Below are 57,671 nucleotides of genomic sequence, written 5' to 3' on the forward strand. Positions count from 1 at the left end.
CGGCGGCCCCGCGGTCTACCACCACACCACCGGCGAGCCGGTCCGCTATCTGACGGTCGCCAACGACCGCAGCGGCGTGATCGGTTACCTCTGGGCCAACGACGAGGACGGCGCCGCCGGCTGGGAACCCCGCCCCGCCGCGGGCGGTGACGCCTTCAACGGCGCCCGGCCGTGGCTGGCGAGACTCCGGGACGCCAGGTCCCGCGAACTGCCGCCCACCGCGGCCCTGCGCGAGATCGCCGGGGAGCCCCCCGCCGAGGACGCGCCCAGCGCCGTCGTCCCCGGGCCGCTCGGCGAGGCGCCGAGCCCGGCCGCCCTGCGCGACCTCGCCGCGAGCGGCTGAGGGCGCGGCGGTCATGGCCACCAAGGACTACGACAGCCAGCTCCTGGAGTCCGTCTCCGTACGCCGCCGCCGGATGCGGGACGCCCTTCTCTACGGCCCGCAGCGCGCGCGGCGCACGGCCGACGAACGGCTCGGCAAGCTCTTCGCCGGCATCGCCATCGCGGCGGTCATGTGCGCGGGCTGCGTCGGCTGGTCGTTCATCCAGGACAAGCTGGCGGAGCAGAAGGCCGACAAGCCCGGGCAGACCTCCTCGCCCGCGGTCGTCAGCCCGGAACCGAAGCGGTGAACCGGTGATATCCCGATGGTAGGTTCGATCAAGTGGTGAGCATGGGGGCGCGGAGCACGGAACTCAGCAGGGTCACCCTGGTCGGTGAGCGGAGGCGGGTCGACCTCCTCCTGCCGTCCGACGAGCCGGTCGGCCGGCTGCTGCCGGACGTGATCCAGCTGCTGGACGACCGGGTGGCCGCCCGGCCCGAACTGCGCCGGCTGGTCACGGCCTCCGGCGCCGTACTGCCGCTGGATTCCACCCTCGCGTCCTCCGAGGTGCGCGACGGAGCCGTCCTCCGGCTGGTCCGCGCGCAGGACGCGCCGGCCGCGCCCGTGGTGCACGACGTCACCGACGAGGTCGCCGAGGACCTGGATCTGCGTGCCTGGCGCTGGCGGCCCGTGGCCCGCCGCGCCACCGCGGGCACGGCGACCGTCGGCTTCGCCGTCACCGCGGCGCTGCTCGCCCGGGACGCCTTCGACAAGTCCGCCGTCGCCGGGGCGCTGTTCGCGCTGACGGTGCTGCTCGCGGCCGCCGGGGCGCTCGCCGCCCGGCTCGGCGGCGGCAACCGCGGACTGGCCACCACGCTCCATCTCGCCGCCGGCGCGCTCGGCCTGCTGGCCGCCTGGACGGCCGCCGACGCGCAGTCCTGGACGGCGGAGGCGCGACTCGCCGGCGTCACCGCGGCGGTCGTCCTCACTCTGCTGCTGCTCGGGCTGTTCACCCCGGTCGGACGGGGCGGACTCATCGGCGCGGCCGCCGCGTTCGCCACCACCGGCATCTGGCTGCTGACCGGCGCCCTGCAGGACGAGCCGGCCCGGGTCGGCGCCGTGCTGGGCGTGGTCTCCGTCGTCGTCCTCGGCCTGCTGCCGCGGCTCGCGCTGATGGCCGCCGGGCTCACCGCGCTGGACGACCGCCGCTCCGCGGGGGCCTCCGTCAGCCGTCACCAGGTCGACACCGCGCTGGCCGCCGCGCACCGCGGGCTGGCGCTGGCGACGATCGTCACCGCCGTGTCCGTCACCGCCGCCGGGCTGCTCGCCTCCACCGTGTCGAACCCGTGGGCGATCTCGCTGACCGCGGTGCTCGCGCTCGTGCTGGCCTCGCGCTCGCGGGCCTTCCCGCTCGTGGCCGAGGTCGTGGTGCTGCTGGGCGCCGCCTCCGTGCTGCTGGTGCGGCTGGTGACGCTGTGGACCGACTCGCTGGACGGCGCTCCGGCCGGGCCGCTGGGCCTGCTGGCGCTGGCCGCGCTGGTGCCGGTGGGCGTGCTCGCCGTCCAGCCGCCGGAACACGTACGGGTGCGGCTGCGGCGCTTCGTCGACTTCATCGAGTCGGTCGGTGTCATCGCGCTCTTCCCGCTCGCCGTCGGTGTGTTCGGGGTGTACGGACGACTGCTCAACGCGTTCTGAGCCACGGGACGCGGGACAACGCCTCTGAGGGGGGATACGGATGGCCGGGAACGATTGGCAGGGGGACGTCCTCCACCAGCTCAGCGGCGCCGGCGCCGGGCAGGCGCAGCCCGCGGCCGCCGCCGCGGCACCGCCGCAGCAGGGGCCGCAGGCCGGGCCGCCGGAGACCGCCGGACCCGGCGAGCAGCTGCAACCGCGGCCGGAAATGAGCCAGTTCGCGCAGCCCGGCACCGCTCGGGAGCAGACGGCCGCGCCCCGGCCCGCGCCCGTCTCCGTCCCCGTGCTCAACCCCGATCTCGCCCGCGCGCAGGGCAAGCCGCGCCACGGCGAACCGGCCGCTGCCCGGGCCGGCCGCGGCCTGCGCAAGCTCGCCGGCTCCTCGGCCGCCGCCGAGGTGGCGGCCGTGACCCGCGTCGCCCAGGACCTCCAGCAGCCGATCACCACCGGCCGGCAGATCGTCGTCACCAGCATCCGCGGCGGCGCCGGCAAGACCACCGTGGCCGCCCTCCTCGGCCGGACGTTCGAGCACTACCGGCACGACCCGGTGCTGCTGGTCGAGGCCGACCCCTCCCTCGGCACCCTGCCGATCCGGACCGGCGCCGAGACCGTCCGCTGGACCTGTGGCGATCTCGCACAGATCATCGACCCGTCCATGCAGCTGACCGACATCACCGGCTATCTGGTGCAGCTCCCCGAGGGCGGCTGGCTGCTTCCCGGCAGCCAGGGCACCGTCGGTGCCCGCCTCGAACTCGCCCAGTACCGCGAGGTGATGGTGGCGCTCCGCCGCTACTTCGGCATCACCGTCGTCGACTGCGAGACCCTGCCCAGCGAGCTGTCCCGCACCGCGCTGGTCGCCGCGCAGGCCCGCGTGCTCGTCGCCCCCGCCACCCTGGAGGGTGTCACGAGCACCCGTGCGATCCTCGACTGGATGGCGGGCGTCCCGAGGCCCAAGCTGCTGCCCGGCACGGTCGTCGTCCTCACCTCCTCCGCCCCGCACATGACGATGGACGAGGAGGCCGCCGCCGCCCATCTGCGGCTGGACGGCGTCGAGGTGGTGCACCTGCCGTACGACCGGCATCTCGCGGCCGGCGGCGTCATCCGCACCGGGATGCTCGGTGAGAAGACCCGCGCCGCCGCCACCCGGCTCGCCGCCGAACTGCTCAACCGCGCCGTGGGCGGCCGCCGATGACGACCCGGCTGATCCACCGCCCCGCCCGCACCGAACGGCCCGCCGCCGCGCCCCCCGCCCGCACCATCGAGGCACCGCCCAACCTGCCCGAGGGCAAGACCGGCAGCGGCGCGATGGCGCTGCTGCCGATGGCCGGCGTGATGAGCTCCGTCGTGATGATGACGGTCGTACGGAACAGCCAGTTCGCCGCCATCGGCGCCGTCGTCCTGGTCGTCGCCGTCATCGGCGGTGTCGGCATGCTGCTGTCGCAGCGCGGCAAGGCCCAGCGCACCCGCCGCCAGCAGCGCGAGCGCTATCTGGAGTACCTGGAGGAGTTGCGCGAGGAACTGGCCGCCGAGGAACGCGAACTGCGCGAGACGGCCCGGGTCCTGAACCCGCCGCCCGCCGCGCTCTACGACATCGTGCGCGACCCGTCCCGGCTGTGGGAGCGGCGGCGGCTCGACGCCGACTTCCTCAAGGTGCGCGTCGGCAGCGGCGAGATGCCGCTGCGCCCGCTGACCGTCGGGCAGCAGAGCGGCAGCGTGCTCACCCCGCCCGACCGGTTCATGCTCAACGAGGCCGGGGCGCTCATCAGCCGCTTCGGCACCACCGGCGATCTGCCGCTGACCGTGCCGCTCGACCGCGCGGGCAACGCCAGCGTCATCGGCGACCGCGAGGGCGTGCTGCGGGTCGCCCGCGCGCTGCTCGTGCAGACCGCCGCCACCCACGCCCCCGACGACGTGCACATCGCCCTCGGCTGCCCCGGGGACCGGATGGCCGACTGGGAATGGCTCAAGTGGCTCCCGCACCTGCTCGACGGCGACGAGCGCGACGGCCCGGTCAGCGCCCGCCGTATCGCCCCGGACGTCCACCAGCTCGCCCGGCTCCTCGGCCGGGACCTGCGGCAGCGCGCCAGCTACGCCGCCGAGCTGCGGCGCGGTCTGTCCAACCGGGAAGCCCTCGCCATGGCCGGCCGGCTGCTGGTCGTCAGCGACGAGTACGGCGACACCGCGCAGGACCTGCCGCGGCCCGACGAGGCCGTCTCGCTGCGCGACATGGGCGTCACGGTGCTCCATCTGCTCTCCGAGCGGGTGCGGGAGCCCGGACAGGTGTCCCTGCGCATCACCGTCGACGGCGACCGGGTCACCGTCGAGGACCTGCGCGGCGAGCAGCCGCTGGTGGCGCACGGCACCGTCGACGACGTCACCACCGCCGGCGCCGAGGGCCTCGCCCGGATGCTGGCCCCGCTGCGCCTGTCGGCCGAATCGCTGGTCGACGCGCCGCTGTCCGGGCCGGTCGACTTCGCCGACATGCTCGGCATGGACGACCCGGCCGCCGTCGACATCGGCGCCCTGTGGGCGCCCCGCGGCGAACGCGCGTTCCTGCGCGTGCCGATCGGCATCAACGACTCCCGCGAACCGGTCCTGCTCGACCTCAAGGAATCCGCGGAACTCGGCATGGGCCCGCACGGCCTGTGCGTCGGCGCCACCGGCTCCGGCAAGAGCGAACTGCTGCGCACCCTCGTCCTCGCCCTCGTCGCCACCCACCCGCCGGAGGACCTGGCGATGGTGCTCGTCGACTACAAGGGCGGCGCCACCTTCGCGCCCTTCGCGGACCTGCCGCACGTCGCCGGTGTCATCACCAACCTGGAGAACCAGGCCGGCCTGGTCGAACGCGTGCACGCCAGCCTCGCCGGCGAGGTGCAGCGCCGCCAGCGGGTCCTCAAGGACGCCGGGAACGTCGCCGACATCGCGCACTACGCCGCCCTCCGCGAGACCCGGCCCGACCTCGACCCGCTGCCGCACCTGTTCGTCGTCATCGACGAGTTCGGCGAACTCCTGACCGCCAAGCCCGACTTCATCGACCTCTTCCTCTCCATCGGCCGCATCGGCCGCTCCATCGGCGTGCATCTGCTGCTCTCCAGCCAGCGCATCGAGGGCGGCAAGCTCAAGGGCCTGGACACCTACCTCTCCTACCGCCTCGGCCTGCGCACCTTCTCCGCCGACGAGAGCCGCACCGTCCTCGACACCACCGACGCCTTCCACCTCCCGCCGCTTCCCGGCTTCGGCTACCTCAAGGTGGACACCTCGGCGTACGAGCGGTTCAAGGCCAGCTACGTCTCCGGCCCCTACACCGGACCGGTGCGCCGGGAGAGCGAGGAGGACACCGGCCCTGCCGTACTGCCCTACCCCGCCTACAACACCCTCGACCAGCAGCGGCCGAAGGAGAGCGGCTCCGCCTCCGAGCCGTACTCCCGGCACCGCAACCCCGGCCCGACCGTCATGTCCGTCATCGTCGACCAGTTCACGGCGGCCGCCGCCCCCGTGCGCCGGATCTGGCTGCCGCCGCTGCCCGCCGCGCTGCCGCTCGACGCCGCGGCCGGACCCGTCGAGGCCGGCGGGCAGGGCATGCGGCTCGCGGTGCGGCCAGGGCCGATGAAGGTGCCGCTGGGGCTGCTGGACGACCCGGCCAAGCAGTGGCAGGGCCAGTGGGTGCTCGATCTGACCCTGGCCGGCGGCCATGTGGCCGTCATCGGCGGCCCGCAGTCCGGCAAGACCACCCTGCTGCGCACCCTCGCCCTCTCGCTGGCCATGACCCACACCCCGAAGGACGTGGGCATCTATGGGCTCGACCTGGTCGGCGGCGGCCTCCAGGCGCTCGCCGGGCTGCCGCACGTCGGCGGCATAGCGGGCCGCGCGGACCGCGAGCGCGCCATGCGCACCGTCGAAGAGGTACGCGGCATGCTCGCCCTGCGCGAAGACCTGTTCCGCGAACAGAACATCGACTCCGTCGACCGGCTGCGCGAACTGCGCGCCGAGGGCAGGCTGCCGCAACTCCCCTCCACCGACGTCGTCCTGCTCGTCGACGGCTTCGGCGCCCTCCGCGACGACTTCGAGGAACTGGACGACGCCGTGGTCGACCTCCTCAAGCGGGGCGGCGGCTACGGCATCCACGTGGTGGCGGGCATGCTCCGCTGGAACGACGTCCGTATCGCCACCCAGTCCACCTTCGGCACCCGCGTGGAGCTGCGGCTCAACGACCCCAGCGACAGCAGCATCGACCGCAAGCTCGCCGAGACCCTGGCACCGGACGAGCCCGGCCGCGTCCTCACCGACGGCAAGCTCTTCGCCCAGGTGGCGCTGCCCCGGATCGACTCGCTCTCCTCCACCACCGAACTCGGCCCGGCGGTGGAGCAGGCGGCCCGGTCCGTCCGTGCCGCCTGGCCCGGCGACCTGGCCCAGCAGGTGCGGGTGCTGCCGCCGCGCGTCCAGCTCTCCTCGCTGCCGTCGGTCACCGCGCAGCCGCAGCGGGTCCCGATCGGCCTCGACCAGACCGCGCTGGCACCCGTCCTGCTCGACCTCTTCGAACGCGACCAGCATCTGCTGGTACTCGGCGACAGCGAGTGCGGCAAGAGCAATCTGCTGCGGCTCGTGGCGGACGGGCTCATGGCGCGTCACGGCGAGGACGACCTCGTCTTCGCCGTCATGGACCCGCGGCGCGGCCTGCGCACCCTCGTGCCCGAGGAGTACCGGGGCGGCTACGCCCACAACTCCAAGATCTGCGGGGCGCTCTCGGCGGGCATCGCCAAGGAGCTGGAGAAGCGGATGCCGGACGACCTCGCGGACCAGGACGCGCTGGCCGACGGCGCCTGGTACACCGGCCCGCGGATCGTGATCCTCGTGGACGACTACGACATCCTGACCACCGCCGGCCAGCAGCCGCTCCAGCCGTTCCTGCCGTTCATCCCGTCATCGGCGGACATCGGGCTGCACTTCGTCGTCACCCGCCGCGTCGCCGGCGCCTCCCGCGCCATGTACGACCCGTTCCTCACCACCCTCCGCGAGAGCGGCACCTCGGCCCTCGTCATGGCCGGCGACCGCTCCGAGGGGCAGCTCTTCCCGGGCGTCTACGCGGGCGCCCAGCCGCCCGGCCGCGGTCTGCTCGTCCGCCGGGGCGAGCCGAACCGGCTGATCCAGACCGCGCTCGCGGACGGCACCGCGGCATGACCGCGCCCGCCCCGCCCCCGCCGCCCGGCCGGGGGCCCCTCCGCAGACCCGAGGATCCCGTATGACGAAGGACATCATCGCGCTCACCGGGAAGATGCCCGACGCCTGGAGCGTCGTCGCCGGACTGCTCGCGGGCGGGCCCGAGTTGCGGCTCCGCACGGCCGGCGAGGGGGCGGTGCTCCAGCTCTGCGACGAGGGCGGCCGCCCGCTGGTGTCGGTCGAGTCGCCCGTGCTGGTGCAGGTGCCGGGCGAGACGGTTCGGCTCCTGGGCCCGGAGGCCGTGACGGACGGGGACGGTCCCGTCTGGTGGGTCGAGGCCCGGGCCTCCACGGCCGTGCCCGAGGCGGAGCGCCTGGCGGGCGCCTTCGCCGGACGGCTCGCCGGGATGCTCGGCGGCACGGTTTGGCCGCCGGGCGCGGGCGAGGCGGCGGGCGACGGCGAACCGGTGCCCCCGGGCATCACCGCCGCCCCCGCGCCGGTGGCCGCGCAGCCGGCCGTCGACGTCCTGACCGACAAGGCCGCCGTCGTCCTCCAGGACCGGCCCGTGATCGCCATGACCGCATGGCTGTCCGACGCCCGCCGCGCCACGGTCGCCTCCGACCGCGGACTGCAGATCGTCACCCCGCACACCAGCCGGCTGTCGTTCGCGACGCGCTCCGTGCTGTTCGGCCCGCCGTCGCGCTGGGTTGTCCAGGACGGTGAGGGCGGCTACTACGACGGGCTCTCCGGAGCGGTGCTCCGCTGGCGGGACGGCGCCTTCGGCCCGGCGCCGGGCGAGTCCGGCGAGACTCCGGTCGCCGAGATCTTCAAGGACACCGCGCCCACCCGGGAGCGCCAGCTCGCCGTCTCCGTGCGCACGGCACACCCGGCCGACGACCACCTGGTGCTCGGGGGCGCGCTGGAGGCCGTCTGGCGGACGGCCACGGGCGGCCCGCCGGCCGGCTGGGGCACCGCGGAGCCGGTGAACCTGCCGTGGTCGCGGCAGCGCCTCACCGAACTCGCGTACGAGCGGGCCCCCGAGTCCACCTGGACGGTCGCCGTCGGCACCCCGGAGCGCCCGGCCGTGGCGACGCTGCGCGTCATCCGGACCAAGGAGGGCGTCGAGGAGGACATCACGTTCACCGCCGGCTACGGCGAGGACGAGCAGCCGCCGCTCGACGCCCTCGCGGAGCTCGCGGGCGAACTGGTGTCCCGGCACAACCTGGTCAGCATGCTCGTCCAGCTGCGCGCCGCCGGCCGGGACCTGAGCGTGCCCGCCCGGCTCCAGGCGCCGCCCGTCCCGGTGGGCTTCGCCCTCGGTGCGGAGGAGATCCGGGAGATCGGTGCGGACCACGCGGGCCGGCCGCCGCTGACCGTGCGCCCGGAGCGGCTCGGAGCCGCCGCCCGGCCGGGGTTCTACTACCCGCTCGGGGACGGCTCCTCGGCGGACGGCTGGACGCATCTGGACATCCTGATGCGGCACCTGCGGCGCACAGCGGCTCCCGCCGCGGAGGGGCCCGGGGCATAGCGGGACGGCACGGGACAGCGCCGCGGCCCCGGGCGGTGAACCCGGGGCCGCGGCGCTGTTCCGTGCGGGCCGTCCGTACGGACGGGGAAGCGGTGGGAGGCGGTGGGGCGCCTCAGCCGCGGGCGGCGGTCCCGCCGTCCCCGGCGGTCGGCGCGGGCGCCTTCTTCTCCGCCCGGCCGCGGGCCAGTTCGGCCGCGTCCCGCCGGAACGCCCACTCCATCTTGGGCTCCATGACGAAACGGAACACCCGCTGCACCGGCGTGGTGCACAGCACGGTCACCACCGCCGCGGCGAGGACGGTCAGCACGGCGGCACCCCAGGCGGTGTTCACCCAGGCCGCGTCGTACCAGTCCCAGAAGCGCGAGCCCTTGGCCAGGAAGCCGTGCAGCAGATAGCCGTAGAGCGTGCCGGCGCCGAGAGCGGTGAACCACATCTCGCGCCGCGGCACCCAGGCGTAGAAGCAGGCGACCAGCACCATGGAGCAGCCGAAGAGCGCGGGCGTCATCACCGGGCCGGTCCACCAGGGAGCGGTGAGCTCCTGCACGCTGTCGCGGTGGTAGAACCAGCTCGACGCCATCCGGGGCGCCGCCCAGTAGGCGAAGAGCAGCGCGGCGGCGAACACGGGTACGGAGAGGATCCGCACCTCGCGGCGGCGCACCAGCTGGAAGTGCTCCGGCTTGAGCACCAGGCCGACCACGAAGAACGGCAGGAACTGCAGAACCCGCTGGAGGTCCAGGTCGTCGCCGATGTCGGGGGAGACCGAGGCCAGGACGGCGACGGCGAGCGCGAGCGGCACGGGCCAGCGCACGACCTTCCAGAGCGGGGTCGTCAGCCGCCAGACGAAGAGCGCGATCAGGAACCAGGTGAGGTACCAGGGGTCGAGCAGACTGATCGGATAACCCGGATCGTCGTTCGCGTAGCGCTTGAAGTAGCTGTAGGCCGTCTCGAAGACGATGTACGGCACGGCCACGCCGGTGACGAGCCGCTGCAGCCGGTCGGTCCGCATGTCGAAACTGCGGGAGAAGTAGCCGGAGATGACGATGAAGGCCGGCATGTGGAAGGCGTACACGAACATGTACAGCGCTTCGGCGACGCGGCTGTGGGCCGTCAGCGGCTGCCAGGCGTGGCCGATGGCCACGAGGACGATCGCCAGGTACTTGGCGTTGTCGAAGAACGGATCGCGCTTCTTGACGGCGCCGTTTCCGCCCGGGGGAGTGGGGGAACCCCCGGGATGCGGCGTCGTGGAGTCGTGGGACGGGGCGAGAGGGGACGCACGGGTCTCCGGGGGGAGCGGCGTCCGCTGGTGGCCGTGGGGGCGCAGCACGTTCGTCACTGGCCCTCCCGCAGAGCCTGGGGGAGGGCGGACCGGGACGTCACCGCGCACGAGGGGGACGGGGCAGCGTGCAACATCTGAGGCACCATAGCGTCGGGGGGCGTTGTCCGTAAAACCTTCCCCCTGCTCTCCTTCGTTGTCGGCTGCTACCCCGTCCGGCGCAGCTCAAGGGGGCTGATCCGCCCGTTTGATGGGCATCGGTCCTATCCGTGAACATGACATGGATCACGGGCCGGGGCCGCCGCGGACCCGCTCGTTTGCCCGAGGGGGAGTCGCGGGCATAGGGCTGGCGTGAACAGATGACCGACGAAATGCCAACAGAGGACAACCCCGTCCCGCGTTGGTGGCACGATGGTCCCGGCGTGGGGTGCGGGGCCGCACTTCCGGGGCCGGTGACGTCGTTCCGACCAAGGGTGGGATCAGTTGTGGTCATTTCGCTGTCTGCTGTTGTCGTCCTGCTGATCATCATGATCGTGCTGATGAAGTCCGGGTCGCTCAAGGCCGGACCGGCCCTGGTGGCCGTGCTGTTCGGCTTCTTCCTGGCCTCGTCGGGCATGGCCCCGACCATCCAGAGACTGCTGGACTCGCTGGCGGACACGCTCAACCAGCTCAGCTTCTGACCGGCGCACCGCAGCGGGGGGATCGCGGGCCGCCCGCACGGGGCGCCCCGCGGCGCGTACCGGCCCCCGCCCGCTTCCCGCCCCCGCCCGCTTCGGCGCCCGCGCGTCCTCAGTGCCCGCGCGTGATGGTGTCCCGGACGGTGGCCTCGTCACGGGCGACCGCGGCGCTGCCGTCGTCGGCGGTGATGATCGGGCGCTGGATCAGCCGCGGATGCGCGGCCAGGGCCCCGATCCAGCGCTCCCGCTCGGCCGGTTCCTTCGGCCAGGCGCCGATCCCCAGCTCCTCGGCCTGCGGCTCCTGGGTGCGGGTGATGTCCCAGGGCTCCAGGCCGAGCCGGTCCAGTACGGCACGCAGCTCGTCGGTGTCCGGCGGGTCCTCCAGATAGCGGCGGACCGTGTAATCGGCGCCCGCCTCGTCGAGAAGCCGTACGGCGGAGCGGCACTTGGAGCACGCGGGGTTGACCCAGATTTCCATGCCGCCACCCTAAAACGGGCGCCGGCACCCCGATAACGCCACCGGGGCCGGGCCGGAGGAAGATCCTCCGGCCCGGCCCCGGTGTCCGTGAGCGGGCGACGGGAATCGAACCCGCGTAGCCAGTTTGGAAGACTGGGGCTCTACCATTGAGCTACGCCCGCGTGCGCCGCGGAAGCGAGGCCGCCGCGGCACGATGTGCATCGTAGCGGGTCCCGGCGGCCGCTCGCACACCCGTAACCGGCCGCCCCGTTACGCGCCCCCGCCGCAGCTGCGGGCATGTACCCTACGTCTCGCACCAGCGGGGTGTGGCGCAGCTTGGTAGCGCGTCCGCTTTGGGAGCGGAAGGCCGTCGGTTCGAATCCGGCCACCCCGACCATCACCACCGCCGTCCCCCGCCCGGGTGCGAGGCCCGCGGCTCCGGCACGGCCGCCTCACCCGGAGCCGCCGTCAACGTGGGCGGCCGGGGGAGGTCCGCTCCCGTTAGGGGCCGGATACCGCTTGCGGTTACTATGCAAGCTGCGTGCCCGTGTCCGTCTGTGTCGATCATCCGACGTCGATCCACCCAGTCGATCCACCGCATGGGGCGCCATCGGCAGAGAGCCGAGATCCCTCTGCAGAATCCCAGAAGTCAGCCCCAAGGAGACCGAACCGTGAAGAGCGCCGTGGAGACCCTGAACCCGACCCGGGTTCGGCTCACTGTCGAGGTGCCCTTCGAGGAGCTCAAGCCCAGCCTCGACGCGGCGTACAAGAAGATCAACCAGCAGGTCACGGTGCCGGGCTTCCGCAAGGGGAAGATCCCCGCCCGGGTGATCGACCAGCGGTTCGGCCGCGGCGCGGTGCTGGAGGAAGCCGTCAACGACGCGCTGCCGAAGTTCTACACCGACGCGGTGAACGAGGGCGACCTCAACCCGCTCGGCCAGCCCGAGGTCGACATCACCGAGCTCAAGGACGGCGAGGTCCTGGCCTTCACCGCCGAGGTGGACATCCGCCCGGCGCTGGAGATCCCGGACTACTCCGGTATCGAGGTCACCGTCGACGCCGTCGAGGTCACCGACGAGGAGGTGGACAAGGCGGTCGAGCAGCTCCGTGACCGCTTCGCCTCCACCACCCCGGTCGAGCGCGCCGCCGCCGAGGGCGATGTCGTGACGATCGACCTGGAGGCCAAGGTCGGCGGCGAGATCCTGGAGGACGGCGTCGCCCAGGGCGTCAGCTACACCATCGGGTCCGGCGAGCTGCTCGACGGCATCGACGAGGCCGTCACCGGCCTGGAGGCCGGCTCCAGCGCCACTTTCACCTCCGAGCTCAAGGGCGGCTCCGCCCAGGGCAAGGAGGCCGAGGTCAAGGTCGACGTCACCGCCGTCGCCGCCCGCGAACTGCCCGAGCTGGACGACGACTTCGCCCAGCTGGCCAGTGAGTTCGACACCCTTGAGGAGCTGCGCGCGGACAGCCGCAAGCGTCTGGAGCAGTCGAAGGTGTACGAGCAGGCCACCCAGGCGCAGGAGAAGGTGCTCGACGCCCTCCTGGAGCTGGTCGAGGTCCCGATCCCCGAGAAGCTCCTCGAGGACGAGGTCAACACCCGCAAGCACAACCTGGAGCACCACCAGCTCGGCCAGATGGGCATGGACCTGGACGGCTACCTCAAGGTCCAGGGCAAGACCGCCGAGGAGTTCGACGCCGAGCTGCGCGAGCAGGCGGAGAAGGGCATCCGCACCCAGTTCGTCCTCGACGAGCTGGTCAACAAGGAGAAGCTCTCCGTCGGCCAGGAGGAGCTCACCGAGCACCTCATGCGCCGTGCCCAGTCCTCCGGCATGAGCCCCGACCAGTTCGCCCAGGCCGTCGTCGAGGGAGGCCAGGTGCCGATGCTCGTCGGCGAGGTGGCCCGCGGCAAGGCGCTCGCCGTGGTCGTCGAGGCCGCCACGGTCAAGGACACCAACGGCGAGGTCGTCGACCTGGAGGACGAGGAGGAGGACGGCACCGCCGAGACGGTCGGGGCAGCCTCCGAGGAGCCGGCCACCGAGTCCGGTGACACCGCCGCCGAGGGCCAGGAAGCGGCCGAGAAGGCCGCGAAGACCGGCGAGACCGGCGCCTGAGCCTCTCCGCGCCCCGGCGCGGAACCAGCGGGACCGCTTGCGGCAGGCCCGGACGCGCACCGCGTCCGGGCCTGCCGCGTCCCGCCGTGCCCCGTCCGGCCGCCCCGCGCCGCCGGGCCTGCGCTCACAGCGAACAGTTGACAATGCGGGATGGCGCCCGCCGACCAGCGCGTTAGGGTCCGTAGATACGGGGGCAGGGGAGTCTCCGGAAGGCGCCGGGAGCGCCCCGGCCACCACCCGGATCCCCGGCCCGAATGACACGCTGAGACGGCCCGTCGCCGTCCGACTAGAGCAGGTGGACACGTGACGATCCCGATGCCCTCCGCCGCCGCTGAGCCCAATTTCGGCGGTCTCGGCGACCAGGTCTACAACCGGCTGCTCAATGAGCGGATCATCTTCCTCGGCCAGCCCGTGGACGATGACATCGCCAACAAGATCACGGCGCAGCTGCTGCTCCTGGCCGCCGACCCGGACAAGGACATCTACCTCTACATCAACAGTCCCGGCGGCTCGGTGACGGCCGGCATGGCGATCTACGACACCATGCAGTACATCAAGAACGACATCGTGACCATCGGCATGGGCCTGGCCGCCTCCATGGGCCAGTTCCTGCTGAGCGCGGGGACCCGCGGCAAGCGCTTCGCGCTGCCGAACTGCGAGATCCTGATCCACCAGCCGTCCGCGGGCCTGGGTGGCTCCGCCTCGGACATCAAGATCCACGCGGAGCGGCTGCTGCGCAACAAGCGCACGCTGGCGGAGCTCACGGCCTTCCACACCGGCCAGACCGTCGAGCAGATCACCCACGACTCCGACCGCGACCGCTGGTTCACGGCCCATGAGGCCAAGGACTACGGCCTGATCGATGACGTCATGCCCTCCGCCACCGGCGTTCCGGGCGGGGGCGGCACCGGGGCCTGAGCCCTGTCGGCGGCCCCGAGTCCAGACCCCTCAGCCCACAGATCGCCACCAGGACGGTGAACAGTCATATGAACAATCTCTCCGGCAGCGGCCTCCCCGAGGGTCTGCGCGCTCAGTACACCGGCTCCCAGCCCGAGTCCCGTTACATCGTGCCGCGCTTCGTCGAGCGCACCTCCCAGGGCGTGCGCGAGTACGACCCCTACGCGAAGCTCTTCGAGGAGCGCGTGATCTTCCTTGGGGTGCAGATCGACGACGCCTCGGCGAACGACGTCATGGCTCAGCTGCTCTGCCTGGAGTCCATGGACCCGGACCGGGACATCTCGATCTACATCAACAGCCCCGGTGGCTCGTTCACCGCGCTGACCGCGATCTACGACACGATGCAGTTCGTGAAGCCGGACATCCAGACGGTGTGCATGGGCCAGGCGGCCTCCGCCGCGGCCGTGCTGCTCGCCGCCGGCACCCCGGGCAAGCGCATGGCCCTCCCCAACGCCCGGGTCCTCATCCACCAGCCGTACAGTGAGATCGGGCGCGGTCAGGTCTCCGACCTGGAGATCGCGGCGAACGAGGTCATCCGGACCCGCTCGATGCTGGAGGAGCTGCTCGCCAAGCACTCCACCACGCCGATCGAGCAGATCAAGGACGACATCGAGCGCGACAAGATCCTCAACGCGGACGAGTCGCTGGCGTACGGTCTGATCGACCAGATCGTTTCGACCCGGAAGAGTTCCGTTTCCGCGTAAGTGCGGTATCCCCCTTGGGCCGAGTCGGTCCAAGGGGGGCCCGGACCGGGGGCCCGGCAAGGTACCGTCGGGAGGGGGCGGCGGACCGTGACGACCGACCGCGTCGCGGACTCCGGACAACCCAGACAGGCACCAGGGTCCGATGATCAGGGCGGATCCCAGGCGAAGGGGAAGCACCTCGTGGCACGTATCGGTGACGGCGGCGATCTGCTCAAGTGCTCATTCTGCGGAAAGAGCCAGAAGCAGGTGAAGAAGCTCATCGCAGGCCCGGGTGTCTACATCTGCGACGAGTGCATCGACCTCTGCAACGAGATCATCGAGGAGGAACTCGCGGAGACCTCCGAGGTCCGCTGGGAGGAACTGCCCAAACCCCGCGAGATCTACGAGTTCCTGGAAGGGTACGTCGTCGGGCAGGAGGCCGCGAAGAAGGCCCTGTCCGTCGCCGTCTACAACCACTACAAGCGGGTCCAGGCCGGCGAGAACAGCAGCCGCGACAGCCGGGACGACGGTATCGAACTGGCCAAGTCCAACATCCTGTTGCTCGGCCCGACCGGTTCCGGCAAGACCCTGCTCGCGCAGACCCTGGCGCGGATGCTCAACGTCCCGTTCGCCATCGCGGACGCCACCGCGCTGACGGAGGCCGGCTATGTCGGCGAGGACGTCGAGAACATCCTGCTGAAGCTGATCCAGGCGGCCGACTACGACGTCAAGAAGGCCGAGACCGGGATCATCTACATCGACGAGATCGACAAGGTCGCGCGGAAGAGCGAGAACCCGTCGATCACCCGCGACGTCTCCGGCGAGGGCGTGCAGCAGGCCCTGCTGAAAATCCTGGAGGGCACCACCGCGTCGGTGCCGCCGCAGGGCGGACGGAAGCACCCGCACCAGGAGTTCATCCAGATCGACACCACGAACGTGCTGTTCATCGTGGGCGGCGCCTTCGCGGGTCTGGAGAAGATCATCGAGTCCCGGGCCGGCGCCAAGGGCATCGGCTTCGGCGCGACCATCCGCTCCAAGCGGGAGATCGAGGCGAGCGACCAGTTCCAGGAGGTCATGCCCGAGGACCTGGTGAAGTTCGGCATGATCCCCGAGTTCATCGGGCGGCTTCCGGTCATCACCTCCGTGCACAACCTCGACCGCGAGGCGCTGCTGCAGATCCTGGTGGAGCCGCGCAACGCACTCGTCAAGCAGTACCAGCGGCTCTTCGAACTGGACAACGTCGAGCTGGACTTCGACCGCCCGGCCCTGGAGGCCATCGCCGACCAGGCGATCCTGCGCGGCACCGGGGCCCGGGGCCTGCGCGCCATCATGGAGGAGGTGCTGATGTCGGTCATGTACGAGGTGCCGTCCCGCAAGGACGTCGCCCGCGTCGTCATCACCGCCGACGTCGTGCACTCCAATGTGAACCCGACGCTCGTGCCGCGCACCCGCGGCGGCGAGCCGGGGGAGCGGCACGAGAAGAGCGCCTGAGCACCACGGCGTCAGCACGACGGCCGGCACCAGGCCGGCACAACGCCGAAGGGGCGGACCGGAGTTCACCGGTCCGCCCCTTTGCCGTCCGCGAGCCCCGCCCGCCCCTTACTTCGGCTGGACGGTCTCCTGCTTGACCTGCCCGACCGTCTCGGAGAACTCCTTGAGGTCCACGGAGTCCTCGGAGGTGTAGTCGGCGGAGACGACGGCGACCACGGCCATGGTCGAGTTGTCCGCCCAGGCGCAGGCGGGCATATACATGTTCGCCAGGCCCTGGCCGGCCTTCACCAGCTGGCAGCTGAGGGTGTCACCGTTGATCTCGTAGTCCGTCTGCTCCTGGACGACCTGGGAGCCCGGCTGGCCCTGCACCATGCCGTCCAGCGCGTCCTTGCGCATGTCCTCCGGGTCGGAGTCGATGTCGCCCCAGGCGCCGGAGAGGATCAGCGCGCCCTTGTCGATGCTGCCGCCCTTCAGATACTGGGCGACCACCGCGGTGCCGTCGGACGGCAGTTCGTCCTGGAGGATCTTGCGCTGCTGCTCCAGCTGCGCGCTGTCCTCGGCGCGTTCATAGTCGCCGCCGAGCAGGGACTGCGGTGTGGTGAGCTTCTCGGTGCCCTCCGGACCGCCGAGGAGCGCCGCGACCCCGAGCCCCACCACGGTCAGCACCGCCAGCGAACCGGCGACGATCCCGATGACGGCGCCCTTGCCGAGCCCGCGCGACGGGGGCGGCGGCGGGGTCTGCGGCCAGGGCTGCCCCGCGGGGCCGCCCTGCGGCGGGTAGCCGTAGCCCGGCTGGCCCTGCGGCGGCACATGCGGCTGTCCCTGCGGCGGGTAGCCGTAACCCGGCTGCTGCGGGGCGCCGTACGGGTTGGGAGGCTGTCCGCCGCCGTACGGACCGGGCGACGGCGGAGGCTGGTTGTGGCTCATGAGGTCCCCCCTCGGGACGCGCTCTGCTGGTGGTTCCGGCTTCCGGCGCTCTGCTGTACCGGAAGCCGTGGGTGTTCGGGGTGTCCGTCGCGCGGTGCGCGCCGGCCGGGGCTACTTCTCGACCCGGGCTTCCTCCCGGACCGTGCTCGTCATCTCCGCGACCTCGTCGGTGGACTTGAGCTCGCTGGAGTCGTCCATCGACGTGATCTGGAACTGGACCACGCCCAGGGCGCTGGTGTCGCCCCAGGCGCAGAAGGTCGCCCCGGAGGTGACCTCGGCGGCGCCCGAACCGGCCGTCGCCTTCTGGGTCTTGCACTTCATGACGGTTCCGTCGAAGCCGTCCGGGGAGTACTCCCGGACCGGGGTGACCTCCTCGATCCGCACGGTCCGGGACACCGCCTTCTGGTTCCTCTCCATCTGTGCGAAGAGGCTGTCGACGGCCGCCCCGGGGTCGTCGATCTCGCCGTACAGGCCGGCGACGACGACGTTGTCCGAGGCGGCGTTGGCGTAACTGCCGGAGACGGAGGTGCCGTTCCTGACGCCCAGCTTCCCGGCCTCCTTCTGGCCGGCCAGCCCGCCGCCCCGGGTGTCGCTGCCCGCGGCCTTGGTGTACTCGCCGTCGATCAGCTTCTCCGGCAGCTTCAAGGTGTACGGGGCCGTGTCACCGCCGCCGTCCGGGCCGCCGCCGGTGAAGAGGACGACACCGCCGACGATCGCGGCCACCGCCACCGCCACCGCGGCGCCGATGACGAGGCCGGTCCGCTTGCCCCGTCCGCCGCCCGGCGGGGGCGGCGGCACCCGGCCATAGGGCTGCGGCTGCCCGCCGTGGGGTCCCGGCCGGCCGTGGGGCCCGGGCGCCTGCGGACCGCCCGGCTGCCCGTGGGGCCGGCCGCCGTACGGGCCGGCCTGCTGCGGCGGCACCGCGCCGGGCGGCGGGTAGCCGGGGCCCGGCTGCCCCGCGGGCGGCTGCCGCGGGTGACCGTATCCCGGTCCGCCCTGCGGTGGCTGCTGCGGCGGGCCGCCGTACGGACCCGGCTGATGGTGGCTCATGCGCGGACTGTCCTCTCCCCGGGGCGGATCACTGGTCGAGCTTGACCCGGGCGTCTGTGCGCACCTTGGCCGCGGTCTCCGCGACGGCGCCGAGATCCGCCTTGCCCGCGAGCACGGCCAGCGGATCGATGACCATGACGCCGCCGACCGTGCTGGAGTCGGCCCAGATGCACACGGGGAGCTCGGCCTCCTTCACGGGAGCGTTCGGATCGTCGTTGGTCGTCTTGAACTTCTGGCACTTCATGACGGCGCTGCCCAGGCCGTCGGGCTCGGCCTCCTCGGGGCTGCCGAGAACCTCGACGGTCCCCTCGTCCTCGGCCATCGTCCGCAGGACGGTGAACATGGCGTCGATGACCTGTTCGGGGTTGTCGATCGTGCCCCAGACACCGGTGAACAGCATCTGCTTCTTGGAGGCCGTCGTGTACTCGGCCTGGACCGGACGCGGGTCCTTGACGCCGGGAAGCTGGTCGAGCGATTTCCGGTCCTTGCCGGAGACGCCGGAGTCGTTCCTGCCCTCACCCTTGCGCTCGTACTCCCCGGCGACCGTCTGCGGGGTCGTCAGCTTGTGCGGACCGCTGTCGTCGGCACCGCCGGTGAAGAAGACGACACCGGCGACGATCGCGGCGACCGCCACCGCGGCGCCGATGACGAGGCCGGTCCGCTTGCCCCGTCCGCCGCCCGGCGGGGGCGGCGGCACCTGGCCGTACGGCTGCGGCTGTCCGTAGGGCGGCTGCGGGCCGCCGGGCTGCTGACCGTACGGGCCCGGCGCGCCGCCGTACGGGCCCGGCTGCGGCGGCTGACCGTACGGTCCGGGCTGCGGGCCGCCCTGGTGCGGATACCCGTAGCCCTGCGGGGGCACCTGGCCCGGGGCCTGCGGCGGGTGGCCGGGACCCGGGGCTCCGGCCGCACCGCCCGGGCCGTACGGGCCGGGCGTGCCGCCCCCGTACCGGCCCGGCTGCGGTGGCGGCTGGTGGTGGCTCATGGATCCCCCTCGGTGCACAGAACAGTTGGGCTCATCCTCCCCGACGACTTATGCGGGCTTTACCCCGGGGCGGCAACGGGTTCGTAACAGCACTGGCCCCGCCCTTAGACTGACGGTCGTGACCGACAACTCCCAGCGCCCCGGGACCGGGGCCCACAGCAGCGCCCCCGCCAACCTGCCGACCCAGTACGCACCGGCCGACGCGGAGGGGCCGCTCTACGAGCGCTGGGTAGAACGGGGTTACTTCGAGGCGGACGCGAAGAGCGGCAAAGAGCCCTACACCATCGTCATCCCCCCGCCCAACGTCACCGGCTCCCTCCACCTCGGCCACGCGTTCGAGCACACGCTGATCGACGCCCTCACCCGCCGCAAGCGGATGCAGGGCTACGAGACGCTGTGGCAGCCCGGCATGGACCACGCCGGCATCGCCACGCAGAACGTCGTCGAGCGCGAGCTGGCCAAGGAGGGCAAGTCCCGGCACGACCTGGGCCGCGAGGCGTTCACCGAGCGGGTCTGGAAGTGGAAGGCCGAGTCCGGCGGGCAGATCTCCGGCCAGATGAAGCGCCTGGGTGACGGCGTCGCCTGGTCCCGCGAGCGCTTCACCATGGACGAGGGCCTCTCCCGCGCCGTCCAGACCATCTTCAAGCGGCTCTACGACGACGAGCTGATCTACCGCGCCGAACGCATCATCAACTGGTGCCCGCGCTGCCTCACCGCCATCTCGGACATCGAGGTCGAATACCAGGACGACGAGGGCGAGCTGGTCTCCATCCGCTACGGCGAGGGCGAGAACTCCATCGTCGTCGCCACCACCCGCGCGGAGACGATGCTCGGCGACACCGCCGTCGCCGTCCACCCGGACGACGACCGCTACCGCCACCTCGTCGGCACCGAGATCGAACTGCCGCTCACCGGCCGCCGCATCCCGGTCGTCGCCGACGAGCACGTCGACCCGGAGTTCGGCACCGGTGCCGTCAAGGTGACGCCCGCCCACGACCCGAACGACTTCGAGATCGGCCGGCGGCACGACCTGCCCAACCTCACGGTCATGGACGAGCACGCGGTCATCACCGCGCACGGCCCGTTCCAGGGGCTGGACCGGCTGGAAGCGCGCAGCGCCATCGTCGCCGCGCTGCGCGCCGAGGGCCGGATCACCGCGGAGAAGCGCCCGTACACGCACTCCGTCGGCCACTGCTCGCGCTGCAAGACGACCATCGAGCCGCGGCTGTCGATGCAGTGGTGGGTCAGGGTCGGCCCGCTGGCGAAGGCCGCGGGCGACGCCGTCCGCGACGGCCGGGTCGCCATCCACCCCAAGGAGATGGAGTCCCGCTACTTCGGCTGGGTCGACAACCTCCACGACTGGTGCATCTCGCGGCAGCTGTGGTGGGGCCACCGCATCCCGGTCTGGTACGGCCCGAACGGCGAGACGGTCTGCGTCGGCCCGGACGAGCAGCCGCCCTCCGGCGAGGGCTGGCAGCAGGACAGCGACGTCCTGGACACCTGGTTCTCCTCCGGCCTCTGGCCGTTCTCCACCCTCGGCTGGCCCGAACGGACCGAGAGCCTCGAGAAGTTCTATCCCAACTCGGTTCTGGTCACCGGCTACGACATCCTCTTCTTCTGGGTCGCCCGGATGATGATGTTCGGCCTGTACGCGATGGACGGCACCCCGCCGTTCCACACCATCGCCCTGCACGGCATGGTGCGCGACCAGTTCGGCAAGAAGATGTCGAAGTCCTTCGGCAACGCGGTCAACCCGCTGGACTGGATGGACAAGTACGGCTCCGACGCCGTCCGCTTCACCCTGGCCCGCGGCGCCAACCCCGGGGTCGACGTCCCCATCGGCGAGGACTGGGTCCAGGCGTCCCGCAACTTCGCCAACAAGATCTGGAACGCCACCCGCTTCGCGCTGATGAACGGTGCCACGGTCGAGGGCGGACTCCCCGCGGTGGAGCGCCGGTCGGCGGCCGACCGCTGGATCCTCTCCCGGCTGAACGCGGTCGTCGCCGAGGTCGACGCCTACTACGACGACTACCAGTTCGCCAAGCTCAGCGACACCCTCTTCCACTTCGCCTGGGACGAGGTCTTCGACTGGTATGTCGAGCTGACCAAGACGGTCTTCCAGGCCGGCGGCCCCGCCGCCGAGGTCTCCCGCCGGGTCCTGGGCGAGGTCCTCGACGTCACGCTGCGTCTGCTGCACCCGGTGATCCCGTTCGTCACCGAGACGCTGTGGACCACCCTGACCGGCCGCGAGTCGGTCGTCATCGCCGAGTGGCCCACGGACAGCGGCTTCCGCGACGCCGCCGCCGAGCGGGAGATCGGGACGGTCCAGCAGGTGGTCACCGAGGTCCGCCGGTTCCGCGCCGACCAGGGGCTCCAGCCCGGCCAGAAGGTCCCCGCCCGGCTGGACCTGGCGGGCACGGACCTCGCCGGGCACGAGCCCGCCATCCGGCAGCTGCTCCGCCTCCAGCCGGAGGGGGAGGGCTTCACGTCCACCGCCACCCTGCCGGTCGCGGGCGCCACGGTCGCGCTGGACCTCTCCGGCACGATCGACGTGGCGGCCGAGCGGAAGCGGCTCACCAAGGACCTGGCCGCCGCCGAGAAGGAGAAGGCCCAGGCCACGGCGAAGCTCGGCAACGGCGCGTTCCTGGCCAACGCCCCGGACCACGTGGTGGACAAGATCCGCACCCGGCTGAGCACCGCCGAGGCGGACATCGAGCGCATCACCGCCCAGCTCGCGGGCCTTCCGCAGGGCTGACCGGCGGCCGGACCGCACCGTCCCCCGCACCCGGCCGTCCGCCGGGTGCGGGGGACGCGGCGTTCCGTACGCCCGTCCCCCGCGTCAGCTGGTGGTGGCGGGCCGCCGGGCGCGCCGCGGCGGGGGTGACCGGGAGCACTGCCCGGTCGGACCCGGGCACCTCCGCGGCTCCGTAGACTGACCCCCGTGAGTGAGCGCGCCCCGCACGGGAATCCCGAGCCCGACGAACCCGACGACCCCTTCGAGAAGATCGTCGAGGCGGAGACCGGCCGCGATCCGGACCTGGCGGTGATCGAGGCCGGGAGCCGCACCCTGCGCACCCAGGCCGGTCCGCCCGTGGCCGACGAGGCCCCCGCCCGCCCGGAGGACCCGGAGACCGACCGTCTGCTCCGCGAGGTCGAGACCGAGCTGGCGGGCCGCTGGCCGGAGACGAAGCTGGAGCCGTCCCTCACCCGCATCAGCGCACTGATGGACGTCCTCGGTGAGCCGCAGCGCTCCTATCCGTCGATCCACATCACCGGCACCAACGGCAAGACCAGCACCGCCCGCATGATCGAGGCCCTGCTGACCGCCTTCGACCTGCGCACCGGGCGCTACACCAGCCCGCACGTCCAGTCGGTGACCGAGCGCATCAGCATCGACGGCGGCCCCGTCGCCGCGGAGAAGTTCATCGAGACCTACCGTGATCTCCTGCCGTTCGTGGAGATGGTCGACACCGCGCAGGAGCACCGGCTCTCCTTCTTCGAGGTGCTCACCGGCATGGCCTTCGCTGCCTTCGCCGACGCCCCCGTGGACGTCGCGGTCGTCGAGGTCGGCATGGGCGGCAGCTGGGACGCCACCAACGTCATCGACGCCGGCGTCGCCGTCGTCACGCCCATCGACCTCGACCACACCGACCGGCTCGGCGGCTCGCCCGGCGAGATCGCCGTGGAGAAGGCCGGGATCATCAAGCAGGGAGCCACGGTCGTCCTCGCCCAGCAGCCGGTGGACGCCGCGCAGGCGATGCTCAAGAAGGCCGTGGAGGTGGACGCCACCGTGGCCCGCGAGGGCATGGAGTTCGGCGTGACCGGCCGCGAGATCGCGGTCGGCGGGCAGCTGGTGTCGCTGCGCGGCCTCGGCGGCGAGTACCCGGAGATCTTCCTGCCGCTGCACGGCGCGCACCAGGCGCACAACGCGGCGGTCGCGCTGGCGGCCGTCGAGGCGTTCTTCGGCATCGGCTCCGAGCACGCCCGCACGCTGGACGCCGAGACGATCCGCACGGCCTTCGCCTCGGTGGTCTCGCCGGGCCGGATGGAGATCGTGCGGAAGAGCCCGACGGTCGTGCTGGACGCGGCGCACAACCCGGCGGGGGCCCGCGCGGCGGCGGGGACGGTCACCGAGGCGTTCGGCTTCAGCCGGCTGATCGGCGTGGTCGGCCCGAGCGCGGAGAAGGACGTCAAGGGCCTGCTGGAGGCCTTCGAACCGGTGTTCCACGAGGTCGTGGTGACCCGCAACTCCACCCACCGGGCCATGGACGTGGACGAACTGGCGGCGCTCGCCGTCGAGGTGTTCGGTGAGGACCGGGTGCAGGTCGAACCCCGGCTGGACGACGCGCTGGAGGCCGCGATCACCCTGGCGGAGGAGGGCGGCGAGTTCGCCGCCGCGGGTGTGCTGGTGACGGGTTCCGTGATCACGGTGGGCGAGGCCCGGCTGCTGCTGGGGAAGGGCAGGGGCTGAGCGATGCGGACGCTGTGTGCGAGCACGCTGATCGGTGAGTTCTTCGTGATCGGCTTCGCGGGGCTGGTCGCGATGCGGACCTCGGACCTCTCCGCCGGCCTCGTCTGGACGGTGAGCGGCACCGCGATGGTGCTCTGCCTGGCCCTGGCCGGTGTGCTGTCCCGGCCGGGCGCGGTGGGAACCGGCTGGGCGCTGCAGGCGGCGCTGATCGCCAGTGGCGTGGTGGTGCCGATGATGTTCTTCCTCGGCGCGGTCTTCGCGGGCCTGTGGTGGGCCTCGGTGCACTACGGCCACAAGATCGACGAGGCGAAGGCCCGGCACGCCGCGAGCGCCGCGGTCTGACCGGCCCCGTCCGGCGGCTCCCGCGGCGGGGGTTCCGTGGTGGCGGGGACTCCGGGGCGGGCCGGAACCGACGCGGCGTGACCGCGGCGGCGGCCGCCCCTGTAGCCTCGTGCCACCCCGCACCCGCAGATTCGAAGGAGCCCGTACCGTGAGCCAGCGCACGCTCGTCATCCTCAAGCCGGACGCGGTCAGGAGGAACCTGATCGGCGAGATCATCGGCCGTATCGAGCGGAAGGCGGGCTGGCGGATCAGCGCGCTGGAGCTGCGCGAGCTGAGCCGCGAGGTGCTGGAGCAGCACTACGGCGAGCACGTCGGCAAGCCGTTCTACGAGCCGCTGGTGGAGTTCATGTCCTCCGGCCCGGTCGTGGTGCTGGCCGTCGAGGGGGAACGGGTCGTCGAGGGCGTCCGCGCGCTGGCCGGACCGACCGACCCGATCGCCGCCGGGCCGGGCAGCATCCGCGGCGATTTCGGCACCATCGTGCGGGAGAACCTCATCCACGCCTCGGACTCCGAGGAGTCCGCGGAGCGCGAGTTCAAGCTGTTCTTCCCCGGGGCGGCGTGAGCCTCCCGCGGCGTTTTCGAACCTGACGTGCTGTCAGTGGTAACCCCCGCGTGACCTGGGGCGGCCGAGGAAACCGGCCGCCCCTCGGCATATGCGCGGTCCCGGAGGGGAACCCATCACTCCGACACGACGTCAGCATTACAGAGGCAGGCATTCCTTCCCCCGACAATGGGAGGGCCGTCGCGCGGAGCTGCCGCGGTCGTGACTACGATGGAAGCTTCACACCCACCGTGCTCACCCCGCCTGACCTCAAAAGTCATCATTTCCAGCTGGGAAGGCCAGACATATCCTCATGGGGAACAACATGTCGTTCATCGGCCGTGACATGGCTGTCGACCTCGGCACCGCGAACACCCTGGTGTATGTCCGAGGCCGCGGCATCGTCCTCAATGAGCCCTCGGTCGTCGCCATCAACACGAATACCGGCGGAATTCTGGCGGTCGGCGCCGAGGCGAAGAAGATGATCGGCCGCACCCCCGGGAACATCGTCGCCGTCCGCCCGCTCAAGGACGGCGTCATCGCCGACTTCGAGATCACCGAGCGGATGCTCCGCTACTTCATCCTCAAGATCCACAAGCGGCGCTATCTGGCCCGCCCGCGGGTGGTGGTCTGCGTGCCGTCCGGGATCACCGGGGTCGAGCGCCGCGCCGTGATCGAGGCGTCCACGCAGGCCGGTGCCCGGCAGGTGCACATCATCGAGGAGCCGATGGCCGCCGCGATCGGCTCCGGCCTCCCGGTCCACGAGGCCACCGGCAACATGGTCGTGGACATCGGCGGCGGCACCACCGAGGTCGCCGTGATCTCCCTCGGCGGCATCGTCACCGCCCAGTCGATCCGGGTCGCGGGGGACGAGCTCGACAACGCGATCATCCAGCACATCAAGAAGGAGTACAGCCTCCTCCTCGGTGAGCGCTCGGCCGAGAACATCAAGATCACCATCGGCTCCGCCTTCGACTCCGGCGAGGACGAGCACACCGAGATCCGGGGCCGGGACCTCGTCAGCGGTCTGCCGAAGACCGTGGTCATCTCCTCCGGCGAGGTCCGCAAGGCCATGGAGGAGCCCGTCCACTCCATCGTCGACGCCGTCAAGACCACCCTCGACAAGTGCCCGCCGGAGCTGTCCGGCGACATCATGGACCGCGGCATCGTCCTCACCGGCGGCGGCGCCCTGCTCCGCGGGCTCGACGAACGGCTGCGCCAGGAGACGGGCATGCCGATCCACATCGCCGAGAACCCCCTCGACTCCGTCGCGCTCGGCTCGGGCAAGTGCGTGGAGGAGTTCGAGGCGCTCCAGCAGGTGCTGGACTCCCAGCCCCGCCGCTAGACCCCGGGTGACGCGCCGCGCCGGTTCCCGGCCGGCGTGTCACCCACCGCCGGTCCCCGGGGGCCGCGCACACCGCGGACCCCCATCCCGTTCCACCGTCCGGAACCCGCTTCCGGACCCCGGCCAGCCCGGGCCCACAGCTCCCGATGATGACCGGATACCCGGCCCGCCGCCGACCGGTCCGATGAGGAAGGCACGCCGCCGCACGTGAGGGACACACGAGAGAGCCGGCTGCTCCTGGTGCTGCTGATCGCCATCGCGTTCGCACTGATCACGGTGGACATCCGCGGCGGCGAGGAGTCACCGCTGGGCGGCGCCCGGCAGGCCGCCGCATCGGCCTTCGGGCCGGTGGAGAACGGGGTCGCGTCCGCCGTCGACCCGATCGGCAACGCCATCGGCGCCGTCCGCGACTCGGGCGAGCGGCACAGCCGTATCGCGGCCCTGGAACGGGAGAACGCCGCGCTGAAGCTCAGACTCGGCAGCGACGCCCGCACCCGCGGCCGGGCCGCCGAACTGGACAAGATCCTCAGGACCGCCGGCGCAGGCCAGTACAGCGTCAAGGGCGCCCAGGTCATCGCCATAGGAGCGGCCCAGGGCTTCTCCTGGACGGTCACCATCGACGTCGGCAGTGACGACGGCATCGCCCGCGACATGACCGTGCTCAACGGCGACGGCCTCGTCGGACGCGTCACCACCGTCGGTCCCTCGACCGCCACCGTGCTGCTCGCCAACGACCCCGACTTCACCGTCGGCACCCGGCTGGAGGGCAGCGGCGAACTCGGCTTCGCCACCGGCCAGGGCGGCCGCGACCTCCGCGTCCAGCTGCTCAACGGAAAGACCGTGGTCAAGAAGGGCGACCGGATGGTCACCTTCGGCTCACAGGGCGGCAAGCCCTTCGTCGCCGGCGTACCCGTGGGCGAGGTCACCCGCGTCGACCCCTCCCGGGGCGAGCTGACCCGTACGGTGCAGGTCCGGCCCTTCGTCGGCTTCACCCGGCTCGACCTCGTCGGCGTCGTCGTCAAGCCGCCGCGCAAGGACCCGCGCGACGCCGTGCTGCCGCCCAAGCCGAAGGGGCCGAAGCCCACCCCCACGGTGACGGTCACCGCCACGCCCTCCATCCCCGCTCCCGACGGGAACTGACCGATGCGCCTCAACCGGATCCTGCTCTCCGCGGCCCTCGTCGTCGTCGCCCTCGTCCTCCAGGTGAGCGTGCTCGCCCGGCTGCAGCTGCCCGGAGCCGTCCCCGACCTGACCCTCCTGGTGGTCCTCGGGCTGGCCCTGGTCTACGGCCATGTGAGCGGCGCCCTCATCGGCTTCGGCGCCGGGCTCCTCGCCGACCTCGCGCCCCCGGCCGACCACGCAGTCGGCCGCTACGCCCTGGTCCTCTGCGTGATCGGCTACCTCGCCGGCCTGGCCAAGCCCGAGAGCGGACGGCTCCGCTCGGCCACCGCCCCGCTGCTCGCCGTCGTCCTCGCGGCCGTCGGCACCACCCTGCTCTACGCGGGCGTCGGCGCCCTCGTCGGCGACACCTCCGCCCGCCAGGTCGGCCTCGCCGGCCTCCTCGCCACCGCGGCCCTCTACGACCTGCTGCTGGCACCGTTCGTCGTCCCCGGGGTGATGGCGCTGGCCCGCCGCACCGAGAGCGATCCGCTGGCGGAGTCCGCCGGCGGCACGGGCAGCGGCAAGGGCGCGTACGGCAACTGGCTGAGCGCCGGCACCGGGCAGCGGCTGGGCACCGGACGCGGCGGCCGGTTCGGGGGCCGCATCGGCGGCCAGCGGGGCGGGCTGCTGGGCGGCACCCAGCGCGGCGGACTGCTCGGCGGCGGCCGGCCGGCCAAGGTGCGGGCGACCCGCGTCAAGGGGGTCAAGCGACTGTGAGGACGCGCCCGGGCACACCCGTACGACCCGACGACCGGCCCGGCCGAGCCGCGCGGACGGCCCCGCCGGAAGCAGCACCCCAGGGGGCAGCGCAATGAGCAACATCCCGGAGACCGGGCGGACCTCCCGTGTCACCATCCGGCTCATCGCCATCCAGATACTGGTCTTCTCCCTCCTCGCCACCCTCGCCGGGCGGCTCTGGTTCATCCAGATCCGCAACGGCGACGAGTACACGGCCGAGGCCGCGGGCAACCACGTCCAGCAGGTCGTCAAGCCGGCCGTCCGCGGCTCCATCCTCGACGCCCGCGGCGTGCCGCTCGCCGACAACGAGACCCGTCTCGTCGTCTCCGCCAGCCGCACCGAGCTGCTGAAGATGAGGGACGACGGCGAGGCCGTGCTGACCCGCCTCGCCGGGGTGCTCGGCATGGAGCCCCGGGAGGTCCTGGAGAAGGTCCGCCTGTGCGATGCCGAGACCAAGCAGCCCTGCTGGAACGGCTCCCCCTACCAGCCCATCCCGATCACCGACGAGGCCACGGCCCAGCAGGCGCTGACGATCCGCGAGCGCGCCGAGGACTTCCCCGGCATCACCGCCGAACCCACCGCCGTACGCCGCTACGCCGCGCCCGCCGGCGCCGACACCGCGCAGGTCCTCGGCTATCTGTCGCCGGTCACCGACGAGGAGATCAAGGAGGCCGAGGACACCGACTCGCCCTTCCTCCGCTCCGACCAGGTCGGCCGCTCCGGCCTGGAGCGGTCCTACGACAAGTGGCTGCGCGGCAAGGCCGGTGTCACCCGCTACGAGGTGGACAAGCTCGGCCGGGTGATGGGCATGACCGAGAGCGACCCGGCCGTGGCCGGGCACAACGTGATCACGAGCATCGACGCCCGGGTGCAGGCGCTCGCCGAGAAGGAACTGCACCAGGCCATGAAGGAAGCCCGCAAGCAGCACGACCGCAACACCAACCGCAACTACGAGGCGGACGCGGGCGCCGTCGTCGTGATGGAGGCCAAGACCGGCCGGGTGGTCGCCATGGCCTCCAACCCGGACTACGACCCCAACGCCTGGGTCGGCGGCATCTCCGGCAGGGACTACGCCAAGATGACCAACAAGAAGTCCAACTACCCGCTGCTCAACCGGGCGATCCAGGGCCAGGCCGCCCCCGGCTCGATCTTCAAGGTCATCCCGACCGCCGCCGCGGTCAAGGCCGGCTACGACTTCAACGGCAACTACGCCTGCACCAGCTCGTACAGCATCGGCAACCAGGTCTTCAAGAACTTCGAGTCGCAGGACCACGGCATGATCGACCTCGGCCGGGCGCTGGAGGTCTCCTGCGACACCGTCTTCTACCGCCTCTCCCACCAGGAGTGGCGCAAGGACGGCGGCCTCAAGCCGAAGAAGAACGCCAAGGACTGGTTCTACGAGACCGCCCACGAGTTCGGGCTCGGCGAGAAGACCGGCATCGACCTCCCCAACGAGGTCAGCGGCCGCGTTCCCGACCGGCAGTGGAAGAAGGACTTCTGGAAGGCCAACAAGGAGAACTGGTGCGAGCGCGCCAAGCAGTGGCCCAAGAAGAAGGACTACGTCACCGTGCTCTCCCGGGAGAACTGCCTGGGGGGCATGAAGCTGCACGCCTATGACTCGGTGAACTACTCCATCGGCCAGGGCGACACTCTCGTCACCCCCGTCCAGATGGCGTCCATCTACGCGGCCATCAGCAACGGCGGGACCCTCCACACCCCGACCGTCGGCAAGGCGATCGTGAGCCCCGACGGCAAGGAGATCGAGGAGATCGAGCCCGAGGCGCGCGGCAAGCTGCCGGCGAGCAAGAAGACGATGCGGCAGATCGACAAGGCGCTCGAGGGCGTCGCCACCCGGGGCACCGCCGCCTGGCGGTTCGGCGGCTGGCCGCAGGACAAGATCCCGATGCACGCCAAGACCGGTACCGCGGAGGTCTACGGCAAGCAGACCACCTCCTGGTTCGCCACGTACACCGAGGACTACGCGATCGTCATGACGATCTCCCAGGGCGGCACCGGCTCCGGCGCCTCCGGCCCCGCGGTGCGCAACATCTACAACGCCCTCTACGGCATCGACGAGAAGGGCGGCATCAACAAGAAGAAGGCGCTGCTGCCCAAGCCCCAGAAGAACCTGCCCGAGATCCGCGAGGACGGTTCGATCAAGTCGGCCGCGCTGCCCAAGGCGGGACGGAGGGGCGGCGAGTGACCGCACACGGCTTCGGCTTCTCCGTCAGCCGCTACACCCCCCAGCAGGGCGCCTGGGGCCGGCTCACCGCGCGCGACTCGATACTCCGCCGCCTCGACTGGCCGATGCTGCTGGCCGCGCTGATGCTCTCCGGCCTCGGCTCGCTGCTGGTGTGGTCGGCCACCCGCAACCGCACCGAGCTCAACAACGGCGACCCGTACGACTTCCTGGTGCGCCACACCGTGAACGTCGGTATCGGCTTCGCCCTCATGGTGGGCACCGTCTGGCTCGGCCACCGCACCCTGCGCGGCGCGGTGCCGATCCTCTACGGACTCTCCGTGCTGCTGGTCGCCCTCGTGCTGACACCGCTGGGGACGACCATCAACGGCGCGCACGCCTGGCTCGACATCGGGGGCTTCTCCCTCCAGCCGTCCGAGTTCACCAAGGTCACCATCATCCTGGGCATGGCCATGCTGCTGGCCGCCCGGGTGGACGCGGGTGACCGGGTCCACCCCGATCACCGGACCGTCGTCCAGGCGCTCGCGCTCGCGGCCCTGCCGATGGCCGTCATCATGCTGATGCCGGACCTCGGCTCCGTGATGGTCATGGCGGTGATAGTGCTCGGCGTGCTGCTCGCCTCCGGCGCCTCCAACCGCTGGGTCTTCGGGCTGATGGGCACCGGCGCCCTCGGGGCCGTCCTCGTCTGGCAGCTCGGCGTGCTCGACGAGTACCAGATCAACCGGTTCGCCGCCTTCGCCAACCCCGAGCTCGACCCGGCCGGTGTCGGCTACAACACCAACCAGGCCCGGATCGCCATCGGCTCCGGCGGCCTCCGCGGCACCGGGCTGTTCAACGGCACCCAGACCACCGGCCAGTTCGTGCCGGAGCAGCAGACCGACTTCATCTTCACCGTGGCCGGCGAGGAACTCGGCTTCCTCGGGGCCGGGCTCATCATCCTGCTGATCGGCGTCATCCTCTGGCGCGCCTGCCGCATCGCCCGGGACACCACCGAGCTGTACGGCACGATCGTCGCCGCCGGCATCATCGCCTGGTTCGCCTTCCAGTCCTTCGAGAACATCGGGATGACCCTGGGCATCATGCCGGTCGCCGGCCTGCCGCTGCCCTTCGTCTCCTACGGCGGCACCTCGATGTTCGCGGTCTGGATCGCGGTCGGCCTGCTCCAGTCCATCAAGGTGCAGCGCCCTCTCTCGGCCTGATGCCCGTCCGCGCCGCCCCCTTTCCGGTCCGTCCGGCCGGCGCGTCCGGCCCGTACGGAACGGGCGGTACGCTGGATGGTCCCCCTATCCGCTCATGAGAGACATCGCGATGCCTGTCGAGTCGGTCTTCCCACGCCTGGAAGCGCTTCTCCCGCATGTTCAGAAGCCCATCCAGTACGTCGGCGGAGAGCTCAACTCCACCGTCAAGGACTGGGATGCCTGTGACGTCCGCTGGGCGCTCATGTACCCGGACGCCTATGAGATCGGACTGCCCAACCAGGGCGTCATGATCCTCTACGAGGTGCTCAACGAGCGCGAGGGCGTCCTCGCCGAACGCACCTACAGCGTCTGGCCCGACCTCGAGAAGCTGATGCGGGAGAACGGGGTCCCGCAGTTCACCGTGGACGCGCACCGCCCGGTGAAGGCGTTCGACGTCTTCGGCCTGAGCTTCTCCACGGAGCTCGGCTACACCAACATGCTGGCCGCCCTGGACCTGGCCGGCATCCCGCTGTCGGCCGCCGACCGGACCGAGGACGACCCGGTCGTCCTGGCGGGCGGCCACGCCGCCTTCAACCCCGAGCCGATCGCGGAGTTCATCGACTGCGCGGTCATCGGCGACGGTGAGCAGGCCGTGCTCACCATCACCGAGACCATCCGGGTCTGGAAGGCGGAGGGCCGGCCCGGCGGCCGCGAGGAACTGCTCCTCCGGCTGGCCAGGACCGGCGGGGTGTACGTCCCCCGCTTCTACGACGTCGAGTACCTGCCGGACGGCCGGATCGCCCGCGTCGTGCCCAACGCCTCCGGAGTGCCGTGGCGGGTGTCCAAGCACACCGTCATGGACCTCGACGAGTGGCCGTACCCCAAGCAGCCGCTGGTCCCGCTGGCCGAGACCGTGCACGAGCGGATGTCCGTGGAGATCTTCCGCGGCTGCACCCGGGGCTGCCGCTTCTGCCAGGCGGGCATGATCACCCGCCCGGTGCGGGAGCGGAGCATCACCGGCATCGGCGACATGGTGGAGAAGGGCCTGAAGAACACCGGCTTCGAGGAGGTCGGCCTGCTCTCCCTGTCCTCGGCCGACCACAGCGAGATCGGGGACATCGCCAAGGGCCTCGCCGACCGGTACGAAGAGGACAAGGTCGGCCTCTCCCTGCCCTCCACCCGGGTCGACGCCTTCAACATCGACCTGGCCAACGAGCTCACCCGCAACGGCCGCCGCTCCGGCCTCACCTTCGCCCCCGAGGGCGGCTCCGAGCGCATCCGCAAGGTCATCAACAAGATGGTCTCGGAGGAGGACCTGATCCGCACGGTCGCCACCGCCTACGGCAACGGCTGGCGGCAGGTGAAGCTGTACTTCATGTGCGGCCTGCCCACCGAGACCGACGAGGACGTCCTCCAGATCGGCGACATGGCGGTCAACGTCATCGCGAAGGGCCGGGAGGTCTCCGGCAGCAACGACATCCGCTGCACCGTCTCCATCGGCGGCTTCGTCCCCAAGCCGCACACCCCCTTCCAGTGGGCCCCGCAGCTCTCCGCGGAGGAGACCGACGCGCGGCTGGCCAAGCTCCGCGACAAGATCCGCGGCAACAAGAAGTACGGCCGCTCCATCGGCTTCCGCTACCACGACGGCAAGCCCGGCATCGTCGAGGGCCTCCTCTCCCGCGGCGACCGGCGGATCGGCGCCGTCATCCGCGCCGTCTACGAGGACGGCGGCCGTTTCGACGGCTGGCGTGAGTACTTCTCCTACGACCGCTGGATGGAGTGCGCCGGCAAGACGCTCCCGCCGCAGGGTGTGGACGTCGACTGGTACACCACCCGCGAGCGGTCCTACGAGGAGGTCCTGCCCTGGGACCACCTGGACTCCGGCCTGGACAAGGACTGGCTCTGGGAGGACTGGCAGGACGCGCTCGACGAGACCGAGGTCGAGGACTGCCGCTGGACGCCGTGCTTCGACTGCGGTGTCTGCCCCCAGATGGACACCGCCATCCAGATCGGCCCGACCGGGAAGAAGCTGCTGCCGCTCACGGTCGTCAAGTAGCCGGACACGCCGGCCGCCGCCCCGGCGGGGCTCCGGCCGCCGCGCGCACCAGGCCCTCCGGACCCGGACACCGGGAACGGAGGGCCTTCGCGCGGGCCCGTCCTCCCGCCGCCGCACCCGCCGGTGTGCCCCTGCGGGAACCTTCGGTGCCCGTCACACGTACCCTGGGAAGCAGGACGACCGTGACTCACGAAGGACTGAGCGACCCTGGGCAAGCGACAGCCCGAAGGCCCCCCGCCCGCACCGGTGGCGCAGCGCATCCGTCTGCGCTACACCAAGCGGGGCCGCCTCCGGTTCACCAGCCACCGCGACTTCCAGCGCGCTTTCGAACGAGCACTGCGGCGCGCCGGGGTACCGATGGCGTACTCGGCGGGCTTCACCCCGCACCCCAAGGTGTCCTACGCCAATGCCGCACCCACCGGCACGGGCAGTGAGGCCGAGTTCCTGGAGATCGCCCTCACCGAGCACCGCGATCCGGAGAGGCTCGGGGCGCTGCTCGACGCGTCGCTGCCCGCCGGTCTGGACGTCATCGACGCGGTCGAGGCCCGGACCTCCGGTCTGGCCGACCGGCTGCAGGCCTCCGAGTGGGAGTTGCGGCTTCCCGGGGTGGGCCCCGAGGAGGCCCGCCGGGCCGTCGCCGCCTTCCTCGCCGCCGAGTCGGTGGAGGTCGAGCGGCGTACCAAGAACGGCATGCGGACCTTCGACGCACGCGCCGCCGTCGTACGGCTGGAGGCCGGGGAATCACCGGCTGATGGGCCGGGCGACTCGGCCTGTGCGATACTGCGCCTGGTAGTACGGCATTCGACACCCGCCGTACGACCCGACGACGTCCTGTCCGGCCTCCGAGCTGCGGCCGACCTGGCGCCGCCGGTCCCCGCAGCGGTGACCAGGCTGGCGCAGGGGCCGCTCGATGAGGAGACCGGCACGGTGACCGACCCGCTCGTGCCCGACCGCGAGGCTGTCACGGCCGCCCCACCCACGGCCGCCGTACCGACCGCCACGACGGAGGCACCGCCGTTCGGCGGAGCAGCGCAGGTGGGTACCGCGTAAGGACGGCCGTCGAAGCGCCGCCGACGCACCAGGGAGCCACCCGGGTCCGGCGACGCGTTGACACAGAAGCTTTCGCCGGTCCGTCCCCACGGACCGGCGAGTGAGACGACAGCTCCCGTGCGGCGCCCAGGCCCCGGACCGCGGAACCGCGCACATCACGCGGGCCGCGACCGGACACCGGCCCGGCGCCCGGGAGCGTGACGGGAGAAACGCCCGCATGCCCCAGTCCATGGAGCCCCGTGAGGCGGCGCGCGACAGCGCCGCCGGGGACACCCCGGAGAACAACAGCCCCAGCGACACCCTGCCTCCGCGGCGGCGGCGCCGTGCGGCCTCCCGGCCGGCGGGTCCGCCCTCCGCACCGGGCGCCGAAGCACCGGCCGCGGAGCCGGCCGAGGCCACGACGGTGGTCGCGGACTCCGCGCCCGCCGCCCCGGCTGCACTGTCCGCCCTCTCGGAGCAGGAGGCCGCCCCGGAGGCGGCTCCCGAGCCCCCCGCCCCGCCGCGCAGGCGGCGGGCGGCCCGCAAGGCCACGGCCCCGGCCGGGGCGCCGAGGGCGGCGGAGGAGCCGGAAGCCGTGACACCGGAAGCCGTGACACCGGAGGCCGCCGAGGAGGCGGAGGAGGCCGGGGAGACGGCCGAAGAGATCGCCGCCGCCCAGGAGGAAGCCGCCGCGGAAGCGGTCGCCGCGGAGGACGACGAACTCTCCGGCGGCACCCCGGCGGCGGAGCCCGCCGAAGCCGCCGCACCCGAGGCCGGGCCCGCCGCCGAGACGGAGGCCGCTCCCCGTACCCGGACCCGCCGCCGTGCCGTCCGCAAGGCGGCCGCCCCGGCCGGTGCCCCCACGGTCACCGGTGACGGCGACCTGGCCGAGCCCACGGTCGTGGGCGACCAGACCCCGGCCGTGGCCCCCGCCGACGAGACCGCCTCCGCCGCGCCCGGTGAGGAGGCGCCGCGCCGCACCCGCCGCCGTGCCGTCCGCAAGGCCACGGCCCCCGCCGGTGCTCCGGCCGAGGTGGCCGCCGCGGCCGAGGGGACCGAGGCCGCCCAGGGCGGTGCTCCCGAGGCGGCCGCACCGGCGGAGGCCCCGCCGCAGCCGCTGACCGAGGGCTCGGTGACCGTGGCCGACGCCGTGGAGGCGCCGAGAGGCCGCACCCGCCGCCGTTCCGCGCGCCGGAGCGAGACCGGTCTGGCCGCTCCGGAGCTTGCTCCGGTGGCCGACGACGCCGCCGTACCGTCCCGTGGTGAGACTGCGGCGGCCCCCGCGGAGGCGGAGCAGGCGGAGGGTTCCGCCGGCGAGGGGCGGCCCGCCCGTTCGCGCCGCCGGGCCGAGCGCCGGCAGCCCGCCGCGGAAGCCGGGACGGAGACGGGAGCCGGTGCCGAGGGGCGCGCGGCGTTCACGGCGCCCGCAGCGGAGCCCGAGCCCGAGCCGTCCGGCCGTACCCGCCGCCGGGCCGTCCGGCCCCCGACGGCCGTGTTCCAGGCGCCGGTCTTCACCGAGCCGATGTTCCAGACCCCGGAGCGCGCCGCGGCCGCGGCCGCCGCCGAGGCCGAGGAGCCCGGGGCCGCGGAAGCGGAGGAGCAGCAGCCCGCCGCGGCCACCGGCGGCCCCCGCCGTCGCCGCCGCCGGGCCGGTGCCGCGGAGGACACCGGCCCCGAGGCCGGGACCGGGGCCGTCGCCGAGGAGGAGCCGCAGCCGGAGGCCGCCGCCGAGCCGCAGGCCGGTGAGGAGGAGTCCGGCGAGCGCCCGTCCCGCCGTCGCCGCCGGGGTGGCCGTCGCCGCCGCCGGGGCGAGGGCGAGGGGAACGGCGAGGCCGGGGAGACCGGCGAGGAGGGCCCCGAGGGCGCCGGTGCCGAGACCGCTGCCGAGGACGCCGGGGCACCCGCCGCCGAGCGGGACCGGGAGCGCGCCGCGGCCGGCAGCGAGGAGCAGGACGAGCGCGGGGAGCGCGACGAGCAGGAGGAGGACCACGGCGGCGCGGGCGGCACCAGCAGCAGCCGTCGCCGTCGCCGCCGCCGCCGGCGCAGCGGGGACGCGGGCGACCACCCGGTCGACGCCTCCCAGGACGACCCGGAGCGCACGGTCGTCAAGATCCGTGAGCCGCGCAAGAAGGACGAGCCCGGCACGGGCTTCGACGAGGTGCAGTCCATCAAGGGCTCGACCCGGATGGAGGCCAAGAAGCAGCGCCGCCGCGAGGGCCGCGAGCAGGGCCGCCGCCGGGTGCCGATCATCACCGAGGCCGAGTTCCTGGCCCGGCGCGAGGCCGTCGAGCGGGTGATGGTCGTCCGCCAGAGCGGTGAGCGCACCCAGATCGGCGTGCTGGAGGACGGCGTCCTCGTCGAGCACTTCGTCAACAAGGAGCAGGCCACCAGCTACGTCGGCAACGTCTACCTGGGCAAGGTCCAGAACGTGCTGCCGTCCATGGAGGCCGCCTTCGTCGACATCGGCAAGGGCCGCAACGCCGTGCTGTACGCCGGTGAGGTCAACTTCGACGCGCTCGGCATGTCCGGCGGCCCGCGCCGCATCGAGACCGCGCTCAAGTCCGGCCAGTCCGTGCTGGTGCAGGTCACCAAGGACCCGATCGGCCACAAGGGCGCCCGGCTCACCAGCCAGGTCTCGCTGCCCGGCCGCTACCTGGTCTATGTGCCCGAGGGCTCGATGACCGGTATCAGCCGCAAGCTGCCGGACACCGAGCGGTCCCGGCTGAAGCAGATCCTGAAGAAGATCGTCCCCGAGGACGCGGGCGTCATCGTGCGCACCGCCGCCGAGGGCGCGTCCGAGCAGGAGCTGGCGCGGGACGTCGAGCGGCTGCAGCAGCAGTGGGCCGAGATCCAGAAGAAGGCCAAGGGCGGCGGCGCCCCCACCCTTCTCTACGGCGAGCCGGACATGACCGTCCGCGTCGTCCGCGACATCTTCAACGAGGACTTCTCCAAGGTCATCGTCAGCGGTGACGGCGCCTGGGAGACCATCCAGGGCTATGTCTCGCACGTCGCCCCGGACCTCACCGACCGGCTGCAGAAGTGGACGTCGGACGTCGACGTCTTCGCCACGTACCGGATCGACGAGCAGCTGATGAAGGCGCTGGACCGCAAGGTCTGGCTGCCCAGCGGCGGCTCGCTGGTGATCGACCGGACCGAGGCGATGGTCGTCGTCGACGTCAACACCGGCAAGTTCACCGGCCAGGGCGGCAACCTGGAGGAGACGGTCACCAGGAACAACCTGGAGGCCGCCGAGGAGATCGTGCGCCAGCTGCGGCTGCGCGACCTCGGCGGCATCATCGTGATCGACTTCATCGACATGGTGCTGGAGTCCAACCGGGACCTGGTGCTGCGCCGGCTGCTGGAGTGCCTGGGCCGCGACCGGACGAAGCACCAGGTGGCCGAGGTCACCTCGCTGGGCCTGGTGCAGATGACCCGCAAGCGGGTCGGCCAGGGGCTGCTGGAGTCGTTCTCCGAGACCTGCGTCCACTGCAACGGGCGCGGCGTCATCGTGCACATGGAGCAGCCGTCGGCGCCCGGCGGCGGTGGCAAGCGGAAGAAGAAGGGCAAGGGCGGCGCGGCCGCGGCGGAGCCGCACATCCACGTGCCCGAGCCCTCGGACATCGGTGCCGGAGGTGAGGCCGCGGTCGCCGCGGTGGCCTCCCCCGAGTCCCCGGCCGAGGTGGCCGCTGAGACCGCCGAGCCGGTGGCGCTGCCGGAGCCCGCGTTCAGCCCGGACGAGGATCTGTACAGCAGCGCGGCCGAGGCGGAGGCCGCGGCCTCCCGGGTCGGCCGCGGCCGGCGCCGGGCGGTCCGCAAGGCGTCCGCGCCGGCGGGTCCGCCGAAGGCGGCCGCCGAGGAGGCGGTCGTGGTGGTCGCCCCGGCCGAGCCCGGGGAACGGCCCGAAGAGGTGGCGGAGCCGGCGGCCGAGGCCGCTCCGGAGCCCGCGCCGACCGCCGAGGCGGCGGCGCCCCCGGCCCGTACCCGCCGCCGGGCGGTCCGCAAGGCCTCGGCTCCCGCGGGTCCGCCGAAGGGCACCGAGGAGCCGGAGGAGACGGCCGTGGTGGTCGTGTCCGCCGGTGAGCCGGCCGTGGCCGGGGAGACGGAGCCCGGGGCGCCCGTGCCGGAGGCCGCTGAGCCCGCCGAGGGCGGGGAGCCCGAGCCCGCCCCGGCGAAGAAGGCGGCGAAGCGCGCCGCGGCCAAGAAGGTGACGGCGAAGAAGGCCGCGGCCAAGAAGACCCCCGCCAAGAAGACGGCTGCCAAGAAGGAGCCGGGCACGGCGAAGAAGGCGGCGGCCAAGAAGGCCACGGCGAAGAAGGCCGCCACCCGGAAGACGGCGCAGAAGGCCGCGGCGGCGGAGCAGTCCTCCGCCCCGGCCGCGGCCTCGGCCGACGAGTCGTAGCCGGGACGGGGCCCACGGGCCTCTGCGTGCGCCGGGCCGGTGCGCCCCCTCTCCGGAGGCGGAGCACCGGCCCGGAGCCGTGTGGGGCCGTGCGGGGCAGCCGTCCTGTGCCGCCGTCCCGTGCCGCCGTCCGGGCGGCCGGGGCGTCCCCGGGAGGCCCCGGGCCGTACGGCCCCGGTACGGTGAGGGCCGGTTTGACCGGCGTGTCAAGGCCCCGTAATCTTGACCGTCGGCGTGTGTACGCCAACCCCTTGAGCACATCCCTCCCGGTCCGCCGGGGGAGGCCGCTCGTCCTTCCGGAAACCGCGGGTACGGATCCTTCGGGGATCCGGCTTCCGCGTGAGCGGCTGGCATCAGGGGTCCCGTTCGAGCAGAGAGTGAGATCCGCGTGTACGCCATCGTGCGCAGCGGTGGTCGCCAGCACAAGGTTGCTGTCGGCGACATCGTTGAGGTTGACAAGATTTCCACCGGCAAGGTCGGCGACACGGTCGAGCTCTCGACCCTGCTCGTGGTCGACGGCGACGCCGTCACCAGCGACCCGTGGGTCCTCGCGGGCATCAAGGTCCAGGGCGAGATCGTGGACCACCACAAGGGCGCCAAGATCGACATCCTGCGGTACAAGAACAAGACCGGTTACCGCCGGCGCCAGGGCCACCGCCAGCAGTACACGGCGCTGAAGATCACCGACATCCCCGCGGCTGCGAAGTAAGGGACTGAGAACACATGGCACACAAGAAGGGCGCATCGTCCACCCGGAACGGGCGCGACTCCAATGCCCAGCGGCTCGGCGTGAAGCGCTTCGGCGGTCAGGTCGTCAACGCCGGTGAGATCCTGGTCCGCCAGCGCGGCACCCACTTCCACCCGGGCAACGGCGTCGGCCGCGGCGGCGACGACACGCTGTTCGCCCTCGCCGCCGGTGCGGTGCAGTTCGGCACCAGCCGCGGCCGCAAGGTCGTGAACATCGTTCCGGTCGCCGAGTAATCAGCCCGGACGCGAAGACACAGCACCGAGGGCGGGCCGCCCTTCCCGTTGCGCAGCGCACGCTCGCGGCGGGAAGCCGGTCCGCCCTCGGCGCGTTGAACAGGCCGCACCCCCTCGGCCGGGCGGAAGGTCCCGTCCGCCGCGGGGGCGCGGCAGCAGGACCGGCAGTACCGCAGGACAACCCCGTCACCAGGCCGGAAGGCCGGTACGCACAGCAGGAGGCACCCGTATGACCACCTTCGTGGACCGCGTCGAACTGCATGTCGCCGCGGGTAACGGAGGCCACGGCTGCGCCTCCGTCCACCGTGAGAAGTTCAAGCCGCTCGGCGGCCCCGACGGGGGCAACGGCGGCCGGGGCGGCGATGTGACCCTGGTCGTCGACCAGTCCGTCACCACGCTTCTCGACTACCACCACAGCCCGCACCGCAAGGCCGGCAACGGCAAGCCGGGCGAGGGCGGCAACCGTTCCGGCAAGGACGGCCAGGATCTGGTGCTGCCGGTCCCGGACGGCACCGTCGTCCTCGACAAGCAGGGCCGGGTGCTCGCCGACCTCGTCGGCCAGGGCACCTCCTACGTCGCCGCGCAGGGCGGCCGCGGCGGTCTCGGCAACGCCGCGCTGGCCTCGGCCCGCCGCAAGGCGCCCGGCTTCGCGCTGCTCGGCGAGCCGGGGCACACCGGGGACATCGTCCTGGAGCTCAAGACCGTCGCCGATGTGGCGCTGGTCGGCTACCCGAGCGCCGGCAAGTCCTCGCTGATCTCGGTGCTCTCCGCCGCCAAGCCGAAGATCGCCGACTACCCCTTCACCACCCTGGTGCCCAACCTGGGCGTGGTGACGGCCGGTTCGACCGTCTACACCGTCGCGGACGTCCCCGGGCTGATCCCGGGCGCCAGCCAGGGCCGCGGGCTGGGCCTGGAGTTCCTGCGCCATGTCGAGCGCTGCTCGGTGCTGGTGCACGTCCTGGACACCGCCACCCTGGAGTCCGAACGGGACCCGCTCTCCGACCTCGACACCATCGAGGAGGAGCTGCGGAGCTACGGCGGCCTGGACGACCGGCCGCGGATCGTCGTCCTCAACAAGATCGACGTGCCGGACGGCAAGGATCTCGCCGAGATGGTCCGGCCCGATCTGGAGTCCCGCGGCTACCGGGTCTTCGAGGTGTCGGCCGTGGCCCACACCGGTCTGAAGGAGCTCTCCTTCGCGCTGGCCGAGATCGTGGCGAAGGCGCGTGCCGCCAAGCCCCGGCAGGAGGCGACCCGGATCGTCATCCGCCCGAAGGCCGTGGACGACGCGGGCTTCACCGTCACCCGGGAGGACGACGACCTGTACCGGGTGCGGGGCGAGAAGCCCGAACGCTGGGTGCGGCAGACGGACTTCAGCAACGACGAGGCCGTCGGCTATCTCGCGGACCGGCTCAACCGCCTCGGCGTGGAGGACGCGCTGGTCAAGGCGGGTGCCCGGGCGGGCGACGGCGTCGCGATCGGCCCGGAGGACGACGCGGTCGTCTTCGACTGGGAGCCGAGCATGGCCGCGGGCGCCGAGATGCTCGGCCGCCGCGGGGAGGACCACCGCCTGGAGGCGCCGCGCCCGGCCGCCGTACGCCGCCGGGACCGGGACGCGGAGCGGGACGAGGCCGACGCGGAGTACCGGGGGTTCGACCCCTTCTCCTGACCGGGCCGCCGGTTCTCCTGACCGGGCCGCCGGCCGGCGCCCGCCCGGGCGTCTCCGGCCCCTGCCGTCACACGGGCCCCGTCCGCCCCGCACACCGGGGGCGTGCGGGGCCCTCGCGCACCGGGAGGCATCCTGCCGCCGCCCGGCACGGCATAGGGTGGCGCCATGACGTGGTTGATCACAGGCGGTGCCGGATACATCGGCTCCCATGTAGTACAGGCACTGGCCGGCAGCGGTGAACGCGCCGTGGTGCTCGACGATCTGAGCACCGGGGAGGCCGCGCGGCTGCCCGCCGGGGTCCCCCTGGAGCGGGGCTCCGTCCTCGACCGCGGGCTGCTGGACCGTGTCCTGCGCGTGCACGGCGTGACGGGCGTCGTCCACATCGCCGCCAAGAAGCAGGTGGGCGAGTCGGTGGAGAAGCCGCTGCTCTACTACCGGGAGAACGTCGAAGGGCTGCGAACCGTCCTCCAGGCGGCCGCCGAGGCCGGGGTGAGCCGTTTCCTCTTCTCGTCCTCGGCCGCCGTCTACGGCATGCCGGAGACCGATCTCGTCACCGAGGCCACACCCTGCCTGCCGATGAGCCCGTACGGCGAGACCAAGCTCGCCGGCGAGTGGCTGGTGGCCGCGGCCGGGCGGGCGCACGGCATGGCGACGGTCTCCCTGCGCTACTTCAACGTGGCCGGCGCGGCCTCGCCCGAGCTGAGCGACGCGGGCGTCTTCAACCTCGTCCCCATGGTCTTCGAGCGGCTGTCCGAGGGCCGGCCGCCGCTCGTCTTCGGCGACGACTACCCCACGCCCGACGGCACCTGCGTCCGGGACTACATCCATGTCGGGGACGTGGCCGACGCGCATGTGGCGGCGGTGCGGCGGCTGGCCGCCGACCCGGAGACCTCCCTGGTGCTCAACATCGGCCGCGGTGAAGGGGTTTCGGTGACCGAGATGATCGAGATCATCGGCTCGGTCACCGGCCTGGACGCACGGCCCGAGGTACGGGAGCGGCGGCCCGGCGACCCTGCGCGGGTGGTCGCCTCGGCGGAGCTGATCGGCAAGGAGCTCGGCTGGTCGGCCCGGTACGGGGTGCGGGAGATGGTGGAGTCGGCCTGGGCCGGCTGGTGTGCCCGGCACCCGGAGACCGGCACGGGCTGAGCGCACCGGCGGCGGGCGCGGAAAGGGGCGGGGCCCGGAGGCTTTCCTCCGGGCCCCGCCCCTGTGCGGTGGTACGGCGCACGGGCTGCCGGTGCCGGTGCCGGTGCCGGTGCCGGTCAGACGTTGACCGAGTCGCTGCCCTCCGGAGCGTCGGCCGGGTCGGCCGTGCCCGCCGGCTCCCGGGTCCCGGTCGGCTCCAGCTCGATCTCCTCGGACGCCAGCTCGGCCGCCGTCTCCTCCGCGCCCTCGCGCTGCGTGGGCACGTCGGAGGACGCGCGGGCGGCCATCCGGGCGCGCCGTTCGTCGGCCTTCGCGCACAGGGCGACCACGGCCTCGTTGAAGCGGACCAGGGACGGCGGGTCCGACGGGCCGAGCAGATACGTCTTCAGCTCGGCACGGGCCGCCGCGAGGGTGTCCTTCTCCGGATTCCGCACGGCCTCCAGCAGCTCCGGGAGGCCGTCGGCGTCCGGACTGAGGATCGCCGCCGCCCGTACGGTCGGGTAGCCGGCCCGGAACTCCTTCTCGCTCAGCCCGCTGGTGTTGGCCACGGCGTAGGGCTTCTCGCTGGTCAGGTAGTCGGAGACCACGCTCGACACATCGCTGATCAGCAGATCGGCCTGGTTGAAGCAGGTGTAGATGGCGGGCCGGGGGCCGGTGATGATCTGGTGCTCCCACTCCGGGAAGGACGCCCAGTACGCGCGCTCCCAGGCGGCCGTCGCCGCCGTCACGGCCGCGGCGCGGTCGGTGTCGGGCGTCGACTGGATCATCATCCGCTCGGCCTCGTCGGCGTCGGGACGGAAGTGCGTGCTGGTCAGCCGGTCCAGTTCGACGGTACGGCGGCGCAGCTCGGCGGCGGCCTCCGGGCCCGGCCGCGGGCCGCCGCGGCGGGAGTTCGCGTCGGTGATCATCGCCTGGATGCGCTCGTTGGCACGGGCGGCGCGCGGGTCGACGGACCCGGTCATCGGATGGGGCTTGTAGAGGAGCCGCACGCCGGGGTCGGCCAGCAGCCGGCGGACGATGTTCTCACCGGCGAGGATCACCGAGGTGTTGCCCGGGTCGTTGGTCCAGCCCTCCCAGGTGGGGGCGTAGAGGACGGTGGTGAGGCCGTCGTCGGCCGGGGGCCCGCCGTACGGGCGGATCGGCGACAGCTGCGGGCGCCCGACCTCCACCACGTCCCGGTCGTCGACGCCGATGTCGGCGAGCTGGTAGCGCTCGCGGGCGGCCGGGCCGGCCACCCACACCTCGTCATACGCCTTGGCGTAGGGGTTGCAGCTGGAGAGCTTGTCGCTCTCGCCGTGGTTGATGAACGCGTGCTTGATCGAGGGGATGCGCAGGACCTGCGAGGTCTTACCGGAGTTGGCCGGGTGCAGCATCATCTTGAGCGTCGAGTGCTCCAGATGCATCAGATGCGCGACCTTGGGGATGCAGACGACCGGCACGTCCGTGGCGTCGATCTTCTGCACCATGAAGCGCTCGCGGAGCACGATGACCGGCTTCCCGTCGAGCTGCGGCAGCGTGGAGAGCCACATGTTGGCCTGGTAGGCCGAGGTGGTGCCGCCGGAGAAGTACATGCCGACCGTGGGCCGGTAGTCGGCGAGCCAGTGGTTCAGCCACTTCAGGACCTGCGCCTCGGTCGCCGAGCGCTTGGCCGGCAGCAGCCAGCCCGCGAGGTACAGGGTGCCGGCGATGGCGACGGCCAGCGCCAGGGAGAGCCCGATGCCGCCCCAGAGGGCGTCCCGGGTGACCACGGTGGCCAGCAGGCCGGCGGTGACCGGCACCGAGAAGGCCAGCAGCCGGTGGCCCGGGCGGCGGGAGAGGATGCGCGGCGGCGCGGGGGAGAGCCGCAGGGCCGAGGTGTCGATGTTCCGGGTGACGATCGGCAGCGTCCGGCTGCGGCGCACCAGCACCGCGGTGGCCTGGCACGCGAAGTGCGTCATGTAGAAGGCCAGCAGCCCGATGGTGAGCGGGGAGTGCTCCGCGATCGGGTTGATGTCCTCCATCCGGAGGAGCCCCAGCACGATCAGCATGTCCCGCAGCAGCTGCCGGACGGTGACGTCGAAGCGGACCTTGCTCAGCAGTGACAGCAGCCCCGGCTGCCGCAGCTGGAGATACAGGTCGAGGGCGAGCCCCCCTGCCGAGGCGATGATGAAGATCGGCACATGGGGCAGCAGGGCACCCGCGAGCTGGCCCGTATAGGCCGCGAACATCGCGAAGAGTGCTGAGAGCTGCACAGCACGGCGGGTGGCTGGTCCGGCAGAGGACACGAGCTGAGCTCCTGGCGGGGGGAGTGGACGGAGGGTGGCCGCACGGGTCCGTGCACACGCCGCGGGCTGAACGCGGGCTGCCACGGAGAACAACCACTGACCGTATGACGTGCGCCGCCCCTATGACAATTTCACGTGACGGGTGTCACCGGGGTGGCCGACGGCCTGATCCCCCATGACCGTTTCATAACGTTCCGGAGCCGACGGGCAGCCGGCCACGGAGCAGGAGCGGGTGCTGCGGGGTGCGTCCGGCGGCGGGACCGTCCCCACGCGGGCCGGCCGGCCGTCCCGCGAGGCGGACGGCCCGGCGGACGCCCGGTGACCTGGCGTAGATTCTCGGGGAGACAGCGGTTCGATCATCCGGCCGACCGGTCCGGCCCGGCCGGCCGCGGTGGGCCGGGCCGGTGAGAGAGAAGGAAGCAGCGCGGTGTCAGGGGCAGCGGGATCGGCAGCGGACCGGGACGACGTCACCTCGGCGCGGAGGATCGTGGTGAAGGTCGGCTCCTCCTCGCTGACGACCTCCGCGGGCGGACTCGACGCCGACCGCGTGGACGCCCTCGTCGACACCCTGGTCACCTCGCGCGGCAACGGCGCGAAGGAGATCGTGCTCGTCTCGTCCGGAGCCATCGCCGCCGGTCTCTCCCCGCTCGGCCTGCGCCGCCGGCCCCGCGACCTGGCCCGCCAGCAGGCGGCGGCCAGTGTCGGCCAGGGCCTGCTGATGGCCCGTTACACCGCCTCCTTCGCCCGCTACGGCATCCGCGTCGGCCAGGTGCTGCTCACCTCCGACGACACCAGCCGCCGGGCCCACTACCGCAACGCCTACCGCACCCTCGACCAGCTGCTGGCCATGGGTGCCCTCCCGGTCGTCAACGAGAACGACACGGTGGCCACGGACGAGATCCGCTTCGGCGACAACGACCGGCTCGCCGCCCTCGTCGCCCATCTCGTCCGCGCCGATCTGCTGCTGCTGCTCTCGGACGTCGACGCCCTCTACGACGGTGACCCCAGCACCCCGGGCACCAGCAGGATCGCCGAGGTCCGGGGGGCGAAGGACCTGGACGGGGTCTCCATCGGCAGCGCCGGCAAGGCCGGGGTCGGCACCGGCGGCATGGTCACCAAGGTCGAGGCGGCCCGGATCGCCGCCGCCGCGGGCATCCCCGTGGTGCTCACCTCCGCCAGCCGGGCGGCCGACGCGCTCGCCGCCCGCCCCGTCGGCACGTACTTCCACCGCACCGGGCGGCGCTCGGCCGGCCGGCTGCTGTGGCTCGCCCACGCCTCGACCCCGCTGGGCGCCCTGACTCTGGACGACGGAGCGGTACGGGCCGTGGTCGAACGGCACAGCTCCCTGCTGCCGGCCGGAATCGCCGCCGTGGAGGGCGACTTCAGCGCCGGGGACCCGGTCGAGCTCCGCGACACCGCCGGGACCCCCGTCGCCCGCGGGCTGGTCAGCTTTGACGCCAAGGAGATCCCGCGGCTCATCGGCCGCTCCACGCGCGACCTCGCGCGGGAGCTGGGGCCGGCGTACGAGCGGGAGGTCGTCCACCGCGACGACCTCGTCCTGCTCCGCTAGCGGGCGTCCCTCCGCCGCGGACCCTCCGCGGCGGAACGGCCGGACTCCGCTCTTTTCACCCGGGCCTTTTCCGGAAAACCCGCACGGCCGCCCGCGGACTGGTCAACTCTTGGTACGGACGCCGGGGCGGCGTCCCGGATGCCGCGCTCCGCGGAAGGGAGGCGGCCCGGCAGCAGCACACGGCCCGCCCGCGGGGACGCGGAGCGCCGCATCGGAACAGGAGGCCGCCGGTGAGACGAGGGCGCCTGGAGGCGCTGCGCCGGGTCACGGCGGAGCGGAGGGCTCCGGCCGGCACCGGCGGAGGCCGCGACCGCACCGCACGCCCGCCCGTCTCCGTCGTCCCGGCCGCGCCCGGTGCCGGGGCCGGACCGCGGGAGGACGGCCCGGGTGAGGGCGAGCGCGAGCCGTCCCGGCTGTGGCACATCACCCTCAGCGTCTCCGGTGCGCGGACCCCGCCGGCGGAGGTCCGCAGGGGACTGGAGCAGCTCGCCCACGACCACCCCTTCCTGCTGACCGGCCGCTACGCCGCCGACCACGCCGAGATCCGGTACTGGGAGGAGGCGCGGGACCTGCACGACGCGGCGGCGGTCGCCCTGCGGCTCTGGGGCGAGCACCGCTCGACGGCCGGGCTGCCGCCGTGGGAGATCGTCGGCCTGGAGGTGGTGGACCGGGAGACCTACCACCAGCGCGTCACCGAGGGCTACGGCCCGCCACCCGTCTCCCCGGTCGGCGTCCATCCGTTCTGACGCCGGGTCCGTCCGTTTCTGACGCCGGCGCCGCTCCGGTGGCGCGGACCAGCGGTCCGGGCGGGGCACGGCGCTCGGGGAGACGCGGCGGTCCGCCACCGGCCCCGTGTGCGGATGGTCCCCGGACCGGGGGACCCGGCCGTCTCGCGCTGCGGAATGCGCGGGGGAACGCGGGCCCGGCTCAGTACCCTGGGCCCCATGAGCGTCTTCCCTTCGCCCCTCGCCGATCCGATGCCGCAGTCCCCGGTCCTCCGGGCCGCCTACCGCGCCCGTGCCGCGGCCACCGAGATCGCCCCGCTGCCCCGGTCGGTCAAGGACGACGTGCTGCGGGCGATCGCCGACGCCCTGGAAGTGCGCACCAAGGAGATCGTCGAGGCCAACGCGGAGGACGTGGAGCGCGCCCGTGCCGCCGGCACCAGCGAGGCGATCGTCGACCGGCTCAGCCTGACCCCCGAGCGGATCCGCGCGATCGCCTCCGACGTCCGGGCCATGACGGCCCTTCCCGACCCGGTCGGCGAGGTCGTCCGCGGCTCGACGCTCCCCAACGGCCTCGACCTGCGCCAGGTGCGGGTCCCCCTCGGCGTGGTCGGCATCATCTACGAGGCCCGGCCGAACGTCACCGTGGACGCCGCCGCGCTCTGCCTGAAGTCGGGCAACGCGGTGCTGCTCCGCGGCTCCTCCTCCGCGTCCGCCTCGAACAAGGCCCTGGTCACCGTGGTGCGGGACGCCGTCGGCGGCGCCGGTCTGCCCGCCGACGCCGTGCAGCTCGTCCCCGGCGACAGCCGTGAGTCGGTGCGCGAGCTGATGCGCGCCCGGGGCATGGTCGACGTGCTGATCCCGCGCGGGGGCGCCTCGCTCATCCGGACGGTCGTCGAGGAGTCCACGGTGCCCGTCATCGAGACCGGCACGGGCAACTGCCACGTCTACATCGACGCCGAGACCGATCTCGACATGGCCGTGGAGATCCTCGTCAACTCCAAGGCGCAGCGGCCCAGCGTCTGCAACGCCGCCGAGACCGTCCTCGTCCACCAGGACATCGCCGAGGAGTTCCTGCCGCGGGCCCTGGCGGCGCTGGCGGAGGCCGGGGTCACCGTGCACGCCGACGAGCGGGTGCGGGAGATCGCCGGGCGTGCGGACACCGGGGCGACCGTGGTCGAGGCCACCACCGAGGACTGGGAGACCGAGTACCTCTCCTACGACATCGCCGCAGGGGTCGTGGACTCGCTGGACGCGGCCGTCGCCCACATCCGGCTCTGGTCCTCCGGCCACACCGAGGCGATCGTCACCACCTCGCAGGCCGCCGCCCGCCGGTTCACCCGGTTGGTGGACTCCACCACGGTCGCCGTCAACGCCTCCACCCGCTTCACCGACGGCGGCCAGTTCGGCTTCGGCGCGGAGATCGGCATCTCCACCCAGAAGCTGCACGCCCGCGGCCCCATGGGCCTGCCGGAGCTGACCTCCACCAAGTACATCGTCACCGGTGACGGCCATGTCCGGGGCGGCGGACGCCCGTCCTGCTGATCCCCGCGCGGGCCCGGCGCACCACCGGTGCGCCGGGCTGATTTTCAGCTCTCCCTGCCCAAACCGGCCGGGCCGGGGCTAACCTGGACGGGTGCCGGACGATGTGGGGGGCAGGCCGTTCCCGGACGGTGACGAGCCCGACAGCCACCACCACGGGGCAGCGGACGAGGAGTTCGCCACCGTGGTGTTCGACGAGGACTTCATCCGGTCGGCCCCGGTCCACGAACCCACCGCCGTCGAGCGGATGCTGGCCGCCGCCCAGGCGCGGGCGGAGGCCGAGGCGGCCCGCCGCTCCCGGCCCGGGGTCCCCACCACCGACGAGGAGCTGTACGAGCTCTACGGTGTCGGCCGCACGGAACGCGATGCGGGGGACCCCTGGTACGAGGCCGACGGCGGGGAGCACGACCCGCACGACCCCTATGGTCCCTACGGCGGCGCCCTGCGCCCCTACCGGGGACGGATCCGCTGGCACCGGCCGGTGGCCTGGGTGCTCGCCGTGGTGATGGGCGTCGGCATGGTGGCGCTCGCCTTCGCGGCGGTCTACCGCGGGGAGTCCGGCGCCCGGCAGGACCCCGCGCCGCCGCCCGCGACCACCGGGGTGGACGGCGACCGGATCGGCGGACTCGGCGGCCCGCCGGGCGGGCTGCCGCCCGTCTCCGCGGACACTCCGGAGCCCACCGCCCCGGCGGCCCGGCGCTGAGGGCGGGCCTCACCCGGGCGGCCCATCAGGCCGTCCGGAATTCGCTCCGGACCTCCGCGTTTACCAGGGGCCCTTCCGACCTACTCTGTTGGTATGGCCGGTCCTGGAGACCCACCTGAGGGGACACCCGAGGGCGTCCCGGGCGGTGGCGACGACGACTACCGATCCGTCGTCTTCGACGAATCGTTCGTCCGCGCTGCCCGGCTTCAGGAGTTCTCCGCGCGGGAACGGCTCGCCGACCGCGCTCCGGCGGTCCGCGACCGCAGCCCATGGGACCGCCGCCGGGGGCACCGGCAGGTGATCCTGCTGGTCGTCCTGATCACCCTGGCCTTCTCCACGGCCGTCTATCTCGGGGTGCGCAGCCCCTATCCGGCGGCGACGGAGCACGATCCCGATCCCCTGCGCAGCGCGGTCCTCCCGCTGGCCCCGCGCGGCAGTGTGCCCGGGGCGGCACCGGACACGCTGTTCGAGAACAGCCCGGCGGCGGGCTTCAAGGTGGGCGCCGACGGCGTTTCGCTGCCCGTGGCCCGGCGCACCGGGAGCTTCACCGACAGTCAGGTGCTCGCCGCGCTGGACGCGGCCAAGGAGTACATCGTCCGGTCCTCCCTCGATCCGGAGGTGCTCACCGGTGGCACGGTACGCCCGGTGCGGCTGCTGGTGGACCCCCTGCAGCAGGAGCAGTTCGACCGCAGCATGGACGATCCGGCCGACGACGGGCGGCACACCGCATCCGGATGGCTGGTCCGCTTCGACCCCGCGGAGGTGGCGCTGGCCGACCCGGGGGTACGGGTACGGGGCAGCCTCGCCGTCACCGAGGCCGGCCCGGACCAGCTGCAGGTCACCGGCGACCACACCTTCGTCTACGCGCTCCGCCCGGCGGACACCGGGCGGGCGGGGGAGAGCGGCGGGGACGAGCGCGCCTCCCTCTTCACCGTGCGCCGCGAGACGCGCTTCCGTTTCGACCGCGGTGATCTGCGCGACCACCGGATCGAGGTGGTGCAGAGCCAGGTGCACGCGGGCCCGATGAGCTGCTCCGCGGACACGGCCCGCTATCTGCGGCCGCTGCTCGCCGGGGAGCGCGCGGACAAGGGCGGCCCGGCCGAGACCGACCCGTTCGCCCCGGGCCGGTCCACCTCCGCGGTCTGCGGCGTCCTCGCGGACGAGGCCCAGCCGGACCTCCCCCGCGGATCCCGCTAGCTGCTTCCGGAGGGCGTGGAACCGCTGCCGCCGGCACCGCCCGCACCGCTGCCGCCGCCCGTGCCGCCGCCGTTCGCCGCGCCGGTGAACTTCTCCCGCAGCCTGCCGCCCAGGTCGCCCGCGCCCCCCGCGATGTCCCGCACCAGGCCCATGAGCGGGTCCTTGCTGGTGCGCACCGTGTCGGCGTAGTGGCTCGCGGACTCCTTGATGGAGTCGGTCACCGAGGTGTCCTTGTCCTCGTCCCGGCGCGGGTAGTGGCCGTCCATGAGCCGCTGGTAGTCACGGCTCGCCGCCCACTTCTTCAGCTCTGCGGCGCGGACCGTGGTGAAGGGGTGGCTGCGCGGCAGCACGTTCATGATCTTCAGCACGGAGTCCCGCAGATCACCGCCGGCCTCGTACTCCTCGGCCTGGGCGAGGAAGGCCTCCACGTTCATCTCGTGCAGATGGTTGCCGCCGGCTATCTTCATCAGGCCGCGCATCGACGCCTCCAGGTCCTGCCCGACGAGCAGCCCGGCCCGGTCCGCCGACAGCTCCGACTTGCGGAACCACTCGCGCAGCGCCGTCACGATCGCCATGATCGCCACATTGCCCAGCGGGATCCAGGCGACCTTGAGGGCGAGCCCGGTGAGGAAGAGCAGGATGGTCCGGTAGACGGAGTGCCCGGACAGCGCGTGGCCCACCTCGTGGCCGACGACCGCCCGCATCTCCTCCTCGTCCAGCAGTTCGACGAGGCCCGTGCTCACCACGATGATCGGCTCGTCGAGGCCGATACACATGGCGTTGGGCTGCGGGTTCTGCTGCACGTACATCGCCGGGACCTTCTCCAGATCCAGGATGTCGCAGGCGTCCAGCAGCATGGTGTGCAGATGCGCGAACTGCTGGTCGCTCACCCGCACCGAATCGGACAGGAAGAGCAGGCGCAGCGACCGCTCCGGCAGCAGCCCGCTGAGCGCCTTGAAGACGGTGTCGAAACCGCTCAGCTTGCGGAGCGCGACCAGCGCGGACCGGTCGGCGGGATGCTCGTAGGCACGCGAGGAGATTCCCGGGAACCGCCTGCGGTTGCGGTCCGGCACGCGCTCATGGCTTGCTTCGGTCATCATGACCCCCCTTGTCGGCCCGGATGGGCCTCGTCCCGCTTGCGGCCCCACCCTAGTTCGCGGCGGTGACAGCGGGACGAGGCCGGTCGGACTCCTAGGACGCAAGGAGTCGGCGTGAGGTTGCGCCGGGGCCCCGCTTACGATGAGGGCGCTACCCAAGCGTCCCTGCCCGACGAACACCTGGATAGGTCTGCGAGATGAGTCTTCCCAGCTCCGCCCACTCCCTGATCGTGCTCGCCGCCGAGGGCGGTGAACACGGCGGGAACCACGAGAGCCTCAACCCGTATCTCACCGGTGGGGGCGCGCTGTTCGCGCTGCTCCTGCTGCTCTGGATCACCACGCGGCTCAACCGCGACCGCTGAGGGCCGGGACGCTGCCCCGGACCGGGAAGTAGGCTCTGCACGCATGGGAGAGCAGGACATGCCTGTGACCGGTCCGGTGAAGCGCCGGCTGGGTGTGATGGGCGGGACGTTCGATCCGGTCCACCACGGCCACCTCGTCGCCGCCAGCGAGGTCGCCGCCAAGTACCACCTGGACGAGGTGGTGTTCGTACCGACCGGGCAGCCGTGGCAGAAGAGCCACCGGAACGTCTCCCCGGCCGAGGACCGCTATCTGATGACGGTCATCGCCACGGCGTCCAACCCGCAGTTCTCGGTCAGCCGGATCGACATCGACCGCGGCGGCCGGACCTACACCATCGACACCCTGCGGGACCTGCGCGACCGGAATCCCGAGGCGGACCTGTTCTTCATCACCGGAGCGGACGCCCTCTCCCAGATCCTGGGCTGGCGCGACGCCCCCGAGCTGTTCTCCCTGGCGCACTTCATCGGCGTCACCCGGCCGGGACACGTGCTCTCCGACCCCGGGCTGCCGGACGGCGGCGTCTCGCTCATCGAGGTGCCGGCGCTCGCCATCTCGTCGACGGACTGCCGGGCGAGGGTGGCGGCGGGTGAACCCGTCTGGTATCTGGTGCCGGACGGGGTGGTGCGCTACATCGACAAGCGCGGGCTGTACCGGGACGCCGGTTGAGCGATCCGGTCCGGCAAGGGAAGGGGCACTGGTGAACGACGCACACTCCGGGCGGTACGGGAGGCCCGAGGACGGCCGGGACCCCTATGTCTACGACCCGTACACCCAGCAGTACTACGACCCCTCCCAGGGCGGCGGCGACCCGGCGCAGGCCGGACAGGCGCGCCGCCCGGACCAGCCGGACCAGCCGGACCAGCCGTACCCGTACGGCGCCCCCTACGGCGAGCAGGGCCCCTACGACCCGTACGGCTACCAGCAGCCCCAGCCCCCGCAGCCGCAGCAGTACGACGCCTACGGCCGCCCCCACCAGCCGTACACGGACCCGCAGCAGCAGGGCTACGGCTACGACCCCGCCGCCTACGGCGCGACGGCGCCCGGCACCACCGGGCAGCAGCAACAGCCCGGGCAGCAGACACAGCCGGGGACGTACGAGAACCGGCGCCCGTACGCGGCGCAGCAGGCCGGGGAGGACTGGGTCCCCCGGCAGCAGACCCGTACCGCGGAGTCCGCGGACGGGCCGGCGCCCCGGCCCGCGCCCGGCGGCGGGCGGGGGGACGGCGCGGGCGAGGGGGGAGACCCCGCCGGCTACCGCACCGAGCAGTTCTCCTTCATCGAGGAGCCCGACGAGGACGCCGAGGACGTCATCGACTGGCTGAAATTCGCGGAGACCCGCACCGAGCGGCGTGACGAGCGCAAGCGCAAGGGCCGCAACCGCTTGGTCGCCCTGGTCGTGGTCCTCGTCCTCGCCCTGGCCGGCGGCGCGGGCTACCTCTGGTACGCGGGCAAGCTGCCCGGACTGTCCGGTTCCGGGGAGGGAACGCAGGCGGCCGGCGGTCCCCAGAAGCGCGACGTGATCATCGTGCATCTGCGGCACACCAAGGACGGCGGCAGCTCCACCGCGCTCCTCGTCGACAACGAGACCACCGGCAAGGGCACCACCCTGCTGCTGCCGAACGCCCTCGCGGTCTCCTCCGAGGGCGGTGGTTCCACGACCCTCGGCAGCTCCGTCGAGGAGGACGGCAACGGCCCCACCCGCGACGCCCTGAACACACTGCTCGGCTCCGAGATCCAGCACAGCTGGCGGCTCGACACCCCGTACCTGGAGAATCTCGTCGAACTGGTGGGCGGGATCACCGTCGACACCGACGCCGACGTCCCGGGCGCGAAGAAGGGTGACGAGCCGCTCGCGCGGAAGGGGAAGGACGTGAGCCTCGGCGGCCAGGCGGCCGTCGGCTACGCCACCCTGCTGCGCAAGGGCGAGGCCCAGACCGACCAGCTCCAGCGTTTCGGCCAGGTCATGCGGGCCGTGCTGCGGAAGATGCCCGGCGAGGCGGAGATGGCCACCGAGACCGTCCGCTCCCTCAACCAGATCGCCGACCCCTCGCTCACCGAGGCACAGCTCGGCGCCTCCCTGGCCGAGCTGGGGGAGCAGGCGAAGGGCGGCGAGTACGCCACCGAACTGCTGCCCGTGCGCCCCGACGGCACGCTCGCCCCGGAGACCGCCGAGACCGTGGTCAAGGACGTGCTCGGCGGCAAGGTCACCAACGCCGACCCGGACGCCGCACCGAGGATCAGCGTCCGCAACGCCACCGGAGACGACAGCGCCGCCGAGAAGGCGCGGGTCGCCCTGGTCAACGGCGGCTACACCGTCGTGAACGGCGGCAGTGCCGACGCGGCGCAGCAGCTCTCCCAGGTGACGTACACCGACGCCGGCCAGGCGGCGAAGGCCGAGGAGATCGCCGTCACCCTGGGCCTGCCGGAGAGCGCGGTGAAGAAGGGCAAGGGGGCGGCGAACGCCGATGTGACGGTCGTCCTGGGGCAGGACTACGAGGCCGGGCAGGACTCCCCGTAGCGGCAGGCCCCGGAGCGGGCACCGCCCGGGCCGAGCCCGGGCCGCGGTCCCGGCGGGCGGAGCCGTACGGCACTGTCCGCCGGGCGTGCGATCCTGGATACCGGTCGTGGCGCCCCCCGGGGCACCGCGGCCGGTCCTCCGTTCCTCGACCGAAAGCCTGCCTGTGACCGCCACGGACCGCTCCATCGAGCTGATCAACGCCGCCGCCCAGGCGGCCGCCGACAAGCTCGCGCACGACATCATCGCGTACGACGTCAGCGACGTGCTGTCGATCACCGACGCCTTCCTGCTCGCCTCGGCTCCCAACGACCGCCAGGTCAAGGCGGTCGTCGACGAGATCGAGGAGCGGCTGAACAAGGAACTGGGCGTCAAGCCCGTGCGCCGCGAGGGCGACCGGGAGGCCCGCTGGGTGCTGCTCGACTACGTCGACATCGTCGTGCACGTCCAGCACAGCGAGGAGCGCGTGTTCTACGCGCTGGAGCGGCTCTGGAAGGACTGCCCGGAGCTGGACCTGCCCGCCGACGCCGCCGCCACCCGGGGCCGGTCCGAGGAGTACGCGAAGAGCGCGGCCGACGGGGCCGGGCAGGACGGTGAGCTGAACTGAACGGCAGCAGCAACGGCCGCAACCGCCGCATCGTGCTCTGGCGGCACGGCCAGACGGCCTGGAACGTGGAGCGCCGCTTCCAGGGGACGACCGACATCGAGCTGACCGGCACCGGCGTCGCCCAGGCCCGCCGCGCCGCCCGGCTGCTGACGGCCCTGGAACCGCAGGCGATCGTGGCCTCCGACCTCCGGCGCGCCGCCGACACGGCCGCCGAGCTGGCCGTCCTGTGCGGCCTGGCGGTCACCCACGACGCGGGCCTGCGGGAGACCTTCGCCGGCAGCTGGCAGGGACTGACCCACGAGGAGATCGTCGGGCGCTACGGCGAGCAGTACGCCCGCTGGAAGCGCGGCGAGGCGGTGCGCCGCGGCGGGGGCGAGCTGGAGACCGAGGTGGCCGACCGGGCGGCGCCCGTGGTCATGAGCCACGCCGACAAGCTCTCCGACGGCGGCACGCTCGTCGTCGTCAGCCACGGCGGCACGATCCGGACGACCATCGGCCGGCTGCTCGGCCTGGACGCCCACCACTGGGAGGCGCTCGGCGGCCTCTCCAACTGCTGCTGGTCCGTGCTGAGCGAAGGGGTGCGCGGCTGGCGGCTCACCGAGCACAACGCCGGAACGCTGCCCGAGCCGGTGCTCGGCGACGACACCTGACGGACCGGCCGGCGGGGCCCGGAGCGGCGCCGCGGGCCCGGCCTCGGCCGCACACCGGGCACCCCGGGGGCGGATTTCTCATTCCGGCTGGTCACCGGTTAAGCTTCTGCTCGTTCACAGCGCGGCGGTGGAAACCCGGCCGGTGCGCGGCGAGCACGGGGCTATAGCTCAGTTGGTAGAGCGCCTGCATGGCATGCAGGAGGTCAGGAGTTCAATTCTCCTTAGCTCCACCCCCTGCGATCCCGTCTCCCCTCCGGGGAGGCGGGATCGTCGCGTTGCGGGAGGAACCGGAACGACAGCGACCGCGGGCGGACGACTCCGGTGACGTGGACGCTGACCGGGCCGGTGCTCCCATGGCAGAATCGGACGTCGGAAGGGGAGGGAGTCAGATGCCGACGAGCACGATCGAGGCGCCGGCCCGTCCTCTCGGCAGCACCGTGCCCCTTCTCCACTGCCCCTCCTGCGGATCGGCCCTGGTCGCCCAGGTGCTCGGGGACAACGGCGGAGTCTCCTACGTCTGCACGGCCTGTGGCCACAGCTGGAGTGACTGAATGGGTGCCCACAGCCGGAAGTGCGACTGGTGCGGCAGCGGTACGCCCGTCGTCCGCGACATGGAACCGCTCGACTCCGACTACCAGTACTGGTGCGAGGAGTGCGCGCGGGCCCTGATCATCGTCGGCGATCCGATCGAGACCTACCGCGAGCTCGACGGCGAGCCGATCTACGGCCGTCTGCTCGACGAGTACTGCACGCTGAAACGCTTCTACTCCTTCGCCACGGCCTGACGCCTCCCGGCCCCGGCGCCCGCCCCCGTCACCGCGCCGGCCCCCGCCCCGGCCGCCGGTTCCGCCCCGGCCCTCGCCCCGGCCACCGTCGCGGCCCGGCTCCGCAGCGCCCGTACGGCGACGACCGCGGTGAGGCCGAGGAACGCCGCGCCGCACAGCGGATACCCGGCCGAGAGCAGCATCTGCGCGCCGTTCTGGCGCAGTTCCGCCCGCGCGCCCGGCGTGTGCGGCACCCACCACAGGGCGTACGAGCAGAAGAGCAGCGCGGAGGCGGCGGTGGCCGCGCGCCACACGCGCCGCCCGGAACGGTGCAGCGTCTCCGAACCCAGCAGCACCAGCAGGGGTATGCACCACACCCAGTGGTGCGACCAGGAGACCGGGCTCACCAGCAGAGCGGTCATGGCGCAGGCCACGGCGGCCCAGGCGTCCAGCCCCGCCAGCAGCGCGGCCGCCCCGGCGGCCAGCCCGGCGACGGCCACCACCGCGGCCGCCCCGGCCCACCACAGCCCGGGATCGGGGGTGTGCAGCAGCCGGGCGAGCACCCCGCGCAGCGACTGGTTGGAGGTCTGCTCGACGAGGCCGGGACGGTCCGTGTTGAACATCACCTCGGTCCAGAAGCGGCGCGAGTCGCGCGGCAGCGCCACCGCGGCCAGCAGGACGGTCCCGAGGAACGCGGCGCACGCCGTCAGCGCCTGCCGCAGCAGCGGGTTCCAGAAGCCGGTCCGGCCTGTACCGCCCGTTCCGCCTGGCCGGCCTGCGAGGCCGGCGCGACCCGTCCGGTCCGGCCGGCCCGTTCGCCGTCCGCGCAGCCGCTGCCATCCCCGGACGGTGCCCGCCACGGCCAGCAGGACCGCGAAGAGCGCCGGCGTCAGCTTGAGCCCCGCGGCTATCCCGATGCCGAGACCGGCCCAGCGGTAGCCGGCGTCCCCGGGGCGCCGGGAGAGGTCCCACACCACCAGCACCGCCAGCAGCAGGTTTATCTGGCCGTAGCGCAGCGTCGTCCAGACCGGTTCGGACCAGACCGCCGCGGAGGCCAGAGCGAGTGCCACCGCCGGGCGGGGCCACCACAGGGGGCGGCCCACCAGCCGCAGCGTGA

At 72.7% G+C, this 57,671-nt stretch carries 47 protein-coding genes and 3 tRNA genes (2 of these 50 cut by a window edge); 41 read left to right on the forward strand and 9 right to left on the reverse strand.

The annotated features are described in order from the left end of the window. The 6 genes from LIX60_RS22120 to LIX60_RS22145 all read left to right on the forward strand — a co-directional run. Nucleotides 1–343 carry the 3' portion of a hypothetical protein gene (locus LIX60_RS22120; protein WP_227960045.1) on the forward strand. Its footprint begins 59 nt before the window's first position, so the window shows 343 of its 402 coding nt (coding positions 60–402); its start codon lies beyond the left edge, outside the window; its stop codon occupies nt 341–343. Between the two features lie 13 nt (nt 344–356). After that, nucleotides 357–629 (forward strand): hypothetical protein, encoded by a 273-nt coding sequence (locus LIX60_RS22125; RefSeq protein ID WP_227960046.1) that lies wholly within the window; start codon nt 357–359, stop codon nt 627–629. A 41-nt stretch (nt 630–670) separates the two neighbouring features. After that, nucleotides 671–2,014 (forward strand): type VII secretion integral membrane protein EccD, encoded by a 1,344-nt coding sequence (gene eccD, locus LIX60_RS22130; RefSeq protein WP_227962864.1) that lies wholly within the window; start codon nt 671–673, stop codon nt 2,012–2,014. 40 nt (nt 2,015–2,054) lie between these two features. Next, entirely contained in the window at nt 2,055–3,203 is a 1,149-nt protein-coding gene (locus tag LIX60_RS22135) for a hypothetical protein (protein WP_227960047.1), read from the forward strand. Beyond that, nucleotides 3,200–7,189 (forward strand): type VII secretion protein EccCa, encoded by a 3,990-nt coding sequence (eccCa, locus tag LIX60_RS22140; protein WP_227960048.1) that lies wholly within the window; start codon nt 3,200–3,202, stop codon nt 7,187–7,189. The genes LIX60_RS22135 and eccCa overlap by 4 nt, the downstream gene beginning before the upstream one ends. A 61-nt stretch (nt 7,190–7,250) precedes the next feature. Beyond that, nucleotides 7,251–8,696 (forward strand): DUF6177 family protein, encoded by a 1,446-nt coding sequence (locus LIX60_RS22145; protein ID WP_227960049.1) that lies wholly within the window; start codon nt 7,251–7,253, stop codon nt 8,694–8,696. A gap of 112 nt (nt 8,697–8,808) precedes the next feature. Here LIX60_RS22145 and LIX60_RS22150 read toward each other — a convergent pair whose 3' ends face one another. After that, nucleotides 8,809–10,029, reverse strand: coding sequence for an acyltransferase family protein (locus LIX60_RS22150; protein WP_227960050.1), 1,221 nt, complete (start codon nt 10,027–10,029; stop codon nt 8,809–8,811). 425 nt (nt 10,030–10,454) lie between these two features. Here LIX60_RS22150 and LIX60_RS22155 point away from each other — a divergent pair, with 425 nt between their 5' ends. Continuing rightward, nucleotides 10,455–10,649: a hypothetical protein gene (locus LIX60_RS22155; RefSeq protein WP_125621888.1), complete on the forward strand. Its 195-nt coding sequence runs from the start codon at nt 10,455–10,457 to the stop codon at nt 10,647–10,649. Between the two features lie 109 nt (nt 10,650–10,758). Here LIX60_RS22155 and LIX60_RS22160 read toward each other — a convergent pair whose 3' ends face one another. Further along, nucleotides 10,759–11,124: an ArsC/Spx/MgsR family protein gene (locus LIX60_RS22160; protein WP_227960051.1), complete on the reverse strand. Its 366-nt coding sequence runs from the start codon at nt 11,122–11,124 to the stop codon at nt 10,759–10,761. A 90-nt stretch (nt 11,125–11,214) separates the two neighbouring features. Beyond that, nucleotides 11,215–11,285 (reverse strand) — tRNA-Gly (locus LIX60_RS22165). 138 nt (nt 11,286–11,423) lie between these two features. Between LIX60_RS22165 and LIX60_RS22170 the strand changes: the two genes are divergently transcribed. From LIX60_RS22170 to clpX, 5 genes are all read left to right on the forward strand, one after another. Continuing rightward, nucleotides 11,424–11,500: transfer RNA gene (locus tag LIX60_RS22170), tRNA-Pro, on the forward strand. A gap of 274 nt (nt 11,501–11,774) precedes the next feature. Beyond that, nucleotides 11,775–13,214 (forward strand): trigger factor, encoded by a 1,440-nt coding sequence (gene tig, locus LIX60_RS22175; protein ID WP_227960052.1) that lies wholly within the window; start codon nt 11,775–11,777, stop codon nt 13,212–13,214. 315 nt (nt 13,215–13,529) lie between these two features. Then, entirely contained in the window at nt 13,530–14,132 is a 603-nt protein-coding gene (locus LIX60_RS22180; protein ID WP_078648994.1) for an ATP-dependent Clp protease proteolytic subunit, read from the forward strand. Nucleotides 14,133–14,200: 68 nt separating this feature from the next. Next, entirely contained in the window at nt 14,201–14,875 is a 675-nt protein-coding gene (locus LIX60_RS22185; protein ID WP_308101727.1) for an ATP-dependent Clp protease proteolytic subunit, read from the forward strand. A 180-nt stretch (nt 14,876–15,055) separates the two neighbouring features. After that, the gene (gene clpX, locus LIX60_RS22190) at nt 15,056–16,345 is read left to right on the forward strand and encodes an ATP-dependent Clp protease ATP-binding subunit ClpX (RefSeq protein ID WP_227960053.1); all 1,290 of its coding nucleotides are present in this window, start codon (nt 15,056–15,058) and stop codon (nt 16,343–16,345) included. A gap of 108 nt (nt 16,346–16,453) precedes the next feature. Here the strand turns inward: clpX and LIX60_RS22195 are convergent, their stop codons facing one another. The 3 genes from LIX60_RS22195 to LIX60_RS22205 all read right to left on the reverse strand — a co-directional run bounded on the left by LIX60_RS22195 (nt 16,454) and on the right by LIX60_RS22205 (nt 19,304). After that, entirely contained in the window at nt 16,454–17,272 is an 819-nt protein-coding gene (locus LIX60_RS22195) for a hypothetical protein (RefSeq protein ID WP_227960054.1), read from the reverse strand. Nucleotides 17,273–17,383: 111 nt separating this feature from the next. Continuing rightward, nucleotides 17,384–18,322, reverse strand: coding sequence for a hypothetical protein (locus tag LIX60_RS22200; RefSeq protein WP_227960055.1), 939 nt, complete (start codon nt 18,320–18,322; stop codon nt 17,384–17,386). Nucleotides 18,323–18,350: 28 nt separating this feature from the next. Continuing rightward, on the reverse strand, nt 18,351–19,304 hold the full coding sequence (locus tag LIX60_RS22205) for a hypothetical protein (protein WP_227960056.1): 954 nt from the start codon (nt 19,302–19,304) through the stop codon (nt 18,351–18,353). A 118-nt stretch (nt 19,305–19,422) separates the two neighbouring features. On the opposite strand from LIX60_RS22205, the gene LIX60_RS22210 reads away from it, so the two are divergent. The 16 genes from LIX60_RS22210 (at nt 19,423) to galE (ending at nt 42,560) form a co-directional block, all read left to right on the forward strand. Further along, entirely contained in the window at nt 19,423–22,059 is a 2,637-nt protein-coding gene (locus LIX60_RS22210; protein WP_227960057.1) for a valine--tRNA ligase, read from the forward strand. 186 nt (nt 22,060–22,245) lie between these two features. Continuing rightward, entirely contained in the window at nt 22,246–23,775 is a 1,530-nt protein-coding gene (locus LIX60_RS22215) for a folylpolyglutamate synthase/dihydrofolate synthase family protein (protein ID WP_227960058.1), read from the forward strand. Between the two features lie 3 nt (nt 23,776–23,778). Next, a complete protein-coding gene (locus LIX60_RS22220) occupies nt 23,779–24,117 on the forward strand; it encodes a DUF4233 domain-containing protein (RefSeq protein WP_227960059.1) in 339 nt (112 codons plus the stop codon). 148 nt (nt 24,118–24,265) lie between these two features. After that, complete coding sequence (gene ndk / locus LIX60_RS22225; protein WP_227960060.1) at nt 24,266–24,679, forward strand: nucleoside-diphosphate kinase; 414 nt, start codon at nt 24,266–24,268, stop codon at nt 24,677–24,679. A gap of 304 nt (nt 24,680–24,983) precedes the next feature. Further along, on the forward strand, nt 24,984–26,003 hold the full coding sequence (locus tag LIX60_RS22230; RefSeq protein ID WP_039821277.1) for a rod shape-determining protein: 1,020 nt from the start codon (nt 24,984–24,986) through the stop codon (nt 26,001–26,003). A gap of 207 nt (nt 26,004–26,210) precedes the next feature. Beyond that, the gene (gene mreC, locus LIX60_RS22235; RefSeq protein ID WP_227960061.1) at nt 26,211–27,143 is read left to right on the forward strand and encodes a rod shape-determining protein MreC; all 933 of its coding nucleotides are present in this window, start codon (nt 26,211–26,213) and stop codon (nt 27,141–27,143) included. A 3-nt stretch (nt 27,144–27,146) separates the two neighbouring features. Further along, nucleotides 27,147–27,881 (forward strand): rod shape-determining protein MreD, encoded by a 735-nt coding sequence (gene mreD / locus LIX60_RS22240; RefSeq protein WP_227960062.1) that lies wholly within the window; start codon nt 27,147–27,149, stop codon nt 27,879–27,881. Nucleotides 27,882–27,975: 94 nt separating this feature from the next. Beyond that, nucleotides 27,976–30,105, forward strand: a complete 2,130-nt coding sequence (mrdA, locus tag LIX60_RS22245) for a penicillin-binding protein 2 (protein WP_227960063.1) — start codon at nt 27,976–27,978, stop codon at nt 30,103–30,105. After that, a complete protein-coding gene (rodA, locus tag LIX60_RS22250) occupies nt 30,102–31,301 on the forward strand; it encodes a rod shape-determining protein RodA (RefSeq protein ID WP_227960064.1) in 1,200 nt (399 codons plus the stop codon). Before mrdA ends, rodA begins: the two co-directional genes overlap by 4 nt. Before the next feature lie 109 nt (nt 31,302–31,410). Continuing rightward, a complete protein-coding gene (locus tag LIX60_RS22255) occupies nt 31,411–33,336 on the forward strand; it encodes a TIGR03960 family B12-binding radical SAM protein (protein WP_227962866.1) in 1,926 nt (641 codons plus the stop codon). A gap of 246 nt (nt 33,337–33,582) precedes the next feature. Then, nucleotides 33,583–34,386, forward strand: coding sequence for a TIGR03936 family radical SAM-associated protein (locus LIX60_RS22260; protein WP_374117894.1), 804 nt, complete (start codon nt 33,583–33,585; stop codon nt 34,384–34,386). Between the two features lie 217 nt (nt 34,387–34,603). Next, nucleotides 34,604–38,764 carry an Rne/Rng family ribonuclease gene (locus tag LIX60_RS22265; RefSeq protein ID WP_227960065.1) on the forward strand — a complete coding sequence of 1,387 codons (4,161 nt, stop codon included), beginning with the start codon at nt 34,604–34,606 and terminating at the stop codon, nt 38,762–38,764. Nucleotides 38,765–39,152: 388 nt separating this feature from the next. After that, the gene (gene rplU / locus LIX60_RS22270) at nt 39,153–39,473 is read left to right on the forward strand and encodes a 50S ribosomal protein L21 (RefSeq protein WP_019709073.1); all 321 of its coding nucleotides are present in this window, start codon (nt 39,153–39,155) and stop codon (nt 39,471–39,473) included. 14 nt (nt 39,474–39,487) lie between these two features. After that, nucleotides 39,488–39,745, forward strand: coding sequence for a 50S ribosomal protein L27 (rpmA, locus tag LIX60_RS22275; protein ID WP_019709074.1), 258 nt, complete (start codon nt 39,488–39,490; stop codon nt 39,743–39,745). 229 nt (nt 39,746–39,974) lie between these two features. Then, nucleotides 39,975–41,414 carry a GTPase ObgE gene (obgE, locus tag LIX60_RS22280; protein WP_227960066.1) on the forward strand — a complete coding sequence of 480 codons (1,440 nt, stop codon included), beginning with the start codon at nt 39,975–39,977 and terminating at the stop codon, nt 41,412–41,414. A gap of 165 nt (nt 41,415–41,579) precedes the next feature. Continuing rightward, nucleotides 41,580–42,560, forward strand: coding sequence for a UDP-glucose 4-epimerase GalE (gene galE / locus LIX60_RS22285; RefSeq protein ID WP_227960067.1), 981 nt, complete (start codon nt 41,580–41,582; stop codon nt 42,558–42,560). Nucleotides 42,561–42,676: 116 nt separating this feature from the next. Here galE and LIX60_RS22290 read toward each other — a convergent pair whose 3' ends face one another. Further along, entirely contained in the window at nt 42,677–44,824 is a 2,148-nt protein-coding gene (locus LIX60_RS22290) for a hypothetical protein (protein WP_227960068.1), read from the reverse strand. 427 nt (nt 44,825–45,251) lie between these two features. On the opposite strand from LIX60_RS22290, the gene proB reads away from it, so the two are divergent. The 5 genes from proB to LIX60_RS22315 all read left to right on the forward strand — a co-directional run bounded on the left by proB (nt 45,252) and on the right by LIX60_RS22315 (nt 50,558). Continuing rightward, the gene (gene proB / locus LIX60_RS22295; RefSeq protein WP_078648949.1) at nt 45,252–46,394 is read left to right on the forward strand and encodes a glutamate 5-kinase; all 1,143 of its coding nucleotides are present in this window, start codon (nt 45,252–45,254) and stop codon (nt 46,392–46,394) included. A 230-nt stretch (nt 46,395–46,624) separates the two neighbouring features. Continuing rightward, nucleotides 46,625–47,140, forward strand: a complete 516-nt coding sequence (locus tag LIX60_RS22300; RefSeq protein ID WP_227960069.1) for a hypothetical protein — start codon at nt 46,625–46,627, stop codon at nt 47,138–47,140. A 198-nt stretch (nt 47,141–47,338) separates the two neighbouring features. Beyond that, nucleotides 47,339–48,661 carry a glutamate-5-semialdehyde dehydrogenase gene (locus LIX60_RS22305; RefSeq protein WP_185831067.1) on the forward strand — a complete coding sequence of 441 codons (1,323 nt, stop codon included), beginning with the start codon at nt 47,339–47,341 and terminating at the stop codon, nt 48,659–48,661. A gap of 91 nt (nt 48,662–48,752) precedes the next feature. Then, entirely contained in the window at nt 48,753–49,361 is a 609-nt protein-coding gene (locus LIX60_RS22310; RefSeq protein WP_227960070.1) for a hypothetical protein, read from the forward strand. Nucleotides 49,362–49,454: 93 nt separating this feature from the next. Continuing rightward, entirely contained in the window at nt 49,455–50,558 is a 1,104-nt protein-coding gene (locus LIX60_RS22315) for a hypothetical protein (protein WP_227960071.1), read from the forward strand. Here the strand turns inward: LIX60_RS22315 and LIX60_RS22320 are convergent. Beyond that, entirely contained in the window at nt 50,555–51,655 is a 1,101-nt protein-coding gene (locus LIX60_RS22320; RefSeq protein ID WP_227962868.1) for a M48 family metallopeptidase, read from the reverse strand. The two genes, LIX60_RS22315 and LIX60_RS22320, sit on opposite strands and share 4 nt — an antisense overlap. 197 nt (nt 51,656–51,852) lie before the next feature. Here LIX60_RS22320 and LIX60_RS22325 point away from each other — a divergent pair, with 197 nt between their 5' ends. From LIX60_RS22325 to LIX60_RS22360, 8 genes are all read left to right on the forward strand, one after another. After that, complete coding sequence (locus LIX60_RS22325) at nt 51,853–52,017, forward strand: hypothetical protein (protein ID WP_019709084.1); 165 nt, start codon at nt 51,853–51,855, stop codon at nt 52,015–52,017. Nucleotides 52,018–52,060: 43 nt separating this feature from the next. Then, entirely contained in the window at nt 52,061–52,684 is a 624-nt protein-coding gene (nadD, locus tag LIX60_RS22330; RefSeq protein ID WP_227960072.1) for a nicotinate-nucleotide adenylyltransferase, read from the forward strand. Between the two features lie 31 nt (nt 52,685–52,715). Further along, nucleotides 52,716–54,536, forward strand: a complete 1,821-nt coding sequence (locus LIX60_RS22335) for an LCP family protein (RefSeq protein ID WP_227960073.1) — start codon at nt 52,716–52,718, stop codon at nt 54,534–54,536. A 163-nt stretch (nt 54,537–54,699) separates the two neighbouring features. Next, on the forward strand, nt 54,700–55,140 hold the full coding sequence (gene rsfS, locus LIX60_RS22340) for a ribosome silencing factor (protein WP_227960074.1): 441 nt from the start codon (nt 54,700–54,702) through the stop codon (nt 55,138–55,140). Then, nucleotides 55,137–55,790, forward strand: coding sequence for a histidine phosphatase family protein (locus LIX60_RS22345; protein ID WP_227962869.1), 654 nt, complete (start codon nt 55,137–55,139; stop codon nt 55,788–55,790). The genes rsfS and LIX60_RS22345 overlap by 4 nt, the downstream gene beginning before the upstream one ends. Nucleotides 55,791–55,947: 157 nt before the next feature. Then, a tRNA-Ala gene (locus tag LIX60_RS22350) sits at nt 55,948–56,020 on the forward strand. A gap of 159 nt (nt 56,021–56,179) precedes the next feature. Beyond that, nucleotides 56,180–56,341: a hypothetical protein gene (locus LIX60_RS22355; protein WP_167466102.1), complete on the forward strand. Its 162-nt coding sequence runs from the start codon at nt 56,180–56,182 to the stop codon at nt 56,339–56,341. Then, nucleotides 56,342–56,575, forward strand: a complete 234-nt coding sequence (locus tag LIX60_RS22360) for a hypothetical protein (RefSeq protein WP_019706682.1) — start codon at nt 56,342–56,344, stop codon at nt 56,573–56,575. On the opposite strand, the gene LIX60_RS22365 is transcribed toward LIX60_RS22360, so the two are convergent. Beyond that, nucleotides 56,554–57,671: the 3' portion of a glycosyltransferase 87 family protein gene (locus LIX60_RS22365; RefSeq protein ID WP_227962870.1), read on the reverse strand. The gene runs 304 nt beyond the window's last position; 1,118 of the gene's 1,422 nt are visible here — the last part of the coding sequence; its start codon lies beyond the right edge, outside the window; its stop codon occupies nt 56,554–56,556. The two genes, LIX60_RS22360 and LIX60_RS22365, sit on opposite strands and share 22 nt — an antisense overlap.

This window comes from Streptomyces sp. S07_1.15 (genome assembly GCF_020739505.1).
In the GTDB taxonomy this organism is placed as follows: Bacteria; Actinomycetota; Actinomycetes; order Streptomycetales; family Streptomycetaceae; genus Streptomyces; species Streptomyces xinghaiensis.

Bases quoted from the DNA above. Each gene is read 5' to 3' on its own strand.
- LIX60_RS22125 (WP_227960046.1), top strand. From the start codon at position 357: ATGGCCACCAAGGACTACGACAGCCAGCTCCTGGAGTCCGTCTCCGTA.
- eccD (WP_227962864.1), top strand. From the start codon at position 671: ATGGGGGCGCGGAGCACGGAACTCAGCAGGGTCACCCTGGTCGGTGAG.
- LIX60_RS22135 (WP_227960047.1), top strand. From the start codon at position 2,055: ATGGCCGGGAACGATTGGCAGGGGGACGTCCTCCACCAGCTCAGCGGC.
- eccCa (WP_227960048.1), top strand. From the start codon at position 3,200: ATGACGACCCGGCTGATCCACCGCCCCGCCCGCACCGAACGGCCCGCC.
- LIX60_RS22145 (WP_227960049.1), top strand. From the start codon at position 7,251: ATGACGAAGGACATCATCGCGCTCACCGGGAAGATGCCCGACGCCTGG.
- LIX60_RS22160 (WP_227960051.1), bottom strand. From the start codon at position 11,124: ATGGAAATCTGGGTCAACCCCGCGTGCTCCAAGTGCCGCTCCGCCGTA.
- LIX60_RS22180 (WP_078648994.1), top strand. From the start codon at position 13,530: ATGCCCTCCGCCGCCGCTGAGCCCAATTTCGGCGGTCTCGGCGACCAG.
- LIX60_RS22185 (WP_308101727.1), top strand. From the start codon at position 14,201: ATGAACAATCTCTCCGGCAGCGGCCTCCCCGAGGGTCTGCGCGCTCAG.
- LIX60_RS22195 (WP_227960054.1), bottom strand. From the start codon at position 17,272: ATGAGCCACAACCAGCCTCCGCCGTCGCCCGGTCCGTACGGCGGCGGA.
- LIX60_RS22200 (WP_227960055.1), bottom strand. From the start codon at position 18,322: ATGAGCCACCATCAGCCGGGTCCGTACGGCGGCCCGCCGCAGCAGCCA.
- LIX60_RS22205 (WP_227960056.1), bottom strand. From the start codon at position 19,304: ATGAGCCACCACCAGCCGCCACCGCAGCCGGGCCGGTACGGGGGCGGC.
- LIX60_RS22220 (WP_227960059.1), top strand. From the start codon at position 23,779: ATGCGGACGCTGTGTGCGAGCACGCTGATCGGTGAGTTCTTCGTGATC.
- LIX60_RS22230 (WP_039821277.1), top strand. From the start codon at position 24,984: ATGTCGTTCATCGGCCGTGACATGGCTGTCGACCTCGGCACCGCGAAC.
- mreD (WP_227960062.1), top strand. From the start codon at position 27,147: ATGCGCCTCAACCGGATCCTGCTCTCCGCGGCCCTCGTCGTCGTCGCC.
- mrdA (WP_227960063.1), top strand. From the start codon at position 27,976: ATGAGCAACATCCCGGAGACCGGGCGGACCTCCCGTGTCACCATCCGG.
- LIX60_RS22255 (WP_227962866.1), top strand. From the start codon at position 31,411: ATGCCTGTCGAGTCGGTCTTCCCACGCCTGGAAGCGCTTCTCCCGCAT.
- LIX60_RS22265 (WP_227960065.1), top strand. From the start codon at position 34,604: ATGCCCCAGTCCATGGAGCCCCGTGAGGCGGCGCGCGACAGCGCCGCC.
- rpmA (WP_019709074.1), top strand. From the start codon at position 39,488: ATGGCACACAAGAAGGGCGCATCGTCCACCCGGAACGGGCGCGACTCC.
- obgE (WP_227960066.1), top strand. From the start codon at position 39,975: ATGACCACCTTCGTGGACCGCGTCGAACTGCATGTCGCCGCGGGTAAC.
- galE (WP_227960067.1), top strand. From the start codon at position 41,580: ATGACGTGGTTGATCACAGGCGGTGCCGGATACATCGGCTCCCATGTA.
- LIX60_RS22305 (WP_185831067.1), top strand. From the start codon at position 47,339: ATGAGCGTCTTCCCTTCGCCCCTCGCCGATCCGATGCCGCAGTCCCCG.
- LIX60_RS22315 (WP_227960071.1), top strand. From the start codon at position 49,455: ATGGCCGGTCCTGGAGACCCACCTGAGGGGACACCCGAGGGCGTCCCG.
- LIX60_RS22320 (WP_227962868.1), bottom strand. From the start codon at position 51,655: ATGACCGAAGCAAGCCATGAGCGCGTGCCGGACCGCAACCGCAGGCGG.
- LIX60_RS22325 (WP_019709084.1), top strand. From the start codon at position 51,853: ATGAGTCTTCCCAGCTCCGCCCACTCCCTGATCGTGCTCGCCGCCGAG.
- nadD (WP_227960072.1), top strand. From the start codon at position 52,061: ATGGGAGAGCAGGACATGCCTGTGACCGGTCCGGTGAAGCGCCGGCTG.
- LIX60_RS22355 (WP_167466102.1), top strand. From the start codon at position 56,180: ATGCCGACGAGCACGATCGAGGCGCCGGCCCGTCCTCTCGGCAGCACC.
- LIX60_RS22360 (WP_019706682.1), top strand. From the start codon at position 56,342: ATGGGTGCCCACAGCCGGAAGTGCGACTGGTGCGGCAGCGGTACGCCC.